A 53,911-nucleotide genomic window follows, 5' to 3' on the forward strand; every position below is an offset into this window, starting at 1 on the left:
CGCGATGGTCCTGGCCCGGGCCAAGGCGGAGGCCGTGGCCGCGCTGCCCGCGGCGGCCGGGGCGCTGGTGGTGGGCTGCGACTCGGTCTTCGAGCTCGACGGCGAGGTGCACGGCAAGCCGCTCGACCCCGAGACCGCCACCGCCCGGATCCGGGCCATGCGCGGGCGCTCGGGCGTGCTGCACACGGGTCACTGGCTCGTGGACACCCGGAGCCCGGCCGAGGGCGGCACCGGCTTCAGCGGCGGCGCGCCCGCCCGCGCCGAGGTGTTCTTCGCGCAGATGACCGACGACGAGGTCGCGGCCTACGTGGCCACCGGCGAGCCCCTGGAGGTCGCCGGGTCCTTCACCATCGACTCCCTCGGGGCGGCGTTCGTGGAGCGGGTCGAGGGGGACGTGCACGCCGTCGTCGGCCTGAGCCTGAGCACCCTGCGGACGCTGCTCGGCCGCGCGGAGGTGGGCGTGCCCCAGCTGTGGACGGCCCGCCGCTGACCGGGCCGCGCCGCCGCCACCGGCGGGACCCGCGCGGGGACGTCGGCGGACTTGTAGGACTCCTACAGAAACGGCGACGCATTTCCGGAGCGCCGCCGGGCGGTTGGGCGATTGCTCGCGGCGGGGAATACAGTGCATCGGAGGATTCGACAAGGAGTGAGACGTGACCGGTAAGAACACCGCGGACGGCGCCATCCGCCCCATCACCAAGGTGCTCGTCGCCAACCGCGGGGAGATCGCGGTGCGGGTGATCCGTGCCGCCCGCGACGAGGGCATCGCCTCCGTGGCCGTGTACGCCGACCCGGACCGGGACGCCCTGCACGCGCGCATGGCGGACGAGGCGTACGGGCTCGGCGGGTCCACCGCCGCGGACTCGTACCTGGTGGCCGAGAAGATCCTGGACGTGGCCGCCCGCTCGGGCGCCGACGCCGTGCACCCCGGCTACGGCTTCCTGTCCGAGAACGCGGACTTCGCCCTGGCCGTGCTCGAGGCCGGCCTGACCTGGATCGGGCCCCCGCCCGCGGCCATCGCCAAGCTCGGCGACAAGGTGGCCGCCCGCCACATCGCGGAGAAGGTCGACGCCCCGCAGGTCCCCGGAACCACCGATCCGGTCGGCTCCGCCGAGGAGGTCCTCGCCTTCGCCGACGAGCACGGGCTGCCCCTGGCCATCAAGGCCGCCTTCGGCGGCGGCGGCCGCGGCATCAAGGTGGTCCGCGACCGCGAGGACATCCCGGAGCTCTACGAGTCCGCCGTGCGCGAGGCCACCGCGGCGTTCGGCCGCGGCGAGTGCTTCGTGGAGCGCTTCCTGGACGCCCCGCGGCACGTCGAGACCCAGTGCCTCGCCGACGCCCACGGCAACGTGGTGGTCGTCTCCACCCGCGACTGCTCCCTGCAGCGGCGCAACCAGAAGCTCGTGGAGGAGGCGCCGGCGCCGTTCCTGTCCGAGGCGCAGAACCGGCTGCTCTACGAGTCCTCGAAGGCGATCCTGCGGGAGGCCGGCTACCAGGGCGCGGGCACGTGCGAGTTCCTGGTGGGCCAGGACGGCACGATCACGTTCCTCGAGGTTAACACCCGCCTGCAGGTGGAGCACCCGGTCTCCGAGGAGGTCACGGGCATCGACCTGGTGCGCGAGCAGTTCCGGCTGGCCCGCGGCGAGGCCCTCGGCTACGACGACCCGGAGGTGCGCGGGCACTCGATCGAGTTCCGGATCAACGGCGAGGACCCCGGACGGCACTTCATGCCCTCCCCCGGCACCATCGCCGCTCTCGACCTGCCCTCCGGCCCGGGCGTGCGCGTGGACTCCGGCGTGCAGGCCGGCGAGACCGTGGGCGGGAACTTCGACTCCATGCTCGCCAAGCTGATCGTCACCGGCGCCACGCGCCGGCAGGCGCTCGAGCGCTCCCGCCGGGCCCTGGCGGAGCTGCGCATCGAGGGCATGCCCACCGTGGTCCCCTTCCACCGCGCGGTGGTCTCCGACCCCGCGTTCGCCCCGGAGGACGGCGCCCCGTTCACGGTGCACACCCGATGGATCGAGACCGGGTTCGAGAACACCATCCCGCCGTTCGAGGGCGTCCCGCAGGCCGCCCCCGAGGCCGAGGAGCGCCGGGCGATCGTCGTGGAGGTCTCGGGCAAGCGGCTCGAGGTCGTGCTGCCGGCGCTGCCCGGGGCGGCCAAGCCCAACGGGACCGCGGCCAAGCCGCGCAAGTCCCGCGCGGCGCGCGGCGGCGGCGCCGCCGCGGCGAGCGGCGACAGCCTGAGCTCCCCCATGCAGGGCACCATCGTGAAGATCGCGGTGGACAACGGGGACGAGGTGGCCGAGGGCGACCTCGTGCTCGTGCTCGAGGCCATGAAGATGGAGCAGCCGCTGACGGCGCACAAGTCGGGCACGGTCTCGGGTCTGTCCGTGAGCCCCGGGGACACCGTCTCGGCCGGCGCCGTCCTGGCCACCATCTCCTGACGCGGGCGGCCCGGCCCCGATGAGCACACGACCGACCGGCGCGCCCGGGCGCTGCCTCGTGGACCTCTCCGCCCAGGACCGGCTGCGCGGCGGTGCCCCGGCCCGGACGCCCCGGCTGCGGGTGCTCTGCTGCCCGCCCGCGGGCGCGGCCGCCGGCTACTGGCGGTTCCTGGTCCGGGAGGACGTGCACGTGCTCGGCGTGCAGTACCCGGGACGGGAGAACCGCTTCCGGGAGCCATCCGCGCCCTCGCTCACGGCGCTGGCCGCGGAGGCCGCCGAGGCCGTCGCCGCGGCCCCGTGGACCTCCTCTGGCGTCCCGCTCGTGGTCCTGGGCCACAGCATGGGCGCCTCGGTGGCGGCCGAGCTCGCCTCGCGGCTCGAGCACCGGGAGGGGATCCGGGTGGCGCTGCTGGCGCTGTCCGCGAAGACCGCCCCGGGTGCCGCGGACCCGCAGGACCCCGGGGACGAGGACCTGAGGACCGGGCTCGACCCGCAGGACCCCGGGGCGGACGCGGCGCTCGCCCGCTGGCTGCGGCGGCTGGGCGGCACCCCCGAGGCGGTCCTGGAGAACCCCGAGCTGCTGGCCCTGCAGCTGCCGGCCCTGCGCGCGGACCTGCGGCTCTCGGGGGCCCACGACCGGCTCCCGGCCCCGGTGCCGGCACCGCTGCTGCTGCTGCGCGGCACGGGCGACGGGTCCGTGGACGCCGCCGGCATGGACGCCTGGGGGCCGGTGGCCACCGGGCCCGTGCAGCGCCGGGAGTACCCGGGGGGCCACCACCCGCTCGCCGCGCACCGGGACCGGCTGCTCGAGGACCTCGAGGCACACGCCGCTCCCGGCCGGTCCCGGTGAGGCCTGCCCGGTGAGCCGGCCGCTGTGACGCGGTGCCCGCCGGCCGTGCCCGGCACGGTCGAGCTGTCGGTGCCGGGTGCCCCGGCGGACGTGCGGGTGGTACTCGCCCGTGTGGCCCCGCTGACCGGCTGGGCGGAGTCGGTCCGGGACTGTCTGGACGACGACGAACGAGCCCGCGCCGCGGCGCTGCGCTCCCCGGCCGACCGGCGGCGGTTCGTGGTGGCCCACTGCGTGCTGCGCCACGTGCTCGCCGCCCGGACCGGGGCGGATCCCGGCGCGCTGCGCCTGGGTCCACCCCGTCCCGTCCGCGGGCCCCGGCCCAAGCCGCGGCTCGAGGACCACGCGCTGCGCTTCTCCCTGTCGCACAGCGGCAGCCGGATCCTCGTGGCCACCGCCGAGCGCGAGGTGGGGGTCGACGTCGAGGGCCTCCAGGACCCGGTCGCCGCCGAGCAGGTGCTCCCCCTGCTGCACCCCGCCGAGATCGCCGCCGTGCGGAACCTGCCCGCCGCGGACCGGCCGGCGGCCGTGACGACGGTGTGGGCGCGCAAGGAGTCCCTGCTCAAGGCCATGGGCTCGGGGCTGTTCCGCGACCCCGCCGTCGACGAGGTCGGGGCGGGTCCCGTCCCGGAGCACCCCGTCGCGGGGTGGCGGATCCTGGATGTGCCCCTCCCACCGGACCCCGGCCCGGCCCCGTCGAACGCGCGGGCGGCGCTGACCGTCCACGTCCCCTCCGATCGGAGCTGACGACACCGGCACACCGCGGCCGGGGCCCGGGGCCGACCGCTGGGTCCCGGCCCACGACCGGCACCGCATACCACCACCGATGGACCGGATTTCTCCGTCCGGAGGTGGACGTCGGCAGCGGGCCCATCGGTCATCCTGGAATCCTGCAGGGCCGGCCGCCGGGGAGGGCGTCCGACGAGAGCGGCGACCGTCGCACCCGCCCCGTGCAGGGCTGCCGCGATCCCGGACCGGAGCACGTCCCGGTCCGCCGCTCACCGGCACCGGCCGCCACCACCGGCCGTGTGCTACCGCACATGCTTTCGGACCGGTTTTACCTATGTGACATGGGGTAACATCCCCGTCCACGCTCCGGTGCCGGTCGGTTCAGGGCTACGCTGATTTACGAATGGCGAATCCGGCGCCGGGGGTGCCGGACGATGCCGAGGAGGACCCACTGGGCCGCCGTGGTCGACACCCGCCACGCACCCGCCCTCCTCCCGACGCACGGGGAGTCACATGTCCACGCGCACACGCAGTCCGCAGCTTCTCGACGACCTGTCGAGGCGGGACGGTCCTGCAGGCGGGAGCCGCCTGACGCTCAGGAGCCCCCGCGACGACGGGTCCGTCCACCCGCAGCCGGAGGACTCCCCGGAGCCCGTGCTGCTCGAGCGGGATGCCGAGCTGGGCGCTCTCGCGGAGCTCGTCGATCGCGTGGCGGCCGGCCGGGGCGGGTTCGCCGTCGTCGCCGGGGAGGCCGGCATCGGCAAGAGCAGCCTTCTCGACGCGATGGTCGACGCCGTCCCGGCCGGGGTCCGCGTGCACCGGGGCCGCTGCGACAACCTCATCACCGCCCACCCGTTCGGGGCGCTGCGCGAGGCGTTCGAGGACACGAGCCCGGTCCTCCTCGCCGCCTTCGACCAGGGCGTCCTGCACGACGTCCTGTCCGCGGTGACGCACCTCCTCGAGGACGGGGCCCCGACGGTCGTGCTCGTGGAGGACGTGCAGTGGGCCGACGACGCGACCCTGGACGTGCTGGCCTACCTCGTGCGCCGGCTCGACCACCTGCGGACCCTCCTCATCGCCTCCTACCGGGACGACGAGGTGGGCCGGGACCATCCGGTGCACCGCCTCCTCGCGGCCCCCACGGCGGCACCTGCCACCTGGTTGCACCCGGGCCCACTCAGCCTCGAGGCGGTCCAGCGCCTGTCCGGCGAGCGTGCCCGCGAGGCCCGGCGCCTGCACGAGGTGACCGGGGGCAACCCCTTCTACGTCACCGAGGTGCTCGCCGTGCCGGCCGACGCCTCGGTTCCGGAGACGCTCTCGGCAGCCGTGGCGGCCCGGCTCCAGCAGCTCTCCGCACCGGTCCGGCGGGCGACGGAGCGGATCTCGGTGTGGCCCGGCCTGCTCGAGTTCGAGCTGGCGGAGGAGCTGCTGGGCGAGGACTTCGCCGCGCTGGCCGAGGCCGAGGAACACGGGATCCTCTGCGCCGAGGACTGCGGCGTGCGGTTCCGGCACGAGATCGCGCGGATGGCCACCGAGGCCTCGTTGAGCGGGCTGCAGAGGCGGCAGCTCCAGCGCGACGTGACCGAGCTGCTCAAGCGGCGGGGCGAGGGGCACCTGCCGCGGCTGGTCCACCACGCCATCCGGTGCCACGACACGGCGACGGTCGTCGAGTTCGCCCCCCGTGCCGGAGAGCTGTCCGCCAAGGCGGGCGCCCACCGGCAGGCGCTGGACTTCTACCAGGCCGCCCTGCAGCACGAGATCCTGCTGTCCGACGCCCAGCTGGCCGCCGTCCTCGACGCCTACGCCTGGGAGCTCTACAGCGCCCACCAGATCGGCCAGGCCCTGGAGCACTCCTGCCGGGCAGTGGAGCTGTTCCACTCGCTCGGCGACGAGCCCGGCGAGGCCAGAGCCCTGATCCGCCGCGGCCGGCAGCTGTTCCTCGCCGGCAACCCGCCGGAGGCCCGAGCCTGTGCTTCCCGTGCCGTCGAGCTCACCGAGGGACGTGACCCGGCCGCCGCGGCGGAGGCGCTCGCCTGCCTGGGCATGCTGCTCTCGCTGGGGGGCTCCCACGAGGAGGCCGTGCGGACACTGCGCGCCGCGTGGGCGCGGGCCGAGACGAGCGGCCGTCCGGACGTGGTCGCGCTGTGCCTCATCTACCTGACGCTGTGCGACCCGGAACCCACCCTCGAGAAGCGCCTCGACGCCCTGCGCCACAGCATGGAGACAGCACGCAGCGCCGGCGCGCTGGAGCCGCTGGCCCGCGGCTACGCCAAGACCGCCGAGCAGCTGTACCGGTACGGCCTCTACCGCGAGCTCGACGCACACCTGGACGAGGGACTGCCGTCCGTCCGGGACTGGGGGTTCTGGCCGGACGCGTACAACCTGGAGGTCCACCACGCCCTGCTGCAGCAGCGGAAGGGGGACTGGCGATCGGCCCTCCGCGAGCTCGACGGTCTCATCGAGGGTTCCGCCGATCCTGGTGTGCTCGCCCTCTACTCCCTGCCCAGCCGGGCCCGGCTCCACGCCCGCCTGGGCCGGCAGGACGTCCGCGAGGTGCTGGTCAGCAGTTGGCAGCGGGCCCTCGTGCAACGCAATCTCACCGCGCTGGGGCTCGCGGGTGCCGCCCTGGTGGAGTGGGCCTGGCTGGCCGGTCAGCCGGGCGAGGCGGAGCAGGTGCTCGAGGGATGGTCGCAGCACGCCTCCCGGCCGGGTGCGGGACCGATCGACGCAGAGATCCGGCGCTACGCGCTCCGGGCCGGCGTGGACGTCCCCCCGTCACCGCCGTCGGCGGACCGCCCGCCGAGCCCGTGGGAGCTGGGGGTGGCCAGGGACTGGCGGGGCGCCGCGGCGGCGTGGCGCCGTGCCGGCGATCCCTACGAGGAGGCGCTCGAGCTCGCCGAGTCGGGCGATCCGGACGCCACCCTGCGTGCGTTCGACATGCTCACCGAGCTGGACGCCGGTCCGGCCGCGCGGTGGGTCCATCGCCGTCTGCGCGACCTGGGGGTGCGCACCATCCCCCGTGGCCCCACCCGCCGCACCCGGGACAACCCCGCCGGTCTGACCGACCGTCAGCTCGAGGTCGTCCAGCTGATCGGTGCGGGCCTGACGAACTCGGAGATCGCCGGGCGGCTCATGGTCTCCGTCCGCACGGTCGACCACCACGTCTCCTCGGTCCTCGACAAGCTGGGCGTCAGCACGCGCCGGCAGGCGGCGCTGGCCACGCGCTCGTGGCCGCGCCCTCAGCACGGGGCGGTCTGAACGGCCCACCGCGTGCCGGCCGCGTGCGGTGCGCCCGCGGCCGGCATCACCGGAACGCCCCGGCCGGCGCAGGCACGCCCCGGTGCGCAGCAGCAGCGCAGGCGCCCGACAGCGCCTCGGTGACCAGGCCGGCGAGGACGCCGGGGTCGGTGAGGTAGACGTCGTGACGACCGGCCACCCGGTGCACCGGCCTCTCGCCGAGCCGCGCCAGCTCGGCGGCGGCGGCCCGCACCGGCTCGCTCGGCTCGTCGCCGATCGCCACGGTCACCGGGCACGAGCGCAGGCCGTCGGTGAACGTCGTCCACGCGATCGCCGGCTCGTCCAGCACCATCGCCTCGGCGTTGACGCGGACCCGCGCGAAGTCGGGGTCGTCGATGCTGACGGGCGCACCGGCGGCGGCGCCGAGCAGCAGCGCCTGCGCACCGATGAAGTCGTGGGGGTGCTCGGCCAGGTGCGCGGTCATCGGCAGGAGCAGGTGCGACGTGTCCTCGCGCCCGTCCGGGGCCAGTCCGGCGACCGACGGCTCCCACACCACCGCGTGCCGGACGCACTCCGGGTGCTGCTCGGCGAGCTTGACGGCGATGATGCCGCCCGAGTCCACTCCCACGAGCACCGCCGGGGAGAGGCAGAACAACCGGAGCAGGGCCGCGGCGTCCTCCGCGTGCTGGGCCGCCCCGCTGCCCGGCCAGGCGTCCCGCCCGGAGTGGCCGGTCCCCCGCCGGTCGTAGACGAGCACCTGGAAGCCGGCGGCGGCCAGCGCCTGGGCCAGGGCTCCCAGCATCCCCGCGTCCTGTCCGGCACCGTGGATCAGCAGCAGCGCCGGGCCGTGCCCGCGCCGCTCCACGAAGAAGACGGTGCCGTTGGCCTCCACCACCCCCGATCGGGGAACAGCGCTGCTCATGGTCGCCGGCGCGGCGGAGACCGGGCAGGACGGACACGACGACCCTCCGTGCGACGAGCGGCCCGCCCGGGGCCGCCAGCTCGCGAACTTCGGGGGCGACGGGGTGTCGTGCTGCGGTGGACGGGGTTCCTCGCTCACGGCATCGGAGTCCGGCATGACGTCTCCTCGGGTCACGGGGCCTGTGTCGCGGAAGTCGGCACCTGCCCTGACAGCGTGCACCCCGTGCCGACCTGCGGACATGGGTGAGCGCTGCCCAGAAGTGCGTCCGGGGTGCCCATCCGCCCGTCGAGGGCACCCGCTGGGAACGCGTGGCCTTCCCGCACGTGGGCACCGGCCGGGCCGGCGGCCGCGCCGCGCGGTGGTTGCCCGTGCCGTCTGCCGCGGCTGCGGCCCGGATCGTGACCGGCTCGCCGCGACCGCCCCGGGAGTCGAGATCCATGGGCGGCGCCGGCAGGGACACGCCGTCCCCGAGATGGGTGGGTGCACTGCGCCAGATAGGCGCTCGTCGCCCATGTTCACGATCGCGTCGGCCGCCACCATGAAGACAGCCATCGCCTCCGGGTCGGCTGGGAAGGTGTCGGCCGAGCCCCACCGTTCAGGGACTCCTGCCGTGAGGGGGCTCACCGATGTCGATCCGATCCGCTGCCTCGGGCCGTCCGCACGGACCGCGCGCACCGCAAGAGAACGAGGAAGACCATGTCCATCATCAAGGCTCCGCACCTGTTCAACGAGCAGAGTCTGTTCGTCGACCTGGAGGGCGTGCTGGGCCGCCGCCTCTACCTGAAGATCGAGGGGTTCAACTTCGCGGGCTCGATCAAGCTCAAGCCCGCCCGGGAGATGGTCGAGCGGGCCGAGCAGGAGGGGCGGGTCGGTCCCGGCTCCGTGCTCGTGGAGTCCTCGTCGGGAAACCTCGGCGTGGCGCTCAGCATGATCGCCGCCAGCAAGGGCTACAGCTTCGTGTGCGTGATCGACCCACGCTGCAACCCCGCGACCCGGCAGCTCATGGAGTCCCTCGGGGCGCAGGTCGACCTGGTCACCGAGCCGGATCCCGTCGACGGCTTCCTCGGGTCCCGGCTCCACCACGTCCAGCGGCTGTGCGCGTCCGACGATCGGTACGTCTGGCTCAACCAGTACACGAGCCCCGGCAACTGGGGCGCGCACTACCGCTGGACCGCCCCCGAGATCGACGCCCAGTTCCCCGAGCTCGACGTGCTGTTCGTCGGAGCAGGAACCACCGGCACCCTGATGGGCTGCGCGCGGTACTTCCGCGAGCACCGCCCGGACGTCCGGATCGTCGCGGTGGACGCCGCCGGTTCGGTCTCCTTCGGCGGCGCTCCGGCCACCCGGCTGATCCCGGGACTCGGCATGAGCGTGCGGCCGCCCCAGCTCGACGAGTCCTTCGTCGACGACGTGGTGCTCGTCGAGGAGCTGGACACGGTGCGCGCCTGCCACCGCCTGGCCGGGCGGGGGTTCCTGCTCGGCGGCTCCAGCGGGACCGTGGTGCACGGCGCCATGACGTGGCTCGCGGACCACCACGCCCAGGACGCCACCGCCGTGGCCGTCTCGCCCGACCTGGGCCGCCCGTACCTGGACACCATCTACCAGCCGGACTGGGTCCTCGACCACTTCGGGGCCGAGGCCCTCGCCGGCTCGGACGGGACGGCCGGTCCGGGCCGGCGCTCCGCCCCGGGGGCAGAGCCCCGTCCACGAGAAGCCGCACCGGCGACCGACCGCGTGGCCGCCGCCGCGCCGAGGAGTGCCTCGCAGTGAAGAACCTCGCCGACACGCTGCCGATGTCTCCGGTGGCCACGACTCCCACGATGACCACGGCTCCCCCGGCTCCCCCGACGACCGACCTGCCGACCGCACCGGCCCCCGTGGCGCCCGGCGCCGACGCTCCGCTCGAGCGCCGGCTGGCAGATCTTCTCGCCTCCGCGGCCCAGCGGGCCGACGTCCCCGTGGATGCCCACTTCTTCGACGACCTGGGACTGGACTCGCTGGTCATGGCGAAGTTCTGCGCCCGGGTGCGCAAGCAGCCGGACCTGCCGGCGGTGTCCATGAAGGACATCTACCTGCAGCCGACCATCGCGGCGCTGGCCGGATCCCTGACACCGTCGGGGCCGGCGCAGGAGCGGCTGTCCGAGATCCTGTCCGAGGTGCTGTCCGGGGTGCTGGGCGGGCAGCAGGTGCCGGCGGACGCGAACTTCTTCGACGACCTGGGCGCGGACTCGCTGGTCATGGCGAAGTTCTGCGCCCGGGTGCGCAAGCACCCGGACCTGCCGGCGGTGTCCATGAAGGACATCTACGGCAACCCGACCCTCTCCGCGCTCGCGGCCGCCCTGCACGACCCCGCCCAGCCGGACCAGCCGCAGGAGCCCTCACCGCTCCCGGCGTCCGTGCCGGGGACGCCACCGCCCATGGACGCGCGGACGTGGGAGATCATCACCTGCGGCGTCCTGCAGGTGCTCGTCTACCTCGGCTACTGCCTGCTCGCCGGCGGCCTCGCGGTCGTGGGATACCTGTGGGTGTTCCCGGAGGCGGGACCGGGCAACCACCACTGGCTGGGCCACGGGATGAGCCTGTGGGAGCTCTACCTGCGGTCGGTGGCCTTCGGCGCGGCGTCGTTCCTGCTGCTGTGCCTGCTGCCGGTGGCCGGGAAGTGGATCCTCGTCGGGCGCTTCCGGCCCCGGGAGATCCGCATCTGGAGCCTGGCCTACTTCCGGTTCTGGCTGGTCAAGACCCTGATGCGCACCTCGCCCCTCGCGCTGATGACCGGTTCCCCGCTGACGCCCCTCTACCTGAGGGCCATGGGGGCCAGAGTGGGCCGCAACGTGACGGTCCTGACCGCCCGGCTGCCGGTCTGCACCGACCTGCTCACGATCGGGGACGGAACGGTCATCCGCAAGGACGTGGTCGCCAACGGCTACCGCGCCCACGGCGGCGTCATCCAGACCGGCGCCGTGACGCTGGGCCGGGACGTGATCGTGGGCGAGGGCAGCGTCCTGGACATCGGCACGACGATGGGGGACGGCTCCCAGCTGGGACACCGGTCCACCCTGTACACCGGCCAGGTCGTGCCCGCGGGCGAGCGCTGGCACGGGTCCCCGGGCCGGCGCACGGAGCTGGACCTCGGCACGATTCCCGCCGCACCCTACCGGCCGTGGCGGCGAGCGGTGTACGCGGTGTCGCAGCTCGTGGCCACCCTCGCGCTGGGCCGGATCATGGTGGGACTGACGATGATCCTGGCCGTCCTGGCGTTCCCGCGCGTGGCGGCGCTGCTGGAGGACCATCCGTTCGCGTTCACCGACTGGATCTTCTACGCCGACGCCGTCGCCTTCGCCGGCATCGGGGTCTTCGGCAGCACGCTCGTGATGCTGGTGGTCATGACCACCGTTCCGCGGCTGCTCCGGCACGCGCTGCAGCCCGGCACGGTGTATCCGCTGTTCGGACTGCGGCACGCGGCGGAGCGGACGATCGAGCGGCTGACCAACAACCCGGGGCTCGGGACGCTGTTCGGGGACAGCTCGTACGTCGTGCACTTCGTGCGGGCCCTCGGATACCGCCAGCCGAACCTCCAGCAGACCGGCTCGAACCTGGGCACGCTGTTCAAGCACGACAACCCGTTCCTCACCACGATCGGCACCGGCACGATGATCGCCGACGGGGTGTCGTTCATGAACACCGACTACTCGGCGACGTCGTTCACGGTCTCCCGGGCGGAGCTCGGCGCGCACAGCTTCCTCGGCAACTTCGTGCTCTACCCGGCCGGGGCCAGGACGGGGGCGAACTGTCTGCTCGCCACCAAGGTCATGGTCCCCGTCGACGGGCCGGTGCGCGAGAACGTGGGCCTGCTCGGGTCACCGGCGTTCGAGATCCCCCGCTCGGTCCTGCGGGACGCCCCGCTGGAGGAGCACGCGGACCCCGACCGCTTCCGCCGGGTCCTGTCGGCCAAGAACCGGCACAACCTGCGCACCATGGCCCTGTTCCTGCTGGTGCGGTGGTTCAACGCCTCACTGGCCATGATCGTCGCCCTCGCAGCCGTCGAGCTGTCCGACCGGTTCGGCTTCCTGGCCTTCTCCGCGTCGTTCGTCGTGATGCTCCTGATCGGCCTGCTGGTGCCCATCGGCATCGAGCACGTGGTGACGCGGTCCCGGGCGCTCCGGCCCCAGCTCTGCTCCATCTACCACCCCTACTTCTGGTGGCACGAGCGGTACTGGAAGCTGCAGACCCAGGCCCTGCGCATGTCCATGCTCAACGGGACGCCGTTCAAGCCCCTGATCTGGCGGATGCTGGGCGTGCGGATCGGCAGCAGGGTCTTCGACGACGGCTGCTCGATCCCCGAGCGGAGCCTGGTGACGATCGGCTCCCGCTGCACGCTGAACACCGGCACCAACATCCAGAGCCACTCCCAGGAGGACGGGATGTTCAAGTCCGACCACGACGTCGTCGGCGACGACGTCACCCTCGGCGTCGGCGCCCTCGTCCACTACGGCGTCACCGCCGAGGACGGCGTCGTCGTCGCCACCGACTCCTTCGTGATGAAGGGGACGACGCTGACCCGAGGATCCCTGTGGGGCGGCAACCCGGCCCTCGAGGCCCGGGCCGCCACCACGTCCCCCGTCACCGCGGAAAGGCACAGGTCATGACCACCACCTCCGAGCCCGTCTGCCGGGTCGCCGGCCGGATCGCGCCGGACCCGGCCGCCGGCCGGACCGCCCCGCAGGTGTCCACGCCCACGCGGATCCCCCGATGGACCCAGGACCCCCGCACGGGACAGGAGCAGGTCGAGGTGACCGTGCCCGAGGACCTGCGCAGCGCCGTGCAGACCCTGGCCCGTGACTGGGAGGCGACACCCGGGGCGATCTGGCTGGCGGCGCACGCGAGGGTGCTCCAGGCCCTGTCCGGCGAGACGGAGGTCACCACCGGGTGCCGGGACGCGGCGGACACCTGGCCGTGCGACCTCGACCTCGGCCGACGCTCCTGGCGGGACCTTGTCGGCCAGGCGCACGCCCGGCTGAACGGGAGGCGGGACCGGCCGGACTCCCCGGGGTACGAAGTGGTCTTCGCCGCCCACCAGGACGCCGGTCCCGGGCTGCCGGAGGGCACCGTCCTCGGCGTGTCGCTCCAGGCCGTCGCCGGGGGCGAGTCGCTCCGCCTGCGGTACCGTCTGGACGTCCTCGACGCCGGTGCCGCCCGCAGGATCGCCGGGTACCATCTGGCCGCGCTCCGCCACCTGGTCGCCCGCCCCGGGGCGGATCCCGGCGACGCCGACCTGGTCGATCCGGCGGAACGGCGCCTCCAGCTGGATCGGCTGGCCGGACCCGTGCGGCCCCGGCCCCGGCGCCGCTTCCACGAACTGTTCGAGGAGCGCGTCCGGCGGCATCCCGAGCGCATCGCGGCCGTCCAGGACACTCGGGAGTGGACGTATGCGGAGCTGAACGCCCGCGCCAACAGGGTGGCCCGCGCACTGCTCGCGCGCGGGCTGCGGGCCGAGGACGTCGTGGCGGTCGTCGCCGAACGGGACCTGGAGTGGATGGCCGCCGTCATCGGCATCCTCAAGGCCGGTGGCGCGTACCTGCCGCTGGAACCCCGCTTCCCGCCCGACCGGATCGCCAGGACGCTCACCCGGGCCGGGTGCCGGACGGTGCTCACCGAGCAGGGCAGCACCGCCTCGCTGGACGCAGCGCTCGCGGAGGCCCCGTCCGTGTCGACGATCCTCCTGGAGGACGTCGAGGCCGAGGGGCACGCCGACCACGACCTGGGGATGCCGGTGCGTCCCGACCAGCTCGCCTACGTCTACTTCACCTCGGGTTCCACGGGAGAGCCGAAGGGCGCGATGTGCGAGCACGACGGGATGGTGAACCACCTGTACGCCAAGATCGAGGACCTCGGGATCCGCTCCGGCGACGTCGTCGCCCAGACCGCCCCCCAGTGCTTCGACATCTCGCTGTGGCAGCTGGTCTCGGCCCTGGTCGTCGGCGGCCGCACCCTCATCGTGGGGCAGGACCGGGTCCTCGACGTCGAGCGGTTCGTCGACACGGTGGACCAGGGCGGGGTCGCCGTCCTCCAGGTGGTCCCGTCCTACCTGGACGCGGTGGTGGCCTACCTGGAGGACAGACCCCGCGCCCTGCCCAACCTCCGCTGCGTCTCGGCGACCGGGGAGGCCCTCCGGCAGGAGCTGGTCCGCCGCTGGTTCGACGTGCTGCCCGACGTCAAGCTCGTCAACGCCTACGGGCTGACGGAGACCTCGGACGACACGAACCACGAGGTGATGAGCGCCGTCCCCGCGGGCGATCACGTGCCGCTGGGCCGGCCGGTCCCGAACGTCCGGATCCACCTGCTCGACGAACGGCAGCGGCTCGTGCCGCTCGGGGCACCGGGCGAGATCGCCTTCTCGGGGGTGTGCGTGGGCCGTGGGTACATCAACGACCCGGAACGGACGGCCCAGGCCTACTCCGCCGACCCGTACGTGGAGGGAGCGCGGCTCTACCGGGCGGGCGACTACGGACGGTGGTCGCCGGACGGCAAGCTGGTGTACCTGGGCCGGCGGGACCACCAGGTCAAGATCTCCGGGTTCCGCATCGAGGTCGGCGAGATCGAGAACGCCCTCCTGAGGGTCCCCGGGGTGCGCGACGGGGCGGTCGTCGTCGCTGAGCGCCCGGACCGGGGCCGCCACCTGGTGGCCTTCTACCACGCGCCCGAACCGCTGGACACCGGCGCGCTGCGCGAACGGCTCGCGCAGTCGCTGCCCCGGTACATGGTGCCGCAGGTGGTCCACTGGCAACCGGCCCTCCCGCTGACGGCCAACGGCAAGATCGACCGCAGGCGCCTCACCGCGCTGGCCGCGGAGCTCGAGCTCGAGGGCGGTTCCCGCGACGCTCCGCGCACCCCCACCGAACGCTGGCTGGCAGCGGCGTGGGCGCGCGTGCTCGCCGTGCCGGAGGACAGGATCGACCGCCGGGACCACTTCTTCGACCTCGGGGGCTCCTCGCTCACCGCCGTCCGGCTCGCCATCGCCCTGGACCGGAAGGTCTCGCTCAAGGACCTCGTCAGCCACCCGGTCCTCACCGACCTCGCCACGGAGCTGGACGCCAGGTCCGCCGCGCACGACGTACCCGCCCGACCGTGACCGCACCGGAAGGAACCACCATGACCGCGAACTCCGCCACCTCCCGCACCTCCGCCCCGACGGAGCTCGACGTCGACGTGCGGCCGGGGGCACCGCCCAGGATCCTGCTCCCTCCCCCGGGCGACGCGGTGGCCTGGGCCCGGCAGCACCGGGACGCGCTGCGGGCGGCCGTCACTCGGCACGGGGCCGTCCTCGTGCGCGGCCTCGGGCTGTCGGACCCCGCGCAGATCGAGGCCGTCTTCCGGTCCCTCAGCCCCGAGCTGATGACCGAGCGGGAGGCCTTCGCCGCCCGCAGGTCCTGGGCGCCCGGTGTGTACTCCTCGGCCACCTGGCCGGCCAACCAGCCCATGTGCATGCACCACGAGCTGAGCTACACGCTCCACGCCCCCGGGCTGATGCTCTTCGCCTGCCGCACCGCCCCGGCCGCCGGCGGCGTGACCGGCGTCGCCGACTCGCGGGCGGTGCTCCGCGACCTGCCCGCGGACCTGGTCGCACGGTTCGAGCGCGACGGCTGGATGCTGATCCGCGCCTACAACGACGAGATCGGCGCCTCCGTCGCCGATGCCTTCGGCACCGACGACCCCGCAGCGGTCGAGCGCTACTGCGCGGCCAACCGGATCGAGCTCGAGTGGCAGCCCGACGGCGGACTGCGGACGCGCCAGCGCCGCGCCGCCGTCGTCCGCCACCCCGTCACCGGGGAGCGATGCTGGTTCAACCAGGTGGCCTTCCTCAGCGAGTGGACGATGGAGCCGGAGGTCCGCGAGTACCTCGTCGACGTGTACGAGGAGGACGGCCTGCCGTTCCGGACGGCGTTCGGCAGCGGCGAGCCGATCGGCGAGGACGTCGTGGCCATGCTGAACGAGATCTACGAGTCCCACACGCTGCGCGAGCCGTGGCGTGCCGGGGACCTGATGCTCGTGGACAACGTGCGGACGGCGCACAGCCGCGAGCCCTACGAGGGCGAGCGGGAGATCCTCGTCGCCATGAGCGACCCGGTGTCGCTCCAGGACACGACCTCGAAGGAGCAGGGACCATGGCGCTGACCGCCGGGCCGAACACCGACCGGGTGCAGGACGCCCCGGAGCAGCGACCCACCATCCCGTCCTTCGCGGTCATCTCCGGCGCGGAGGTCGACCGGGCGCTGCAGGGACACCGGGCAGAGATCGTCGCCCTGGTGGAGGACACCTACCGTCTGCACGGTGCCGGGCAGACGGTCAACCCGCCGTCCTACTTCCTGCGGTTCCCGGACCGCCCGACGAGCCGGATCATCGCGCTGCCCGCCTCCCTGGGCGGACCCGGTGGCGTGGACGGCCTGAAGTGGATCTCCAGCTTCCCGACCAACGTGGAGTCCGGCATCCCGAGGGCCTCGGCGGTGCTGATCCTCAACGACCCCCGGACGGGCTACCCGTTCGCGTGCCTGGAGAGCTCCATCATCAGCGCCTCCCGGACCGCCGCCTCGGCGGTCCTGGCCGCGGACTGGCTGAGCCGCACGCGCGGCCGCCCCACCCGGGTGGGCTTCTTCGGCGTCGGGCTCATCGCCCGCTTCGTGCACGCGTTCCTGGCGGACACCGGGTGGGACGTCGAGGAGGTGGGGGTCTTCGACCTGCTGCCCGGCAGCTGCGAGGGCTTCCGCGGCTACCTCGAACGCTCCGCACCCGGCAGCACGATCACCGTCCACGAGGACGCCGAGTCGTTGATCCGCTCCAGCGACCTGGTCGTGTTCGCGACGACGGCGGGAGAGCCGCACGTCACCGATCCCTCGTGGTTCGCGCACCACCCGCTCGTGCTCCACATCTCGCTGCGCGACCTCGCGCCCGAGGTGATCCTGGCCGCCACGAACGTCGTGGACGACGTGGAGCACTGCCTGAAGGCCCAGACCTCGGTGCACCTGACCGAGCAGCGCACCGGCTCGCGGGACTTCCTCGCCGGGACGCTCCACGACGTCATGACCGGCGCCGTGGAGGTGCCCGCGGACCGGACGGTGGTCTTCTCGCCGTTCGGCCTGGGCGTGCTCGACCTCGCGGTGGGCAAGCACGTCTACGACACGCTCGCCGGCACCGGTGGTCTGCACACGATCGACTCCTTCTTCCACGAGGTCCGTCGCTACGGGTGACCCCGGAGCCCCGAGGGAGCGGCGTCGGCACCGACCGCCCGGCGGTCACGGCCCGGCGGTCACGACCCGGTGGTGACCGCCCGCCGTCCGCCGCGGCCGGCGGAGCTGTCCGGCGTTCCAGGATGTGAGACGGAGGACCGGCATCCGGACGTCGGCACGTAGCATCGGGATCTTGTCCCCGTCCGTTGCTACGACCGAGGTTTCCCCATGTCCTCTTCGGTGACCGGGCAGGACGCCACCGGCGCGTCCGCCCCCTCCCTCCCCCTGTCCGACCGTGTGCCCCGCAGCCGGGTGATCCTCGCGTCCCTCGTGGGCACCACGATCGAGTTCTACGACTTCTACGTCTACGCCACCGCGGCCGTGGCCGTGTTCCCCGCCCTGTTCTTCGCGGGCGAGGACGAGACGGCCAAGCTGCTCGCCTCCATGGCGACCTTCGCCGCGGCCTTCGTCGCGCGCCCCATCGGTTCCGTGGTCTTCGGCCACTTCGGCGACCGCATCGGCCGCAAGGCCACCCTGATCGGCGCCCTGCTGACCATGGGCGTCGCCACGTTCCTCATCGGGCTGCTGCCCACCTACTACTCGATCGGCATCTGGGCCCCGCTCATCCTGACGATCCTGCGCTTCTGCCAGGGCCTGGGGCTGGGCGGCGAGTGGTCCGGCGCGGCCCTGCTGGCCACCGAGTACGCCGAGGAGGGCAAGCGGGCGCGCGCCGCCATGTGGCCGCAGCTCGGCGCCCCGTTCGGGTTCATCCTGGCCAACGGCTTCTTCCTGGTGCTGACCCTCGTGATGGGCTTCGTCTCGGTCGCCGACCAGGGCACCGACCACCCGTTCCTCACCTGGGGCTGGCGCATCCCATTCCTGGCCTCCGTGGTGATGGTGGTCCTCGGTCTGTGGGTGCGGTTCAAGCTCGAGGAGACCCCGGTCTTCCAGAAGGCCCTGGACCAGGGCGAGAAGGTCCAGGCCCCGGTGGTCGAGGCCTTCCGGAGCTCCTGGCTGCAGATCGTGCAGGGCACGTTCATCATGCTGGCCACCTACATGCTCTTCTACCTCATGACCGCCTGGATCCTCTCCTACGGCATCGGCAGGCCCGAGAACGGCGGCCTCGGCATCCCGTACCGGGACTTCCTCGTGCTGCAGCTGCTCTCCGTCCTCCTGTTCGCCGCGATGGTGCCCGTCTCCGGGTGGGTGGCCGACCGCTACGGCCGGCGCAGCTCGCAGCTGGTCATCACCTCGGCCATCCTGGTCTTCGGCCTGAGCTTCGGCCTGTTGATGAACCCGGCCGCCGTCGGCACCGGCGAGGACGTCAGCATGCTCCGCGTGCTGTTCTTCCTCACGGTGGGCATGACCCTGATGGGCCTGACCTTCGGCTCGATGTCCGCGATCCTGCCCGAGCTGTTCCCCACGAACGTGCGCTACACCGGCTCCGGCGTCGCGTACAACGTGGCCTCCATCCTCGGCGCGGCCATCACCCCGTACGTGGCCGTCTCCCTCAACGCGAGCTTCGGCGTGGGCTCCGTGGGGCTCTACCTGGCCTTCGGCGCCGTGCTGACCCTCGTGGCGCTCTGGTTCTCCCCCGAGACCAAGGACGTCGACATGGCGCACGTCGTCACCCGCCGCTGACCCGCGGACACGCAGGCACGCGAACGGCCGCATCCCGGACGGGATGCGGCCGTTCGCGTGCGCGGAGCCGGCTCAGATGTGCACGTGCAGGCGCCGGGCGGCCTCCGAGATCGAGCCCGTGAGGGACGGGTAGATGGTGAAGGTGTCGGCGAGGTCGTCGACGTGCAGCTTGTGCGTGACGGCCAGGGAGATCGGGAAGATCAGCTCGGAGGCGCGGGGGCCCACCACCACGCCGCCGATCACGGTCCCGGAGCCCTTGCGGGAGAAGATCTTCACGAAGCCGTCCTCGACCGCCATCATCTTGGCCCGCGGGTTCGTGGACAGCTTCAGCATGATGGTGTCCGCCTGGTAGGTGCCGTCCTCGATGGACTTCTCGCTCACGCCCACGGAGGCGATCTCCGGCGAGGTGAAGATGTTGGAGGCCACCAGGTGGGTGCGCAGCGGCTTCACGGCGTCGCCCATGAGGTGCGCCACGGCGATCCGGCCCTGCATGGCCGCCACCGAGGCGAGCGGGAGCACGCCCGTGCAGTCGCCCACCGCGTAGACGCCCGGCACGGTGGTGCGGGAGACGCCGTCCACCTTGATGTGCCCGGACTCGGAACGGGCCACCCCGACCTCCTCGAGGCCGAGGTCGTCGGTGGCGGGGATCGCGCCGACGGCCAGCAGGCAGTGCGAGCCGGCGATCTTCCGCCCGTCCGAGAGGGTCGCGACCACGCCGTTCTCGGTGCGCTCCACGGAGTCGGCGCGGGAGCGGTTGAGCACGTTCATGCCGCGCCGCTCGAAGACGTTCTCGAGCACGGCCGCCGCGTCCTGGTCCTCCCCGGGCAGCACCTGGTCCCGGGAGGACACGAGGGTGACCTCGGCTCCGAGGCCTCGGTACGCCGAGGCGAACTCCGCGCCGGTCACGCCGGAGCCGACCACGATCATGTGCTCGGGGACGTCCGTGAGGTGGTAGACCTGCTTCCAGTTGAAGATCCGCTCCCCGTCCGGCTTGGCGGTGGGCAGCTCGCGCGGGAGGGACCCGACGGCGAGCATCACGGCCTGCGCGTCCAGGGTGTACTCCAGCCCGTCCTCGGTGGTGACCTGCACGCTGGTGGGGCTGAGCAGCCGACCGGTGCCGGCGATCACGCGCACGCCCGCCCGTTCGAGACCGCGCTTGATGTCCCGGGACTGGGACGCGGCCAGGCGCAGGAGGCGGGTGTTGACCTTCTCCAGGTCCACGCCGAGGTGGTTGATCTCGTCGCCGTCCATGCTCCCGCCCTGCACGTGCACCCCGAGGTCCGCGGCCTCGGCGAAGCGCGTCATGGCGTCGGCCGAGGCGATCAGCGTCTTGGAGGGGACCACGTCCGTGAGCACCGCCGAACCGCCCAGGCCCTGCTGCTCGATGATGGTCACGTCCGCCCCGAGGCTGGCCGCGACGAGGGCCGCCTCGTAGCCGCCGGGACCGCCCCCGATGATGACGAGCTTCTGGATGGAGAATTCGCTGTGTGCAGTCACCCGGCCATTCTTGCAGGTGCTGCTCGGGCGCGGGAACCGGCCCCGCCGCGCCGGGCGGGCGGGGCCGGGACCATGCGGTAGTTTTGGCCGCGTGGACACAGAGCACAGCGCCGACCCCTTCGACCTCGCCCAGGAGGCCGCGGACGCGCTCCGCCGTGCCACCGGGGTGGACACGCACGAGATCGCCCTGACCCTCGGCTCCGGCTGGGGGCAGGCCGCCGAGCTGATCGGCGAGACCGTCGCCGAGGTCCCCGCCACGCAGATCCCCGGGTTCAGCCCGCCCGCCCTCGAGGGCCACGTGGGCACCCTGCGCTCGGTGCGCACGGCCACGGGCCGCCACGCCCTGGTCATCGGCGCCCGCACCCACTACTACGAGGGCCGGGGCGTGCGCCCCGTGGTCCACGGGGTGCGCACCGCGGCGGCCGCCGGGGCGCGCACCATGATCCTGACCAACGGCTGCGGCGGACTGAACCCGTCGTGGGGCCCGGGCACCCCGGTGCTCATCAGCGACCACCTCAATCTCACCGGCCGGTCCCCGCTCGAGGGCGCCACGTTCGTGGACCTCACCGACCTGTACTCGCCGCGGCTGCGGGACCTGGCCCGCGGCGTGGACCCCACCCTCGAGGAGGGCGTCTACGCGCAGTTCCCCGGCCCGCACTACGAGACGCCGGCCGAGGTGCGGATGGCGGGGGGGCTCGGCGCGGACCTCGTCGGAATGTCCACCGCCCTCGAGGCCATCGCCGCACGGCACGCGGGCATGGAGGTCTTCGGGATCTCCCTGGTGACCAACCAGGCGGCCGGCATCTCCGCGACCCCGCTCTCCCACGAGGAGGTCCTCGAGGCCGGGCAGGCCGCCGGCGCCCGGATCTCCGACCTGCTCGCCCGCATCGTCGCCCAGCTCTGACCGGCCCCGGACCCGGCGGCAGCCCGGGCCCGGCACCCCGGCGCACCGGACACCCCCAGGAGGCCACGCCATGACCACCGGATCCCCCGCCGAGCCCGACCTGCTCGAGGCCGCCCGCGCGTGGGGGGCCGCCGACCCGGACCCGGTGACCCGCGCCGAGCTCGCGGATCTCGTCGAGGCCGCCGGGGGCGGCGACCCCGCCGCCCGGGCGGAGCTGGCCGACCGGTTCTCGGGCACCCTCCAGTTCGGCACGGCGGGGCTGCGGGCGGCCATGGGCGCCGGGCCCATGCGGATGAACCGGGTGGTAGTGCTGCGCGCCGCCGCGGGGCTGGCCGCGCACGTCCTGTCCGCGGACGCCGCGGCGGGTGCCGGCCGGCGTCCCCGCGCGGTGGTCGGCTACGACGCCCGCATCTCCTCCGACGTCTTCGCCCGGGACACCGCCGCGGTGTTCACGGCCGCCGGGATCGAGACGCTGCTGATGCCCTCGGCCCTGCCCACCCCCGTGCTCGCGTGGGCGGTGCGGGCGCTCGAGGCCGAGGTGGGCGTCATGGTCACCGCCAGCCACAACCCGCCGGCGGACAACGGGTACAAGGTCTACCTCGGCGGCCGGGCCGTGGAGCCCGAGGCCCGGGGCTGCCAGATCGTGGCTCCGCACGACCGGCTGATCGCCGAGCGGATCGCCGCCGTCGGCGCCCTCGAGGACATCCCCCGGGCCCCGGACGGCTGGACGGTCCTGCCGGAGACCGTGAAGCAGGACTACCTCGACGCCGTGCTGCCCGGCGCCCCGGGCGCCGGGCGGAGCCTGCGGATCGCCCTCACCCCGATGCACGGGGTGGGCGGGCGCACGACGACGGAGGCCCTGCGGCGGGCCGGCCTCGCCGACGTGCACCTGGTCCCCGAGCAGGCGGAGCCGGACCCGCGGTTCCCCACGGTGGCGTTCCCCAACCCCGAGGAGCCCGGCGCGCTGGACCTGGCCCTGGCCACCGCCCGCGCCGTGGGCGCGGACCTGGTCCTGGCCAACGACCCTGACGCCGACCGGGTGGCCGTGGCCGTCCCGGTGCCCGGCGACCCCGGACAGGACTGGCGGATGCTGCGCGGCGACGAGGTCGGCGCGCTGCTGGGCCACGCCGCCGCACAGCGGTGGGCCGGCCGCCCCGGCGCGGTGGTCGCCAACTCGATCGTCTCCTCCCGGCTGCTGGGACGGATCGCGGCGGCGGTCGGGATCGAGCACCGGGAGACGCTCACCGGGTTCAAGTGGATCGCCCGGGTCCCCGGGCTGGTGTACGGCTACGAGGAGGCGCTGGGCTACTGCGTGGCCCCCGAGGTGGTCCGGGACAAGGACGGGATCAGCGCGGCCGTGGCCGTGGCCGTGCTCGCCGACGAGCTGCGTACCCAGGGCCGGTCCCTGCTGGACGTGCTGGACGACCTCGCCCTGGCCCACGGGGTGCACGCGACCGACCAGCTGAGCATCCGCGTCACGGACCTGGACCGCATCCCGGCGATGACGGCCGCCCTGCGGAACGCCCCGCCGGCGACCCTGGGCGGCTCCGACGTCGTGGAGGTCGTGGACCTCGCCGCCCCGGGCACCGGGCTGCCGCCCACCGACGGGCTGCGCCTGCTCACCGCGGACGGGGCCCGGGCGATCGTGCGTCCGTCCGGGACGGAGCCGAAGCTCAAGTGCTACCTCGAGGTGATCGCCCCGGTGACCGGCCGGGACGCGCTTGCCGGCGCCCGGGCCGAGGCGCAGGAGCGGCTCTGCCGGATCCGGGCCGAGCTCGAGGCCGCCCTGGGCCTCTGACGGCACCGGCTGTCCTGCGCCGCTCGGTCCTGCACCGCTCGGCCCTGCACCGCCCGGTCCAGCCCCGCCCGGTCCAGCCCCGCCCGGTCCAGCCCCGCCCGGTCCAGCCCCGCCCGGTCCTGCACCGCTCGGTCCGAGCCGATGGGGTGCTGCCGGGGGCCTGCCCCGCGGCGCCTCCGCCGCCGGTTCCTACCTCCGGTCCGGTTGGCGCGGGGCGGTCCAGGGCGCCGGCCGCGGCGTCCCGTCGCCGCCGCGGGCGAGGACCCGCCGGGAGATGGCCCGGGTGGAGCGGGTGACCACCTTCTCCAGCGGCCCCTGGCCCAGGTAGCGCTGCCAGAGCACGGCCACGACCGCGAAGACGAGGATCTGCCCCCAGAACCACGCCGCCGGGGCGTCGTAGAACAGCTCGAGCCACATCACCAGCAGGTGGGACACGTAGAGCGTGAACGTCATGGCGCCCATGGCGGTCAGCGGCGTGAGCACCCGGCCGAGGGCACCGGGCAGGAGCAGGAAGACGCCCAGGGTGACCATCGCGATCCCGAGGCTCAGGAGCAGCGAGAACGGGGTGTTCGAGTGCGCGGCGGAGACGAGCAGCCACCACAGCGTGGTGGTCGGCAGCTCCGGATCGGCCCCGAAGACGATGATCTCGTCGATCTGCTCCGCGCTCATGGACGGTGTGGCCGCGGCGATGGCCTCGTAGCCGCCGAGGCGCAGCGCGAGCGCCGAGACGCCCCAGCTGAGGGCGGCCAGCACCGCCCCCACCGCCGTCAGAGCCGCCTGGACCCGGCGGTCGGCCAGGTTCATCCGGCCCAGGGCGATGCCGGCGCAGACGAACGTCATCCACGGCAGGGCCGGGTAGGAGCCGGTGAGGAGGAGGTGGGCGGCGACGCCGCCGGGGTCCTGCACCAGGTCGAGGAGGCTGGGGTTGCTGTAGACGTGCGCCGGGAGCCGGTCGAGGGACCACTGCATGAGGAAGGGCGCGATGAGCGCGAACAGGGCGGCACTGAGGAGCAGGGACCGGATCCGCAGACCGAGGAACGGGATGGCCAGCAGGAAGAAGACGCCGTAGTAGACGAGGATGTTGTGCCACGGCAGCTCGAGGAAGCCCAGCAGGAAGCCGACCAGGGCGATGATCGCGGCACGGCCCACCTGGGCCCATCGGGAGGCCGTGCGCCGGCGGCCGGTGTGCGGGGTGCGGCCGCCCGTCGTGAAGGCCAGGCTCACCCCCGCCAGGGTCGCGAACAGGGCGGAGGAGTGACCCGCGAACAGGGTCCAGGTCAGGGTCGGGTCCCCGGTCTCCTCGACGTACAGGGGCAGCGTGTGCACGGCGACCATGCCGAACAGGGCGAAGCCCCGCGCGGCGTCGACGCCGCGCAGACGCCGGCTCGGGCGGGCGCCTCCCGCGGCGTCGCCTGCGGGACTCCCGCTCGGGTTCAGCACCCCGGTGGTGGCGGCCGTCTCCGGTGGCGGCGTGCGGTCTGCGGACATTGGATCCCCCATGGATCGATCGGTTCGTGCCCCCGGGCCGAGGTCGGCCCCGTCCGCGCCCCCCGGCGCGGCGCCCGATGCCCGCTCGAGGGTCCCGGCGGAGGGACCCACGGCGCACCGGTGCACGCTCAGTGTACTCGAGCAAATGCCGCCGGGGCTCGCCTCAGGAGTCGTCCTGGGACGCTGCCCGCTCCTCGGCGGCGCTCAGTTGCCGCTGGAGGATGCGGGCGTAGGGGAGCTCGAAGTGGTCCACGTCCTCCCGGATCCGGATTCGGGCGTGCCGGTAGCCCTGGTCCTCGTACCAGTGCTGCCCGTCCCAGGCCGCGGACAGGGCGTCGAACTCCGCCTCCGGGTCGGTCCCGTCGTCCTCGGCGCCCACGTCCCAGCGCAGCCGCAGCTCCCGGAGCTGCTCGCGGGTGGGCTCGGCGGAGGGCGAGGAGGGGGCCTGCCCGCCGCCCATCATGATGGCGCCGCCGCCCGGCACGAGCTCCACGTGGTCGGCCAGCAGCTCCTGGCTGATGAACTGGGCCCCGCCGGAGTACCCGGTCAGCCAGGTGCGGGAGCGGTCGATGTCGTACTCGGGCTCGATGCGCTGCTCGACGAGCGCCAGGAACCACTGCGCGTTGAGATCCCGCTCCTCCCACCAGGTGGTGTCCCCGGACCGGTCGGGGGTCCGCGGGACCACCAGCAGCATGTTGTGCTCCCGTGCGACCTCGGCCAGGCAGGACGACGTGTACTGGGGGCTGTCGTACTCGAACGCCCCGTCCCCGTGGAAGTGGTAGACCACGCCCACCGGCCGGTCCCAGTCCAGGCCCTCGGCGAAGACGTGGTAGCCGCTCGTGATGCCGTCGTGCTCGAACTCGAGCTGGAAGCGGTCCTGCCGCTCCTCCCCGGGGCCGAACGCGCGGGCGTCCAGGACGGCCCGGTCGGTCGGGCCGCCGGGGCCGCGGGCCGTGACCCGGACGCCGTCCAGGCCGTAGCGACCGCAGGAGACGGTCTCCGGCGCCTCGGCCTCGGGCCGCTCCTGGTCCCGGCCGACCAGGAGCGCCACCGTGGCGACGAGCAGGAGCACGAGCGCCAGGACGCCCGCCGCGAGCAGGGGCAGTCCGCGCCGGGCACGGCCGGACGTCCGGCCGCGGTGGCGGTCCGGGCGCCGTGACCACGGCCGCCGGAGACCGCGCCAGAGGTGTTGTCGTGTCACCCCGTCATCTTAGGGAGGAGCTCCTGGGAGAACGCCGACGACGTGCCGTCAGGCGGGCAGGCCGACCAGCACCCGCCCGTCCCGCACCTCGACCGGGTGCACCGGCAGGGCCGGTCCGTCACCGGTGAGGCACCGGCCGGTCGCGAGGTCGTAGACCTCCTTGTGCAGCGGCGAGGCCACCGTGACGGCCGTCCCGCGGGAGCCGAGGATGCCGCGGGCCATCACGCAGGCGCCGGTGCGCGGGTCGCGGTGGTCGGCCGCCAGGACCGTGGCCGCGTCCACCCGGTACAGGGCCACCTGACGGCCCGCCACCCGGGCGGCCTCGCCCCACAGGGGCTCGAGGTCCGCCAGCGCGCACACGTCGTGCCACGTGGTGCCGGCCTCCGGGACGGCACCGGCAGGGCTCGGGACCGGGGTCGGGACCGGCGTCGGGGTCAGGGTCGGGGCGGTGCTCATGCGGGGCCTCCTGCGGCTCGGGGACCCGTGCGGCGCACGGGGTGCGTGGGGTGCGGTGGAGCGTCGGGCTCGACGCTAGGCGCGGCCGATGACGGGCACGCACCGGGGCCGTTACGCACCGGTCAAGGCCCGCTCACACGCGGCGGGCCCCGTGGTGAGGAAGCCGAAAGGGGACCGGAACGGCAGGGCAACGGCGGGGCAATCCCCCGCTCCTAGGCTCGACGTCGACGCCCCAGCCCCTCACCAGTTCCCGGAGGTCCCCGTGCCGCGCTCCCCCTTCTCACCGCAGTCCCCGCAGCACGTCGTCGTCGTCGGCGGCGGGCCCGCCGCCCACCGCTTCGCGGAGGCGGTGCTCTCCGCCCAGGACCACCACGTGCGCCTGACCGTGTTCGCGGACGAGCCGTGGACCCCCTACGACCGGGTCCAGCTGTCCAAGGCGCTCACGGGCCCCGAGGGGTCGGTCGACCTGACCCTGGGCGGCGGCACCGTGTGGCAGGACCCGCGGGTGGAGCTGCGCCAGGGGGTGAAGGCCCGGGAGATCGACCCCGCGGCCCGCACGGTCACGGCGGCCGACGGCACCGTGACCGGCTACGACGAGCTCGTCCTGGCCACCGGCTCCGACGCCGCCCGCCTGGACGTCCCCGGGGCCCACCACGCCTTCGTCTTCCGCACCCTCGACGACGTCGCGGGGATCCGCGCCGAGGTCGAGCGGCTGCGCACCCGGTACGGGCGGACCCCGCGCGGCGTGGTGATCGGCGGCGGCCTGCTGGGCCTCGAGGCCGCCGGCGGGCTGCAGGAGCTCGGCGCGGAGGCCACGGTGGTGCACTCCCGCAGGTGGCTCATGAACGCCCAGCTCGACGAGGGCGCCGGCCGCTCCCTCAACGCCCTCATCTCCGCGCGCGGGGTGCGCCTGCACCTGGGCGAGCGCCCCTCCGGCGTGGGGCTGCGCAAGTCCGACGGCGAGGTGTGCGCCGTCGAGTTCCGGGACTCCCCCGACCTCGAGGCGGACCTGGTGATCGTGGCCACCGGCATCCGCGCCCGGGACCGGCTGGCCTTCAACGCGGGCCTGGAGACGGCCCCGCGCGGCGGCGTGGTGATCGACGAGGCGTGCCGCACCTCCGCGGAGCACGTCTGGGCCATCGGCGAGGTCGCCTCCTGGAACGGGGAGTGCCTCGGGCTCGTGGCCCCGGCGAACACCATGGCGGAGATCGTCGCGGACCGGCTCGCCGGCGGGCGCTCCACCTTCGACGGCTTCGACACCGCGACCAAGCTCAAGCTCTCCGGCGTGGACGTCGCGTCCTTCGGCGACGCCTACGGGGAGACCGAGGACTGCCTGGAGGTCGTCTACGCGGACCCCGCCCGTGGGATGTACCAGAAGATCGTGACCACCCAGGACGCGCGGACCCTGCTGGGCGGGGTGTTCGTGGGCGACGCCGAGCCGTACAACGCGCTGCGCCCGCTGCTGGGCCGGGAGCTGCCCGGCGAGCCCGGCGCCTACCTCTCCGCGTCCGGCGGCGAGGCCCCGGCCGGGGATCTGCCCGACGACGCCGTCATCTGCTCCTGCAACAACGTGACGACCGGGGCCGTGCGGGAGCAGATCTCCTGCGGCGTGCACGAGATCGGCGCGCTCAAGACCTGCTCGCGGGCCGGCACGCAGTGCGGGTCCTGCATCCCCATGCTCAAGAAGACCCTCGACGGAGAGCTGGCCAAGGCCGGGGTGGAGGTCTCGAAGGCGCTCTGTGAGCACTTCGAGCTCTCCCGCGCCGAGCTCTTCGAGGCCGTCCGCGCCCTCGACCTGGCCTCGTGGGACGAAGTCGTCGCCCGCTTCGGCACCGGGCTCGGCTGCGACATCTGCAAGCCGGTGGTCGCCTCGGTGCTCGCCTCCCAGCGGGACGAGTACGTGCTCGACTCCGGCCGCGGCGCCCTGCAGGACACCAACGACCGTGCGCTGGCAAACATGCAGAAGGACGGCACCTACTCCGTGGTCCCGCGCGTGCCGGCCGGGGAGATCACCCCGGAGAAGCTCATCGTGCTCGGCGAGGTGGCCCGCAAGCACGGCCTGTACACGAAGATCACCGGGGCCCTGCGCGTGGACATGTTCGGGGCCCGGCTCGAGCAGCTGCCCGAGATCTGGCGGGAGCTCGTGGACGCCGGCTTCGAGTCCGGGCAGGCCTACGGCAAGGCCCTGCGCAATGTGAAGTCCTGCGTGGGCTCCACGTGGTGCCGCTACGGGGTGCAGGACTCCGTGGGCATGGCCGTGGCCCTGGAGCTGCGCTACCGGGGGCTGCGCTCACCGCACAAGTTCAAGATGGGCGTCTCCGGGTGCGCCCGCGAGTGCGCCGAGGCCCGCGGCAAGGACGTGGGCGTCATCTCCACGACCGACGGCTGGAACCTCTACACCGGCGGCAACGGCGGCGCGAACCCCGCCCACGCCCAGCTGCTCGCCCAGGGCCTGGACGACGCGACGCTGGTCCGGTACATCGACCGGTACCTCATGTACTACATCCGCACCGCGGACCGCATGCAGCGCACCGCCCGGTGGCAGGAGGAGCTGGAGGGCGGGATCGAGCACGTGCGCGACGTCGTCGTCGAGGACTCCCTGGGCATCGGCGAGGAGCTCGAGGCCGCCATGGCCCGGCACGTGGACCGCTACGAGGACGAGTGGGCCGCGACGCTCAAGGACCCCGAGCGGCTGCGCCGCTTCCGCTCCTTCGTCAACGACGCCGCCCCGGACGACTCCCAGGACTACGTGCTCGAGCGCGGCCAGCGCCGGCCCGCGACCGACGCCGAGCGCGCCGCCGCCGAGGCCGGCGACGGACCCGTGCTGCTGGCCGGCCCGCGCATCCCCGTGCGCGAGGGCGCCGTCGCCGCCGTGGGCGCCACGACCGCCGAGTGAGGCGACCGGGTGTCAGACGGCCGGCACGGCGCTGATCCCGCCCTCCCGGAACGCCTCGACGAACAGAGCGTGGTCGTGCCGGACCGTGGCGGCGTAGTCCTCGGCGAAGTCGACGAGGTCCTCGACGAACTCCTCCTCCCGGCCCTCCAGCACGTCCATGATGGCGATCTCCGTGCGGAACGGCACGAGGTCGTGGTCGCCGTCCTCGTCCGTGGAGCAGTGGATCTTGGCCGTGGCCTGCCCGAGGTCGCGCAGGACCGGGGCGATCTGGTCGGGCTCGGTGAGCTCGCCCCACTCCAGGTCCAGCGTGTAGGGGGAGAGCTCGGAGACGACGAAGGCCTGACCGTCCAGCACGGTGTGGCCCAGGAGCGGGTCGGTGTGGGTCTGCAGCGACCGCTGGCTCACCACGGCACGGTGGCCGTCATCGGTGAAGAACTCCCGCACCCGCTCGTCGCTCACGATCCGGCTCGGAGCAGCCGTCTTGGCCTGCTTCATGGTGAGCACGATGTCGTTCTCCTGGGCTTCGTCGAAGCCCTCGATGAGCAGGTTGTAGGCCGGCAGTCCCGCGCTGCCGATGCCGAAGCCCTTCTTGCCCACGATGGCCTTGACCTTGTAGAACACCCGGCGCCGGGCTCGATCGCCCTCCGGGAGGGTGCCCAGGTAGTCCTCGAACGCCGTCTCGACCCTGCGGTGCTCGGCCTCGTCCAGCTGCCGGGTGGAGCCGTCCTCGGCGAAGTGCCGCTCGTAGGCGTCGATGACGGTCATCGACTCCAGGAACCGGGTCCGGCGCGCGGTCCGGGCGGCGTGCAGCACGCCCAGGACGGCTCCCTCGGCGTTGTCCAGCCCGAAGGGGAAGTCCGCGCTCCCGTCCTCGACGTAGTCGCGGACCCGGTCGAGATAGGCCCGCAGATAGGTCCGCGCGAGGTCGCGGGCGACCTCCGAGGGCAGCGCCTTCTGCCAGCACAGCAGGGACAGCGACGCCACGAACCGGCGCAGGTCCCAGGAGAAGTGCCCCACGTAGGCCTCGTCGAAGTCGTTGACGTCGAAGGTCAGCCGGCCCTCGCTGCTCATGTAGGTGCCGAAGTTCTCCGCGTGCAGGTCCCCCTGGATCCAGACCCGGCTCGTGCGCTCGTCCGCCCAGGCGTCGTCCAGCTGCCCCATGTCGGCGTAGAACAGGGCCGCGCTGCCGCGGTAGAACGCGTACGGGTCCGCGGCCATCTTCCGGAACCGCGTCCGGAACGCGAGCGGGTTCGCGTGCATGAGGTCCGCCATGGCCTCCACGAGGGTGTCCACGATGTGCTGCCGGCGCTCTGGGGAATCAACCATGCCCCGACGCTAACGACCCCGGCTGGGAACCCGGGAGGAACACGCACCGCATTCCCGCTCCGTCGCCCAGCGCCCGGGGCCCTCATCGGGGTCGAGCTCTGCCGGCGCGGGTGTTGGCGGCCGACGGGCCCGGGGCCGTAGCGTGTGCGGATGAGCACGAGAAGCCGAGCGGGATCATGGGTGTTCTTCGCCGCGGTGGCCGTGGCGGTGGCCAGCGCCGTGTACTTGGGGCTGATGCAGCGCTGGGACGGGATGCTGCGCTTCGCGGCGGTGACGGTGGTGCTGCTGCTGACCCGGCGGGCGAAGGTGCCGACCCCCTTCACCGCGGCCTTCTCGGTGCTGGTGCTGCTGGCGATGTGGGGGTCGGTGCAGCGCTGGTACGCGGAGATCCCGCACTTCGACACGGTCGTCCACGTCCTGACCCCGGGCAGCCTGGCGGCGGTGTCCTACTTCCTGCTGGTCGACGCCGGGCTGCTGCCCGATGCCCGCGAGCCGGGGAGATCCGTCCGGGGGTAGGCGCCGGTGCTCTGGGTGAGCCTGGTCGGCACGGCCGCGGCGGTGCTGTGGGAGTACTACGAGTGGGTGGTCGAGCAGATCAGCCCGCAGGGCATGCTGGTGGGCTACACGGACACGGTCGTGGACCTGTTCGCCGGAATGTGCGGCTCCCTGGTCGCCGGTCTCCTCGTGCTCCGCTGGGCCCGACGGCACACCACACCGACCCGAGGAGCAGGACAACGATGACCGACGTGACATCCTTCGACGGAACCCGGCTGGCGCTGACCACGGCGGGGCCCGCGGACGCCCCGATCGTCGTGCTGGTGCACGGCCTGGGGCTCTCCAGCGACTCGTGGGGGCAGGTCCCGGACCTGCTCGCCGCGGAGCACCGCGTGGTGGCCTACGACCTGCGCGGGCACGCCCAGAGCGGCGACGCCCGCAACGGCGACTACTCCATGGAAGCCCATGCGCGGGACCTCGACGCGGTGCTGCGCGCTGTCGTCCCCGACGGCTCGGCCGCGGTCGTGGTCGGCAACAGCCTCGGCGGGGGCATCATCGTCGCCCGCGCCCACCACTGCGGCACCGAGCGTGTCGCCGGGGCCGTGTTCGCCGGGTCGGGCGGATCCGCCGTGACCTTCCCCGGCTTCCCGGCGCGCGAGCTGCCGGCCCCGGTGCAGGCCGGGCTGCGCCTGGGCTGGATGAAGGTCCTGCGCACCGTCGTGCTGGTCGGCAAGCGGATCCGTTCCCTGGAGGCCGTGTCCGACCGGCTCGTCCGCCGGTTCGCCTTCACCTCCGATGCCCCGCGCGAGACCGTCGCCAGGGTGCGGGAGGACTTCCTGAACAGCCGGCCCCGTGCCCTGGCCCGCACCACGCTGGCCAGCGTCAGCCACGACGGCAGCCGGATGGCCCCTGACCTGGCGGTCCCCACCCTGGTCATCCACGGCAGCGCGGACCCCGAGGTGTCCGAGGACGAGCTGCGCCGGCTGATGGGGGCGCTGCCCGACGGCGAACTCCTCAGCCTTCCCGGGGAGGGCCACATGCTGCCCCTGACCCGTCCTCAGCTCGTCGCGGAGCAGGTGGCACGCTGGGCCGCCCACGTCCTGCCGGCGGGAGACCCCGCCGGAGGATGAGGCGCCGGTCCGTGCAGATCTCCGGGGATCCGCCGCCGGAGCAGCAGGACCCCGTCGAGCCGATGGCCGGACGCCCCCGGCGCAGGACCGTCCGCACAGGGAACGGGGCGGTCCGCACGCGTGCACGCGCGTGCGGACCGCCCCGGGGCCGGGTGACCCGGCCCGCTGTCCTCATTCCTGCTCGAGGACCTCACCGCTGGTGGCCATGATGTAGGGATCGCCCTCGAAGTCCGCGAACGCCTCGTCCTCGAGGTCCACCCCCAGCTCCTCCTCGACGCTCACGACGTCGAAGCCCTCCTGCACGGTGCCCGTGACCTGCACGACCTGACCGTCGTCGAGCGGCGGGATCTCCTGCGACTCCACGATCAGCAGCGGGTCCACCGCGCCGGCGATGGCGAAGGCATCCGGGGAGATCGTCTCGCTCACCTCGGCGGAGAGCGTCACCTGCTGGCCCGTGTAGGTGGTGACGTCGTCGTAGAAGTCCTGGTTGTAGTCCCCCTCGTAGGCCAGGGCCATGGCCCCGGCGTCCTCGGTGGCCGCCGCGGAGCTCTCCACGACCTCACCGTCGGTGACGTCCTCCACGTCCGTGCCGGACTCCGGGCCCTCCGAGCCGCAACCGGCCAGGCCGATCCCGGCCACGGCGGCCATCCCGGCGGCCAGCATGCGGGCGGTGCGTCGGTCTCGTGTTCTCATGGGTCCTCCTTCTGCTCCCGGCCCTCGTCACCGGGCACCGGTCGTGCCCGGCCGAGCAGCCGGATTCTCGACCGTAGGAGCCCGGAAAACGGCCTCACAAGGGTGGATGCCGGGTTCTGCGCACCTTCCGTGCCGATTCCCCGGGCTTGTGCCGGACCTGCACCGCCCCCTCTGCGGGATCCGTTGCGGGATCGTGATCGCCCGGCACGCCGTGCCTTCTCACCGTCCGGAAGCCGTTCCCCTGACCCGTGGCCAGCGGTTGCGGTCGGAGCAGTGAAGGGTGGCGGCGTCCCACCGGCTCGACCCCCGGGACGGCGCCCATGCGCCGGTGGCCGGAGCGAAGGAGTGCGACCGTGAGGCACGTGGCCTCGATGCCGGCCCACTGCCCGAAGGACCTCGGAGCGGTGGACGAGGTGAAGCCGGCAGCCTGTGTCGCCGCCTGCGCCGAGGAGAGCGGGGCCCACGCGGAGCGCCGCGAGCGCTGTCGCGTCTGCGCCGAGGCCTGCCGCTGGTGCGAGGTGGCCTGCATGGAGCTGATCACCGCTCCGGTCCGACAGTGCGGATCGTGTCGGAGCCTGCGGGCGCCGGGCCGCGGGGCAACCGGCCACGGGCATGAACCGTGGCCGGCGCACGCCTCCGACGCCCGTGCCGCCGGCCGGGCGGCTCAGGCCCCGTGCAGCTCGACGGTCAGCAGCTGGGGCGGGGCGTTGATCCGCGCCGGCAGCAGGCTGAAGCCGATCCCGCAGGTCACGAACATCTCGTTGCCCTCGGCCCCGTTGCCGTCCGGGGCGAATCCGTCGGCGACGAGCTCCTCCTCCTCGGTGAGGCCCAGATATGACCACCGGGACAGCAGCGGCACGGCGATCTGGCCGCAGTGCGTGTGCCCGGCCACCGCCATCGGCGCCGCACCGGCCGGCAGTTCGGGGAAGGTGGTGGGGTTGTGCATCGTGACCAGCCGTGGGGCGGCGTCCGGGACGTCGGCGAAGGCCGCTGACGGATCGGCCTCTCCCGCCGAGGACGGCCCCACCCCGACCACGAACAGCCCCGGGCCGGGCGCGCTCCCGGGCACGGGGACGGCCTCGTTGGCCAGCACCTCGATGCCGTGCTCCTCGAAGGCCTCGGTGAGCGCCGCCACGGCCCCGACGGCGTGGTCGTGGTTGCCCATCACCGCGTACACCGGGATCCCGGCCGCGGTCAGCGGTTCCAGCAACCGCGTCACGTGCTGGATCCGCTCCCGGATGCTGGTCTCGCTCTGGTACAGGAAGTCCCCGGGCAGCAACACCGCCGCCGGGTCGGCGGCCACGGTGTGCTCCACCACCCGCTCGATCATGGCGGTGTTGTCCCACCACATGCCCACCTGCAGATCGGAGAACACCATCACCCGAGCCCCCTCCCAGTCCGGGCCCAGCCCGGGGATGCGCGCCTGGATGCGCTCCTCGTCGAGGATCAGCCGTGGCTCGACCGCCACTCCGTACCCGGTGACCAGCAGGCCCAGGACGGCCACCACGGCCACGATGCCCGCGAACCACGACCCGGCACGGCCGCGCCGGTGCCGCCCGCCGTCGTCGGCGTGTGGGGAGGTGTGCATCGATGCCCTTTCTGCTCTGGTCCACGGATCCGGTGGACGTCCCCGGAGCCGTCGGGCGGCCCACCGTCACCGGGGCGCCGAGGGGCACCCCGTACGGGAGGAACCCTTCCCGCCGCGGCGGCGGGAAGGGTTCCCCGTGTCCTGGGAGTGTGGACCTAGTTGTCCTCGATGACCTGGATCTCGTCGGCGACCACGCCGAGATCGAGCTCGCGCTCGATGAGGTAGGACGTCTCGGCGTCCTCGAAGTCGACCCCCCAGTCGGTCTCGAGGTCGGTCTCCACGATCTGGCGGACGGTGCCGGTCACCTGGACCATGTCCCCCTCCTGGAGGTTCTGGTCGGCGGCGTCGCCCCCCACGACGGGGGTGTCGTCCTCACCGACGGTGAACAGGTTCGGGCCCACGATCTCGGTGACCTCGTTCTGCATCGTGACCGTCTCGTTGAGGATCGCCGCCTGGGCGGACGCATCGCCCTCCTGGGCGTCCTGGACCGGAGTCTCCTCGGCGCAGCCCACCATCAGGGCGGAGGCAACGGCGGCCGCGGCCGGCAGAGCAAAGATCTTCTTCTTCGAGCTGGTCGACATGATGTTCTCCATTCGATGTGATCGTTCGCTGCGGACCTGTCCACCCTAGGAGCTCAGCCTCCTTGCCATCCCGGAAACCGGTCACGCAGGAATAACGAAGTCCTGGGCATCACGTCGATCTCCCCTGGTCGCCGGCTCCGTGCACCGCCTCCGGAGATCCCACGGCTCACTGCAGGGCGGAGGTGAGCCGGGCCGTGTTGTCGAGGTACTTCTGGTACCAGGGCCTCGCCAGCCAGTCCTCCAGCTCCAGCTCGTGGCTGTGCTCCCGGTAGTCCGCCACGAGCTCGTCCAGCCGGCCCACGAGGTCCTGGTCGCTGACCAGGAGGTTGACCTCGTGGTCGAGCACGAAGGAGCGGATGTCCATGTTCGAGGAGCCCACCACCGCGGCGTCGTCGTCGATGAGCACGAACTTGGAGTGCAGCACGTACGGGGACCGGTAGAGGTGGATCCGGATCCCGTCACGGATCAGCCGCTCGTAGAAGGAGCGCTGGGCGTGGTGGGTCAGTGCGTGGTTCGAGGTTTCCCCCATGAACAGGTGCACCTCGACCCCGCGGCCCACCGCGGTGCGCAGGGAGTTGTACATCGAGTCCTCGGGCACGAAGTACGGGCTGCACACGGTGATCCGCTCCCGGGCGGAGGCGAAGAGATGGTTGAACAGCTGCAGGTTCGACTCCTGGCCCACGCCCGGCCCGGACGGCAGCACCTGGCAGGCCACGTCCCCTCGGACCGGGCCCCGGTCCGGGGTCGGCTCCTGGATCAGGTCGTCGGTCTCGCAGTACCAGTCCGTGACGAAGAGCGCGTCCAGGTGCCCGACCGCCGGGCCCTGGAGCCGGACCGTCATCCCGATCCACTGCAGGCCCTTCCTGCGGTTCTTCTTCTTGTTGTAGGAACGGTCGATGACGTTCTGCGACCCCGTGAACGCCACGTCACCGTCGATCACGAGGATCTTGCGGTGGTTGCGCAGGTCCGGGCGCTGGTACTCCCCGCGCCAGGGCCGCACGGGCAGCATCCGCCGCCAGTCCATCCCGGCTCCCTCCAGCCGGCGCACGAGGTCCTGGTACCCGGGGTAGCCAGCCGCGCCGAGGTGGTCCACGAGCACCCGGACCGTGACCCCGCGGGCGTGGGCGTCCTCCAGCGCGGAGATCACCGGCTCGGTGCTGGAATCGGCCACGGCGATGTAGAACTCGAAGTGCACGTAGTGCTCGGCCGCCCGGATCGCCTCGGCCATCGCGGCCAGTGACGCGTCGTAGTCGTCGATGATCTCCACGCGGTTCCCTTCGGCCACGGGGAAGGCACCGTTGTGCTGGTTCAGCCGCACCGTCTCGGCCACCCGGTCCGGCAGCCGCTCGAGCACCCGGGCACCGTTCTCGGCGTCCCCGGGATCGATCCTCTCCACCGCCTCCCGCTGCTTCCGCTTCCGGGCCTCGGGCAGATCCGCCCGGCCGAGGAGCAGGAACACCAGTCCGCCCAGGATCGGGAAGAAGAAGATCACCAGCAGCCAGCCCCAGGCCGCCGAGGGCCGCCGGTTGTGCGGGATCGTGCCCAGGGCCAGCAGCCGGATGACCAGGTCGACGGTGAAGAACGCGGCCCCCGCCCACGGCGGGACGGTGTTCCACAGCAGGTGAGGAAAGTCCATCCGGACACCCTACGAGCACTCCCTCAGCGACCACTGGGTCCCTGCTGCCCGATGCGGAGGAGCCCGTGCGGAAACGGAAACCTGGGGAAACACCCCGGTCACAGGGCCGACCTACGCTCGGACCATGACCGCTGCCCCCTCCTCCCCCGGTGACCCCGTCCAGCACGGTGACCTCGGCGAGCTGACCGGCTTCCGCGTGGGCGTCACGGCCCACCGCCGCGCCACGGACTTCATCGCCGCCTTGGAGCGCCGCGGCGCCCAGGTGGTGCACGCGCCCGCGCTGAGGATCTCGCCCGTGGCCGAGGACACCCGGGTGGTCGAGGACACCCGCGCCCTGCTGGCCCACCGCCCGGAGGTCGTGGTGGTGACCACGGCCTACGGTCTGCGCCGGTGGTTCGAGGCCGCCGACGCCGCCGGGCTCGGCGAGGACCTGCGGGACGCCTTCCGGGCCGCGCGGGTGCTCACCCGCGGGGCCAAGGCCCGCGGCCAGGTGCTCTCCCTCGAGCTCGAGGACGCCGAGGCCTGCGAGGACGGGCGGACCTCCTCGGTGGTCGACCGGCTCCTGGCCGACGGCGTGGCCGGCGCCCGCGTGGCCGTGCAGCTGCACGGGATGGCCGACGAGCTCCAGCTGGAGCGGCTCGTGGCCGCGGGGGCGCAGGTGGACACCGTGGCCCCCTACCGCTGGCTCTCCGCCGACGACGGCGAGCGCCTGCCCGCCCTGATCCGCGACGTCTGCGAGCGCCGCCTGGACGTGCTGACCTTCACGGCCGCCCCCGCGGTGGACTCCCTGTTCAGCACCGCGCAGGAGCTGGGCCGGCACGGGGACCTCGTGGAGGCCCTGCGTACGGACGTCACGGTCGCCGCGGTGGGCCCGGTGTGCGCCGGCCCGCTGCTCGAGGCCGGGGTGGAGCCGCTGGTGCCGGAGCGCTACCGGCTGGGCGCCCTGGTGCGGGCGGTGTGCACCCACGCGGTCGAGGAGCGCACCCTCGTGGTGCCCACCCGGCACGGGACGCTGCGGCTGATGAGCACCGGCGCCGCCCTGGAGGGCGAGTTCCTCCCGCTCTCCGACGCCCAGGTCGCCGTGCTGCGGGCGCTCGCCGCACAGCCGGGGGCGGTGGTCCCCCGGGCGCGGCTGCTGTCCGCGGTGCCGGGGCTGGAGACCGAGCACGCCCTGGAGATGGTGATCTCCCGGCTGCGCCGGGTCCTGCCGGCACCGCTGGTGGCCACCGTGATCAAGCGCGGCTACCGCCTGGATCGCTGAGCCACGGCCCGGAGCACGGTGCGGCGGGTGGCGTCCCCGCCGGCGTCGAGGATCCGCTCGAACGGCCCCCGGCCCCGTGCCCGGTGCCAGCCGATGGCGACCAGGACCGCCGCGCCCAGGTGGGCGACGGACCAGAGGACGGAGAGGTCGTACCGGACCTCGGCGGACAGCGCCACCAGGTGGGCGGTGTACAGGCTCAGGGTCGTCGCGCCCACCGCTGACAGCCGCAGCGACCACGCCCCGGACCGCCGGGAGGCCAGCAGGCAGCTCCCCAGCACCAGCAGCGCCACGCCCAGGCCGGCGACGATCTCCCCCACGCCGCTGACCGGCCACGGGTCCGCGCCCCGCGCCAGCACCTGACCCAGCTCGTCCGCGCCCGTCCCGCCGGACGTCAGCACCCGTCCGTGACTGCCGACGGCGTGGGGGACGACGGTGTCGGCGGTCCGGGCGAGGACGACCAGTCCCGCCCCCGCCGCCAGCAGCCGGACCTGGACCCCCGTGTCGCGCAGGGGCATCCGCCCCAGCCCCAGCCCGACCAGCAGACAGGTCAGGTACGGCAGCACCGGGTAGGTGCCGTCCACCAGCAACCGGGAGACCGTCCCGCCCGGGTCCGCCAGCACGTCGGCGAGCGCAGGGTGGGCGGAGGCGGGTGCCGGCAGGACGCCGGCCAGGCCCTGCGCCAGCAGCGGACCTGCCATCCCGAGGACCGCCGCGCCGACGAACAGCGCGGGCGCGGACAGGTGCAGGAACGGAACGGCCAGCACGAAGAGCACCGCGCAGCTGAGCAGGAGGTTGTCCCCCGGGGCGTCCTCGGGCATCAGCGCCCCGATTCCCAGACCCACCACGGCGATCAGCACCGCCCGCACGGCCGTCCCCGCCCGGTCGGCGGCCCGCCATCTGCCCGTGTGCGGGAACCGCCCCCCGGAACCGTGCGCCAGCCCCACCCCGGCCAGCAGCGTGAACAGTGCCACGGAGGCGTCCGAGAGGAGGAGGTGCGGCCAGGCCGGTGCCCGGGTCACGGCGTGGTGGCCGGACAGCATCTGCGCCGACATCAGCCCGATGAGCGCCAGCCCGCGGGCCGCGTCGATGCCGGCCCACCACCCCGGGGGCCTGGGGGCACCGCCCGTGGGCCCGGCCGGGGCGGTGCGCTCCGTTCCGGACGTCCAGCTCATGACTCCCCCGTCCTCCCGGACCCGCCCCGGCACTCGCCGGGGCCGGACCCGATCCGCGTCCGAGGTCCCAGGGCTCCGGGACCGTTCCGGACCCAGGATCTCCGCTGCACGTCGCGGGCCCGTTGCTCCCACCTCACGATTCCGTGAAGTCCAGCGGGCCCGGCGGACGTGGCACGGGAGCGGTGGCGGTCCGCGGTGCCGGGCTGGCGACCGGGCACGCCCCGGGGACGGCGATCTCCCGGCGGCGCCGGGTCCTGGCCTCGCCGCCGGTGGCCGCCGGCAGCGAGCGCGGCTACCGCCTGGACCGCTGAGCCACCGCCCGGCGCACGGGCCGGACCGCCGCGGCCGTCAGCCGCTCCACCGGTCCCGCCCCGAAGGCCCGCTGCCAGGCCAGGGCGAAGAGCACGGAGAGCACCAGGCTCGCGACCAGCCAGAGCATCGGGGCGGTGTAGAACACCTCGAAGGACAGGAACACGAGGTGCGCCGTGTACAGCGTGAGGGTCATGGCGCCGACGGCGGCCAGGGGCTGCAGCCACGCCTCGTGCCGGCGGGCCAGGAGCAGGAACGCCCCGACCACGGCGAGGCTCACGCCGAGGCTCCACGCCACGGAGAACGGCGTGTTGACGTCCGGAGTGGTGAGCACCAGCCACCACGCGGTGGTGGTCGGCAGCGCGCCCTCGGGCCCGTACACGAGGAGGCTCTCGAGCTGCCCCTCGGTGAGGTCCGGGTCGCTGAAGAGCAGCCGCGTGTACACGTCCCCCGCGTACAGCAGCTGCCGGGAGACGAGCTTCGCGGTCACCGCGAGCACGGTGCCCACCACGAGCAGCCGGATCTGAACGTCCCGGCGCCGGAGGTTGAGCCGGCCGAGGGCCAGTCCCGTGAGCACGTAGGCCAGGTACGGCAGGGCGGGGTAGGTGCCGGTCAGGAGCAGCTGCCCGAGCACCGCGAGCGGTTCGGTGACCAGGGTGGCGAGGGTCGGGTTGTACGAGGTGAACTCCGGCAGCGCGCCCCCGGCCCAGTGGATCAGCAGGGGCCCGGCCACCAGGAAGACCGCGGCCGCGGCGAACAGGGGCCGCGGGCCGAGCCCCAGGAAGGGCAGGGCGAGCAGGAAGTACGCGGCGAAGTAGATGAGGATGTTGTAGGCGGGGGGCTCCGGCGGCATGAGCTGGCCGATGAGCAGCCCGAGGACCAGCAGCACCAGGGCGCGCACCACGATGCCCGCCCGGGCCGCGGTCCGCTCGCGGCCCCGGACCGGACGGCGGCCGCCGGAGGTGAACGCCAGCCCCGCGCCGGCCAGCAGCGCGAACAGGGCCGGGGAGTCCCCGGGGAACAGGATCCAGGTGACGGTGGGCCGGCCCGTGGCGGTGTAGGACATGGGCAGGATGTGCACGCACATGATGGCGACCAGGGCGAGCCCGCGGGCGGCGTCGATGCCCGTGGAGCGCCGGGAGTCCCGGCGCCCGGCCGGACCGGTTGCCGCGGGCGGGTTCTCGGTGCTGCGCTCCCTCATGGGTGGTCGTCCTGTTCGTCGGGTCCGGCCCCCGAACTCGGGCTGCGGAGCACAGCTGCGGTGTCGAGCTGCGGAGTCGGGGTGCGGAGGCGGGCCACGGGCCCGACCATCTTCGCACCCGGGCCCCGCCCGGCCAACCGGATCGGGCCCCCGGGAGTGTCCACCCTTGTGCGGAAGCACACGCCCGCCGGCCGGATTCACCCGCCTCCGGCCCAGGAGCACCCGCTCGCCGTGCCCGGGCACAGGCCTGCCGCGCACGATCGCCCGTCCTCGGCCCGGGAGCACCCGCACGCCGCGCCGAGGCAGACGTCCTCCGCAGAGGCGCCCCCGCGATCGGCCCGGTCGGGCGCCGTCACACGGCGGCGGCGGCGTGCTCCTCCACGAGCCGGCGCACGGCGTCCGCGCAGCCCCCGCAGCCGGTCGCGGCGCGGGTGGCGCAGCTGACCTCCTCGACCGTGGACGCGCCCTGCCCCACGGCCTCGGTGATCCGGCCCAGGGTGACGCCGGCGCAGTGACAGACCGTCGAGCCGGGCGTCATCCGGGTCTCCTGCTGCGCGGCGGCGTCCGGGCCGTCGGGGCGCAGCAGGACGCTGGGGTCCGCGGGCACGGGCTCGCCGCGGTCGTGGAGCAGCCCGATGCCCGCGGCCGAGCGGGGCAGGCCCAGCACGGCGTAGCCGGCGATCGTGCGGTCGGGGCGCAGCACGAGCTTGGCGTAGGTGCCGGCCGAGCCGTCGGCCCACTGCACCACGGTCCCGCCGTCCGGACGCGGCTCCCAGGGCAGGCCCCCGACCTCCCCGGCGCAGGCGAGCTCCACCTGACGGGCCTTGAGCCGCACCGCACCGGCCGGGCCCGTGGTCAGCGGGGCGAGCACCGCGGTCCCGCCCTCGGCCACGGCCTCGAGCTCCGCGCGGAACCGGGCGGCCAGCCACTCCGCCTGCCGCCAGCCGGGTCCGACGAGACCTGAGGGGCCCACCCCCTCCCGTCCCGGGCAGACCTGGCAGGACGGGTCCCGGCACAGCACCTCGGCGCAGTCCCCCACCGCGAACACCCGCTGCTCCACGTCCGCCTCGAGCTCGTGGTCGACCACGATGCCGCGGGCGGTGCGCAGCCCGGCGCCCGCGGCGAGCTCCGTGCGCGGGGTGACGCCGATCGAGAGCAGCAGCAGCTCGCCCGGGACGGTGCGGCCGTCCTCGAGCACGAGCCCGCGGAAGGTCCGCTCCCGGCCGAGCAGGACCTCGCGCGCCGGGGTCCCGGAGACCACCTCCACGCCGGCGTCCGCGAGGGCGCGGCCCAGCAGGGCGCCGCCGGGGGCGTCGAGGGAGCGGGTCAGCACCCACGGGGCGTGGTGGACCACGGTCACCGGGCAGCCGGCCTCGCTCGCGGCGAGCGCGGCCTCGAGCCCGAGCACGCCGCCGCCCAGGACCACCACGCGCCCGCGGCGGGCGACGACGGGGCGCACGGTCCGGGCGTCGCGCAGGTCCCGCAGCGCCGTGACACCGGCGGGCAGGTGCTCGTAGGCGCCGGGGTCGGGGTTGAGGCCCCGCAGCACGGGCAGGTTGGGGCGGGCCCCGGTGGCCAGGACCAGGCGGTCGTAGCCCAGCTCCCGGACGGCGCCGGTCCGCAGGTCGGTCAGGTGCAGGAGCCGGCGGGACCGGTCGATCCGGGTCACCTCCGTGCCGAGCAGCACGTCGACCCCGGCGCGGGCCAGCGCGCCGGGGTCGGCCAGGGCCATCGAGGACCGCTCGGCGCGGCCCATGGCGTGCTCGCCCACGAGGACCCGGTTGTAGGCGGGCTCGGGCTCCCCGCCGACCACGGTGAGGCGGAGGGTGCCCTCGGCGGCGAGGTCGGTGACGTCGTCGACGAACCGGGCGGCCACGGGGCCGAAGCCGATCACGACCACGTGCTCGCCGGGGCGCAGGGGGGTGCCGGCCGGGCGGCCGGGGCGGTGGGGGGTCATGGGGTCGTCTCCTCGGGGGCGAGCGCGCGGACGGTGACGGAGCCCGCCTTGAACTCGGGCATGGACGAGACCGGGTCCACGGCGGCCGAGGAGACGAGCCGGTTGGCGGTCTGCGCCCCGGCGTAGTGGAAGGGCAGGAACACCGTGTCGGGGCGGATGTCGGTGCTCAGCTGCGCGCGGGCCACGGCCCGGCCGCGATCGCTGGTCAGCTCCACCCCCGCGCCCTCGCCGATGCCGAGGGAGGCCGCGGTCGCGGGGTGGATCTGCAGCAGGGCCCCGGGGCGGGCCGCCTGCAGCGAGGGCACGCGGCGGGTCTGGTTGCCGGACTGGTAGTGCTCCAGGTAGCGGCCGGTGACCAGGGTCAGGGTGCCGAGCCGGTGCAGGGGCTCCCGGCGGTGGCCCGGGGGGCTCGGGTCCACGGCGCGGCCGGCGGCGCGCGGGCGGACCGGGACGAGCAGGGCCCGCCCGTCCGGGTGGGCGAAGCGGTCGAGGAAGACCCGCGGCGTGCCCGTGGCCGAGCCGGCCGGAAAGGGCCAGTAGCAGGCCTGCCCCGCGTCCAGGGCGTCCCAGCCGATGCCGGAGTAGTCGGCCTTCCCGCCGGCCGAGGCCCGGCGCAGCTCCTCGAACACCACCTGCGGCTCGGGGCTGAAGGTGCCAGGGGCCCCGAGCCGGCGGGCGAGCTCGGCCATGATCCACAGCTCGTCCCGGGCCCCTGCCGGCGGGTGGACCGCGCGGCGGCGGCGCAGCACCCGACCCTCCAGGTTGGTCATGGTGCCCTCCTCCTCGGCCCACTGCGGCACCGGCAGCACGAGGTCGGCGTGCTCCGCGGTCTCGGAGAAGAAGAAGTCGCCGACCACCAGGAAGTCCAGCGCCTGCAGCCCGCGGACCACGGCGTGGGTGTCCGGGGCGCCGATCACCACGTTGGAGCCGTTGACCCACAGGCAGCGCACGCCGCGCTCGGTGCCGATGGTGCTCAGCAGCTCCACCGCCGGCAGCCCGGGGCCGGGCAGCGCCGCCGGGTCCACGCCCCACACCGCGGCCACGTGGGCGCGGGCGGCGGGGTCCGTGATGCTGCGGTAGCCCGGCAGCTGGTCGGCCTTCTGCCCGTGCTCGCGCCCGCCCTGCCCGTTGCCCTGCCCGGTGAGGGTGCCCCAGCCGGATCCCTCGCGGCCGGGCAGGCCCAGGAGCAGGGCGAGATTGATGGCGGCCGTCGCGGTGTCGGTGCCGTCCACGTGCTGCTCGACCCCGCGCCCGGTCAGCACGTAGGTCCCCCGCCGCTGCCGGGCCAGCAGGTGGGCGGCACGGCGGATCCGCTGCGCCGGGACCCCGGTGACCTGCTCCACCCGCTCGGGCCACCACGGGCCCACGCTCGGCAGGAACGCCTCGAGCCCGGTGGTGCGCCGCCGCAGGTACTCCCGGTCGGCGAGGCCCTCGTGCAGGACCACGTGGGCGAGCCCCAGCAGCAGCACCAGGTCGGTGCCGGGGGTGGGCTGCAGGTGCAGTCCGGCGTCGTCGTCGGTCGTCCGCGCCGTGGCGGACCGGCGGGGGTCGACGACGACGAGGCCGCCGTGCTGCTGCGCGTGCCGCAGGTGCTGGACGAACGGGGGCATGGTCTCGGCGGGGTTCGTGCCCAGCAGCAGGACCGTGTGGGCGTCGTCGAGGTCCGTCACGGGGAACGGCAGGCCCCGGTCCAGGCCGAGCGAGCGGTTGGCCGCGGCCGCCGCCGAGGACATGCAGAACCGGCCGTTGTAGTCGATCCGGGAGGTCCCCAGCGCCACCCGCGCGAACTTTCCCAGCTGGTAGGCCTTCTCGTTGGTCAGCGACCCGCCGCCGAAGATCCCCACCGCGTCCGGGCCGTGCCGCTCCTGCGCCGCCCGGATCTCCGCGGCCATCCGGTACAGCGCGGTGTCCCAGGACACCTGCCGGAAGACCCCGTCCGTCCCGCGCAGCAGCGGCGCGGTGAGCCGCGCGGGGTCGGCGAGCAGCTCCGCCGACGTCCAGCCCTTCCGGCACAGCCCGCCCCGGTTCGTGGGGAACTGCCGGGGGGTCACCTCGGGGACGCCCTGCTCCGCGGCGGCGGCCGATCCGGTGTCCAGGGTCATGGCGCACTGCAGGGCGCAGTAGGGGCAGTGGGTGGCCGTGGTGCTCATGCGGGCGGCTCCTTCCGGGGCGGGGGCGGGGGACCTGCTCAGATGTGGCTGTCGCCCATCTCGGTGCCCCGGCGCAGGTAGCAGCACCAGGTCACGCCCAGGGCCACGAGGTAGAAGGCCACGAAGCCGTAGAACGCCGCGCTGTAGGCGCCCGTGGTGGTGTTCGAGAGGTTCAGCGCCTGCGGGATCAGGAACCCGCCGTACGCGCCGACCGCCCCGATCAGCCCCAGCGCCGCCGAGGCCTGGCGCTCGGTGGAGACCGCCACGGCCCGGCGCTGCCGCAGCCCCAGCACCCGGTAGATCGAGGGGATCATCCGGTACGTGGAGCCGTTGCCCATGCCCGCGGCGGTGAACAGCAGCAGGAACAGGCCCAGGAACAGCCAGAAGCTGGCCAGCGGCAGGGTGAGGACCACGGCGAGCGCGAGCAGCGCCATCACGGCGAACACGGCGACCGTCATCGGGGCGCCGCCGAAGCGGTCCGCGAGCCTGCCGCCCCAGGGCCGGGAGACCGAGCCGACCAGCGGGCCGAGGAACGCCAGGGACAGCGCCGCGGCTCCCACCGCGAAGGAGGAGAACTCCGGGAACGTGTCCGCGATGAGCTTGGGGAACACGCTGGAGAAGCCGATGAAGGAGCCGAACGTGCCCACGTAGAGGAAGGACATGACCCAGAAGTGCGGCTCCTTGACCGTGGCCAGGGAGCCCGCGACGTCCCCCTTCGCGTGGGAGAGGTTGTGCATGTGCTTCCGGGCACCCCACGCGGCGAGCAGGATGAACGGCACCCAGAGCCACCCGGCGAGCGGCAGGTCAAGGGCCCCAGCGGCGAGGACGGTGACGGCGATCGGCACGAGCAGCTGGGCCACGGCCGTCCCGAGGTTGCCGCCGGCCGCGTTGAGCCCCAGCGCGTACCCCTTCTCCCGCACGGGGTAGAAGTAGGTGATGTTGGCCATCGAGGAGGCGAAGTTGCCGCCGCCGAACCCCGCGGTGGCCGCCAGCAGCAGCATCACCGCGAACGGGGTGGCCGGGTTCCCGACCGCCACGGCCAGGCCCACGGTGGGGATCAGCAGCAGCAGCGCCGAGACCACCGTCCAGTTCCGGCCGCCGAACCGGCCCACCATGAAGGTGTAGGGGATGCGCAGCGTGGCGCCCACCAGGGACGGGATGGAGATCAGCCAGAAGATCTGCGAGTCGCTGAAGGCGAAGCCCGCCGCGGGCAGGTAGATCACGGTGATGGCCCACAGCTGCCACACGGCGAAGCCGAGGAACTCCGCAAAGATCGACCACCGGAGGTTGGTGCGGGCGATGGGCCGGCCCGTGCTCTCCCAGAACGCGGGGTCCTCGGGGCGGTAGCCGTCCAGCCAGCGGCCGGGCCGCTCGCGCAGGGCGAGCGGCGGGGCGCTCGGCGGGGCGGTCGGCACGGTCGCCGCCGTGGTGGCGGGGTCGGGGTGCAGTTCTGAGCTCACGGGGGCCTCCTGGGCGGGCGGGGCGGAGCACGGCGACGGCGGCGTGCGGTGCTCCCACGCTACGAACGCCGTGTTTCCGGCCCCGACGGCAGGGGTAACACCTCCGTGCACGTCCACTCACACCGCCGCGGCCCCCGTGTGAGGCCCCCGGTCTCCCCCTACACGCCGGACATCCCGTTCCCGCACCCCCGAGCCGCGAGTCCCCCACCCTCAGCACCCTCAAGCAGCGAGTCCCCCACCCCAGCACCCTCAAGCAGCGAGTCCCCCATGTACTGGCAATCCCCCCGGATCGGACGAGGGGAATCGTGAGCACAGGGGGGACTCGACCGCCGGGGCTGCGGCGCACGCCGAGTCCCCAGCGACAGGCGCCCTAATGCGGCGAGTCCCCAGTCCGGCCCCATGTCCCCACGAAAAAGTGTGGGGAGACGCGACCGGATTGGGGACTCGACGGCGGGGCCTGCCGGGCACGCCCGGACGGGGCAGGGGGTCAGCGGGCGGCGACCCTCCCGGCGATGGCCTTGGAGGTGCGGGCGACCAGCTTCTCGAGCGGGCCCTGCCCCACCGCGCGCTGCCAGGCCACGGCGATCAGGCCGAACGCGGCCACCTGCATCCAGAACCAGAACCCCGGGTGCAGCTCGTAGACCATGGTGGCCAGGAAGAGCAGGTGCAGGGTGTAGAGCGTGAACGTCATGGACCCGGCGGCCGCCAGCGGGGTGAGGGCCTTGCCGATCAGCCGGGCCAGGAGCAGGAACGCGCCCAGGGCGAAGGCCGCCATGCCGAGGCTCAGCAGCAGCGCCACCGGCGTGTTGCTGTGCGGGGCGGGCACCATGAGCCACCACAGGGTGGTGGTCGGCAGGGAGGGGTCCGGGCCGAAGACGAGGATCTCGTCGATCTGCGCCTCGGTCAGCCACGGGGTGGCCTCCCAGATACGGTCGTAGACCCCGAGGGCCAGCAGCGCGACCATGGACACCGTCCAGGAGACCAGGGCCAGCGCCGCCCCGGCGCCCACGAGCCACAGCTGCACCCGCCGGCTCGTGAGGTTCATCCGGCCCAGGGCGATCCCCGCGCAGAGGTAGGCCATGTACGGCAGGGCCGGGTAGGTGCCGGTCAGCAGCAGCTGCGAGAGCACGGTGACCGGCTCCGTGACCAGGTTCCACAGGGTGGGGTTGCCGTACACGTGGGCGGGCAGCACGTCCAGGGCCCACTGCATCAGGAACGGTGCCAGGACGGTGAACGCCGCCGCGCTGATCAGCAGGTGGCGGATGCGCAGCCCCAGGAACGGGATGGCCAGCAGGAAGAACATCCCGTAGTAGACCAGGATGTTGTCCACCGGCGGGGCCACGAAGCCCAGCAGGAATCCGACCAAGGCGATCACCGCGGCGCGGCCCACCAGCCCGGCCCGGTCGCCGGCGAGGCGCCGGCCCGTGTGCGGGGTGCGGCCCCCGGAGAGGAAGGCCAGGCTCACCCCGGCGAGGGTCGCGAACAGGGCGGCGGAGTGCCCGGCGAACAGGGACCAGCTCAGGGAGGCGCGCTCGTTCTCCGCGTCCCAGTAGGGCAGCGTGTGCACGGCGACCATCCCGAGCAGGGCGAAGCCGCGGGCGGCGTCCACGCCGACCAGCCGCCGCCGGGTGCGCTTGCCCGAGGCGCCGGGGACGTTGAGCACCGCGGTGCCCCCGCCGCGCGTGGCGGACGCGTGCTCAGCGCTCACGGGTCGCACCTCCGGCGGGCACGGCGACCGGTGCGTCGGCGTGCAGCGGGCGGATCGGGTTGCCGCCCCAGGTGCTGCCGGCGGGCACGGTCTCCTGGGCCATGACCAGGGAACCGGGGCCCACGGTGGCGCCGGCCTCCACGGTGCTGCCGGGCAGCACGAAGCTGTTGGGCCCCAGGGTGGAGCCCGCCTCCATCGAGACCGGCTGCAGCCGCATGATGCGGTCGTGGAACAGGTGGGTCTGGAGCACGGTGCCGCGGTTGACGGACACCCCGCGGCCCAGGTGCACGAGGTCGAACTCGGGCAGCCACCAGGTCTCGCACCACACGCCGGGCTCGATCTTCGCGCCCATGAGCCGGGCCCAGGCATTGAACACCGGGGAGCCGACGGCCAGCCGGATCAGCCCGGGCACGGCCAGGGACTCCGCGAAGGTGTCGGCGAGCTCGTTGCGCCACACGAAGGAGCTGAACAGCGGGCGCTCGCCCTCGCGGAAGCGGCCCATGAGGGCCCACTTCACCAGCACGGGGACCAGGGCGGCGAGCACACCGGCGGCGAGCACCACGGGCGTGGCCCACAGCAGCGCCGAGACGATGCCGTCCAGGCCGCCCCCGGCCCGCATGTAGACCGTGGTGAGCACGTAGACGATCGCCAGGTCGATCCACGCGGTGACCATGAACGGCACGGCGCGCAGGGACTCGACGAGCGTGCGGGCCACGACCAGCCGGCGGCGGGGCCGGTAGGTGACGGCCTCGTCCGCCGCGTCGCTGACGCGGCTGATCGGCTCGGGCATCCGGCCCAGCCAGGACGTGCCGGGCTCGGCCGCCTCCGGGGCGGAGGAGAGCACGGCGACCAGCGAGTCCGCGGGGACGTCCCGGTCCGGGCCCACGATCGCGGAATTGCCCACGAAGGAACGCTCCCCCACGGTCGAGGGGCCCACGTGGATCCAGCCGAAGCCCACGCGGGAGGAGCTGACCATCGAGTGGTCGGCCATGAAGGAGCCGGACTCGAAGGTGGTGAGGTGCGGCAGGGTCTCCACGGTGGAGATCTCCACCTGCTCGCCCACCCGGGCGCCGAGCAGGCGCAGGAAGAACGGGGTGGCGATCGAGGCGTAGACCGGGTAGGTCGAGACGAGGCTCTTCTGCAGCAGTACGCCGGTGAGCCAGACGGCCCAGCCCACGGTCCCGTCCGCCGGGTGGTGGCCCGGGCGGATCAGCAGGGACAGGGCGCGCACGACCAGCACGAGCATCGCGAGGTAGACGAGCACGGTGAGCACCGCGAAGACGGGCACCCACAGGGCCAGCACGGGGAAGACCAGTTCGTAGAACTCGATCCCGCGGACCTGGGTGTAGACGATCAGGGCGCCGGGGACCACGGCCAGCACGGGCAGGAGCCCCACGGTGCCGAGGCCCAGCGCGTACAGCAGGCCGGTCAGGAACCGGTTGCCGCGGCCCGGGGCCCACTCGAGCCAGGACTGCCCGGCGGGGCCGAGGTCCACGAGCGGGGACCCGCCCTGCAGGCGCCCGGCGGGGACGGTGCCGGTGACGTGGGAGCCGGGGTCGACCTCCGCGCCGGCCTCGACCACCGCGCCCGGGCTCAGGAGCGTGCGGGTGCCGACCCGGGCGTTCTCGCCCACGGTCACGCCGTCCAGGTGCAGGACGTCGCCCTCGAGCCAGTAGCCGGAGAGGTCCACTTCGTGCTCGATCGCCGCGCCGTCGCCGATCCGGGCCATGCCGCTCACGGGCGGCATCGTGTCGAGGTGGGCGTGGCGGCCCACGCGGTTGCCGAGCAGCCGGAAGAACAGCACCATCACGGGGGTGCCCATGAGGGGCTCGAACTTGTTGAAGATCAGGATCCGCTCGGCCATCCAGACCCGCAGGTGGGTCCAGGAGCCGCGGGGGTGGGCGCCGGGGCGCAGCCGGAACGTGAGCAGCCGGATGAACAGCGCGGTGAGCACCAGCCGGCCGGGCAGGGCGAAGAGCACCAGCCAGGCGAGCACCAGCGGCAGCAGCGGCGGGTTGGGCACCCAGGCCGCGCCCAGCACGTTGAACAGCAGCCAGACGACGATCGCGGCGCCGGCCACGTAGCGCAGCCCGGAGACGGCGTAGAGGGCCGCGAGGAAGGGGACCTGCACGAGGCCGTTCCAGCGCGGGACGTCCGTCACCGTCCGGGCGCGCGCGGCGTCCCGGGCGACGACGTCGACCCGGGCCAGCGTGGTCAGGTACGCGTGCATCCCGGCGAGGGTGGGATTGCGGTAGATCTCGGCGATCTCGGCGTCCGGGTAGGTGCGCCGGATCTCGGAGACCAGCTTGGCGACCGCCACGGAGGTGCCGCCGAGGGCGAAGAAGTCGCTGTCCTCGTCGACGGGCAGCGGGCCCAGCTGGTCCGCCCACAGGGCGGCGAGCCACTCGAGCTCGGCGTCGATCCGCGACTCCTCCGCGGCGGCGCCGGCGGAGGGCAGCGGCCAGGGCAGCGCCTTGCGGTCCACCTTGCCGGAGGTCTTCAGCGGCAGCTCGTCCATCAGGGTCAGGGCGGGCACCATCTGGCCGGGCAGGCGGTCGGCCAGCAGGCGGCGGGCCGTGCCGAGGTCCACCGAGCCGGGGGCCTCGGCCACGAGGTAGCCCACGAGGACCTGGTTGCCGGCGGGGGTGGTGTGCACGGCGGCGGCGCCGGCCTGCACCCCGGGCAGCCGGGACATCTGCTCGTCGATCTCGCCCATCTCCACGCGCCGGCCGGAGATCTTGACCTGGTCGTCGGCGCGGCCCACGAAGACGATGCCCTCGGGGTCGGCGCGCACGAGGTCGCCGGAGCGGTAGGCCCGCTCCCAGCCCAGGGAGTCCATGGGCGCGAACTTCTCGGCGTCCTTGGCGGGGTCCAGGTAGCGGCCCAGGCCCACGCCGCCGATGATCAGCTCGCCCTCCTCGCCCCAGCGCACGGGGTTGCCGGAGGTGTCGACGACGGCCAGCTCCCAGCCGGGCAGCGGCAGGCCGATGCGCACGGGCGGCTCGCCGGTGAGCACGGCGCCGGTCGCGATGACCGTGGCCTCGGTGGGCCCGTAGGTGTTCCAGACCTCGCGGCCGGGGTGCACCAGGCGGGCGGCGAGCTCGTTGGGGCACGCCTCCCCGCCGAAGATCAGCAGGCGGATGCGGTTCAGCGCCTCGGCCGGCCACATCGAGGCGAGCGTGGGCACCGTGGAGACGGCGGTGATGGCCCGCTCCACGAGCCACGGTCCCAGGTCGGTGCCCGAGCGCACGACGCTGCGCGGGGCCGGGACCAGGGCGGCGCCGGAGCGCCAGGCCAGCCACATCTCCTCGCAGGAGGCGTCGAAGGCCACCGAGAGCCCGGCCATCACGCGGTCGCCGGGGCCCAGGGGACGGCGGGGCAGGTACAGCTCGGCCTCGGCGTCCACGAGGGCGGCGGCGGAGCGGTGGCTGATCGCCACGCCCTTGGGCTTGCCGGTGGACCCGGAGGTGAAGATGATCCAGGCGTCGTCGCCCGTGCCGGGCTGACGGCAGTCCGCGGCCGGCCGGACCTCGCCGCGGGTCCGCAGGGCCAGGCCCGCGCCGTAGACGGCGCACACCCCGGCCTCCTCCCAGACCGTGCTCGCGCGCTCGTCGGGGTCGTCGAAGTCGACCGGGACGTAGGCGGCGCCGGCGAAGATCGTGCCGAGGACGGCCACGTAGAGGTCCACGGTCCCGGAGGGGACCCGGATGCCCACCCGGTCGCCGCGGCCGATGTCGAGGTCCCACAGGCGCTGGGCCTGGGCCTCGACGCGCTCCAGGAACTCGGCGTAGCTGAGCACGGTGGTCCCGTCGTCGACGGCCACCGCGTCCGGGTGGCGCGAGACGGTGTCCATGACGATGTCCACCAGGGTGCGCGGCGCCGGCGCGGAGTCGACCGGGAAGACCGCCCGCCCCGGGACCTGCGGCAGGGACTGCGTGTGCAGCGCCCGGTCCAGGACGTCGCCGTCCTCCACCTGGTCCTGCTCACGCTCCTGGTCGGCGTACCGGTCCTCGAGCAGGTGCCGTCCGCCTCCGTGGCGGGTCGAGCCGCTGCGCATGGTTGGGCGCACTGTCATTGATTCCCCCATCGACGTGTCCGTCGCTGCGGATCTGCACAGCGGCGGTGCCGGCGGGAGAGAACGGTCCAGGGACCGGTCGGACCGGTCGGAAGGCTCCCGGAGGCACGCGCGGATCAGCGCGGTGCCGTGAGTGAGTGTGCGGCTCGGATGCCCCCGCATCGGCCTTCCCCCTGGAACCGGCTCCCCTGCCAGCTCTACTTACTGCACCGTACGGTCGGTTCCGTTGCATGTGCAAGCCGGGAGGCCGCGGTGGGCCCGTCCCCGGGCGGCAGGTGCCCCCGGACATCCGCGCGGATCCGCGGATGCGGTCCTGACCAGGGACGACGACGAGAGGTTGGTCACGCCCCGCCCCCGGCGGCTCCCGCGGGGTCGGTGGCGCCGGATGTGCTCCGGCACCCTGTGGGCTCTTCCGCGGACACCCCGGTCCGCCCGCGGCGCGGTCCCCGTCCCGGTGACCGGCCCCGAGCGCTCCCCGGTGCGGCCCTGCGCAGGCACCCCGGGTCCTGCCGTGGCTCGGCCCCTACCCGGCACGCTCCCCGGTGCGGCCCGCCGTGCGTTCCCCGGTCGGTTCGCCGGTGAGCTCCGTCCCCGGCGCCGCCGGGGACTCCGCGGCGGTCAGCGCCGCCTCGAGCACCCGCGCCTCGGGCAGCTCGAAGTGGTCCACGCCCTCGCGGTAGCGCACGCTGGTCCGCTCGTAGCCGGCGTCCTCGTACCAGGCGTGCCCGGCCGCGGCCGCGGAGAGGGCGTCGAACGGCGCCCACGGGTCGGTGCCGTCGTCCTCGAGCCCCACGTCCCAGTGCAGGACCAGCCGCTCGAGCTGCTCCGCCGTCGGCTCCGACTCCCCGGAGGACGGCGCCCCGCCGCCGCCGGAGAGCACCGCGCCCCCGCCCTGCAGGAAGTACGCGCGGTCGGCGAGCAGCTCGTAGCTGATGAACTCGGCGCCGCCGGAGTAGCCGTGCAGCCAGGTGCGGGAGCGGTCGAGGTCGTACTCGGCGAAGATCTCCTGCTCGGCCAGGGCCAGGAACCACTCGGCGTTGCCGTCGAGGTCCTCCCACCACGTGGCCTCGCCCTGCCGGTCCGGGGTGCGGGGCACCACGAGGATCGCGTTGTGCGAGCGCGCGACCTCCGCGAGGCACGAGACCTTGTGCTCGGGATGGACGTACTCGTAGGCCCCGTCCCCGTGCAGCCGGAAGACGACGCCGACCGGCTCGCTCCAGTCGATGCCGTCGGCGAAGACGTGGTAGCTGCTGGTGGTGCCCCCGTGCTCGAAGACGACGTCGAGCCGGTCGGAGGGTCCCTCCGCCCAGCGGTGGCCGCCGGAGAGCACCGGGCCGGTGTGCAGAGGGCTGGTGCCCCCGCGCGGGGCGATACTCAGGCCCTCGAGCCCGTAGGGGGCGCACGAGACCTGGTCCCCGGACTCCTGGTCGGGCTGCCACACCCAGCGGCCGGCGAGCACCGCGGCGAGCAGGAGCAGCAGGACCCCCGTGAGAACGACCACATCGACGGCCCGGCCGGAGCCGCGGCGCGGTGCGCTCTCCCCCGGTCCCGTCTGCGTTTTCACCCGTCCATCCTAGGGTGCGCGGCCGGCGCCGGCCCGCCGCCGATTTTCGGGTCAGCTCCCGCTCCCCCATAATCGGCCAGGACCGTTCGGGGGGACGGCGCCCCCCACTTCCTCCTTCCGTGGTCCGTCCACCCACCAGAGGAGAAGATTCCGCGTGAGCATCACCGCACGCCCTCGGGCCGAGCAGAGCGCCCCTGAGATCCAGGAGCAGCCGCCGGCCCAGGACAGGCTGCGCCGCAGCCTCAAACCGCGCCACCTGACGATGATCGCGATGGGCGGGGCCATCGGCACCGGCCTGTTCGTGGCCTCGGGCAACACCAT

37 protein-coding genes (1 of these 37 running past the window's edge) are annotated in these 53,911 nt (G+C 74.0%); 19 read left to right on the forward strand and 18 right to left on the reverse strand.

Annotated elements, in window-relative coordinates; translation table 11 throughout:
• From QYM41_RS08470 to QYM41_RS08490, 5 genes are all read left to right on the forward strand, one after another.
• Positions 1–490, forward strand: the 3' portion of a protein-coding gene (locus tag QYM41_RS08470; RefSeq protein ID WP_368799297.1) for a Maf family protein. The gene continues 146 nt to the left of window position 1, outside the view; 490 of the gene's 636 nt are visible here — the last part of the coding sequence; the start codon falls outside the window, past its left edge; the stop codon is at positions 488–490.
• Positions 491–653: 163 nt separating this feature from the next.
• Positions 654–2,447: an acetyl/propionyl/methylcrotonyl-CoA carboxylase subunit alpha gene (locus QYM41_RS08475; protein ID WP_368799298.1), complete on the forward strand. Its 1,794-nt coding sequence runs from the start codon at positions 654–656 to the stop codon at positions 2,445–2,447.
• A gap of 19 nt (positions 2,448–2,466) precedes the next feature.
• On the forward strand, positions 2,467–3,297 hold the full coding sequence (locus QYM41_RS08480) for a thioesterase II family protein (RefSeq protein WP_368799299.1): 831 nt from the start codon (positions 2,467–2,469) through the stop codon (positions 3,295–3,297).
• A gap of 24 nt (positions 3,298–3,321) precedes the next feature.
• A complete protein-coding gene (locus tag QYM41_RS08485) occupies positions 3,322–4,041 on the forward strand; it encodes a 4'-phosphopantetheinyl transferase family protein (RefSeq protein WP_368799300.1) in 720 nt (239 codons plus the stop codon).
• Positions 4,042–4,536: 495 nt separating this feature from the next.
• Positions 4,537–7,281, forward strand: a complete 2,745-nt coding sequence (locus QYM41_RS08490) for a helix-turn-helix transcriptional regulator (RefSeq protein WP_368799301.1) — start codon at positions 4,537–4,539, stop codon at positions 7,279–7,281.
• 46 nt (positions 7,282–7,327) lie between these two features.
• Here the strand turns inward: QYM41_RS08490 and QYM41_RS08495 are convergent, their stop codons facing one another.
• The gene (locus QYM41_RS08495) at positions 7,328–8,338 is read right to left on the reverse strand and encodes an alpha/beta fold hydrolase (RefSeq protein WP_368799302.1); all 1,011 of its coding nucleotides are present in this window, start codon (positions 8,336–8,338) and stop codon (positions 7,328–7,330) included.
• Positions 8,339–8,878: 540 nt separating this feature from the next.
• Here QYM41_RS08495 and sbnA point away from each other — a divergent pair.
• From sbnA to QYM41_RS08525, 6 genes are all read left to right on the forward strand, one after another.
• A complete protein-coding gene (gene sbnA / locus QYM41_RS08500) occupies positions 8,879–9,952 on the forward strand; it encodes a 2,3-diaminopropionate biosynthesis protein SbnA (RefSeq protein ID WP_368799303.1) in 1,074 nt (357 codons plus the stop codon).
• On the forward strand, positions 9,949–12,828 hold the full coding sequence (locus QYM41_RS08505) for a Pls/PosA family non-ribosomal peptide synthetase (RefSeq protein ID WP_368799304.1): 2,880 nt from the start codon (positions 9,949–9,951) through the stop codon (positions 12,826–12,828). Before sbnA ends, QYM41_RS08505 begins: the two co-directional genes overlap by 4 nt.
• Positions 12,825–15,311, forward strand: coding sequence for a non-ribosomal peptide synthetase (locus tag QYM41_RS08510; RefSeq protein WP_368799305.1), 2,487 nt, complete (start codon positions 12,825–12,827; stop codon positions 15,309–15,311). The genes QYM41_RS08505 and QYM41_RS08510 overlap by 4 nt, the downstream gene beginning before the upstream one ends.
• 20 nt (positions 15,312–15,331) lie before the next feature.
• Positions 15,332–16,354, forward strand: a complete 1,023-nt coding sequence (locus QYM41_RS08515; RefSeq protein WP_368799306.1) for a TauD/TfdA family dioxygenase — start codon at positions 15,332–15,334, stop codon at positions 16,352–16,354.
• Complete coding sequence (gene sbnB / locus QYM41_RS08520; protein WP_368799307.1) at positions 16,345–17,424, forward strand: 2,3-diaminopropionate biosynthesis protein SbnB; 1,080 nt, start codon at positions 16,345–16,347, stop codon at positions 17,422–17,424. The genes QYM41_RS08515 and sbnB overlap by 10 nt, the downstream gene beginning before the upstream one ends.
• 207 nt (positions 17,425–17,631) lie before the next feature.
• Positions 17,632–19,044 (forward strand): MFS transporter, encoded by a 1,413-nt coding sequence (locus QYM41_RS08525; protein WP_368799308.1) that lies wholly within the window; start codon positions 17,632–17,634, stop codon positions 19,042–19,044.
• A gap of 72 nt (positions 19,045–19,116) precedes the next feature.
• Here the strand turns inward: QYM41_RS08525 and QYM41_RS08530 are convergent, their stop codons facing one another.
• Positions 19,117–20,541 (reverse strand): NAD(P)H-quinone dehydrogenase, encoded by a 1,425-nt coding sequence (locus tag QYM41_RS08530; RefSeq protein WP_368799309.1) that lies wholly within the window; start codon positions 20,539–20,541, stop codon positions 19,117–19,119.
• Between the two features lie 91 nt (positions 20,542–20,632).
• On the opposite strand from QYM41_RS08530, the gene QYM41_RS08535 reads away from it, so the two are divergent.
• Together QYM41_RS08535 and QYM41_RS08540 are read left to right on the forward strand one after the other, a co-directional pair.
• Positions 20,633–21,445 carry a purine-nucleoside phosphorylase gene (locus QYM41_RS08535; protein ID WP_368799310.1) on the forward strand — a complete coding sequence of 271 codons (813 nt, stop codon included), beginning with the start codon at positions 20,633–20,635 and terminating at the stop codon, positions 21,443–21,445.
• Positions 21,446–21,515: 70 nt separating this feature from the next.
• Positions 21,516–23,243, forward strand: a complete 1,728-nt coding sequence (locus tag QYM41_RS08540; protein WP_368799311.1) for a phospho-sugar mutase — start codon at positions 21,516–21,518, stop codon at positions 23,241–23,243.
• A gap of 189 nt (positions 23,244–23,432) precedes the next feature.
• Here the strand turns inward: QYM41_RS08540 and QYM41_RS08545 are convergent, their stop codons facing one another.
• The 3 genes from QYM41_RS08545 to nirD all read right to left on the reverse strand — a co-directional run bounded on the left by QYM41_RS08545 (position 23,433) and on the right by nirD (position 26,388).
• Positions 23,433–24,731, reverse strand: coding sequence for a heparan-alpha-glucosaminide N-acetyltransferase domain-containing protein (locus QYM41_RS08545; protein ID WP_368799312.1), 1,299 nt, complete (start codon positions 24,729–24,731; stop codon positions 23,433–23,435).
• A 163-nt stretch (positions 24,732–24,894) separates the two neighbouring features.
• Entirely contained in the window at positions 24,895–25,932 is a 1,038-nt protein-coding gene (locus QYM41_RS08550; RefSeq protein WP_368799313.1) for an alpha/beta hydrolase family protein, read from the reverse strand.
• Positions 25,933–25,980: 48 nt separating this feature from the next.
• Entirely contained in the window at positions 25,981–26,388 is a 408-nt protein-coding gene (gene nirD, locus QYM41_RS08555; protein WP_368799314.1) for a nitrite reductase small subunit NirD, read from the reverse strand.
• Positions 26,389–26,650: 262 nt separating this feature from the next.
• Between nirD and nirB the strand changes: the two genes are divergently transcribed.
• Positions 26,651–29,284, forward strand: a complete 2,634-nt coding sequence (nirB, locus tag QYM41_RS08560; RefSeq protein ID WP_368799315.1) for a nitrite reductase large subunit NirB — start codon at positions 26,651–26,653, stop codon at positions 29,282–29,284.
• 12 nt (positions 29,285–29,296) lie between these two features.
• Here the strand turns inward: nirB and QYM41_RS08565 are convergent, their stop codons facing one another.
• Positions 29,297–30,610 (reverse strand): DUF2252 domain-containing protein, encoded by a 1,314-nt coding sequence (locus QYM41_RS08565; protein WP_368799316.1) that lies wholly within the window; start codon positions 30,608–30,610, stop codon positions 29,297–29,299.
• 150 nt (positions 30,611–30,760) lie between these two features.
• Between QYM41_RS08565 and QYM41_RS08570 the strand changes: the two genes are divergently transcribed.
• From QYM41_RS08570 to QYM41_RS08580, 3 genes are read left to right on the forward strand one after another with little or no spacing between them, the layout of a single operon-like run.
• Positions 30,761–31,126, forward strand: coding sequence for a hypothetical protein (locus QYM41_RS08570; protein WP_368799317.1), 366 nt, complete (start codon positions 30,761–30,763; stop codon positions 31,124–31,126).
• A 15-nt stretch (positions 31,127–31,141) separates the two neighbouring features.
• Positions 31,142–31,351, forward strand: coding sequence for a DUF2238 domain-containing protein (locus QYM41_RS08575; RefSeq protein WP_368799318.1), 210 nt, complete (start codon positions 31,142–31,144; stop codon positions 31,349–31,351).
• Positions 31,348–32,235, forward strand: coding sequence for an alpha/beta fold hydrolase (locus tag QYM41_RS08580; protein WP_368799319.1), 888 nt, complete (start codon positions 31,348–31,350; stop codon positions 32,233–32,235). Before QYM41_RS08575 ends, QYM41_RS08580 begins: the two co-directional genes overlap by 4 nt.
• A gap of 171 nt (positions 32,236–32,406) precedes the next feature.
• Here the strand turns inward: QYM41_RS08580 and QYM41_RS08585 are convergent, their stop codons facing one another.
• From QYM41_RS08585 to cls, 4 genes are all read right to left on the reverse strand, one after another.
• Positions 32,407–32,928: a hypothetical protein gene (locus tag QYM41_RS08585; protein ID WP_368799320.1), complete on the reverse strand. Its 522-nt coding sequence runs from the start codon at positions 32,926–32,928 to the stop codon at positions 32,407–32,409.
• A 664-nt stretch (positions 32,929–33,592) separates the two neighbouring features.
• Positions 33,593–34,516 (reverse strand): metallophosphoesterase, encoded by a 924-nt coding sequence (locus tag QYM41_RS08590; protein WP_368799321.1) that lies wholly within the window; start codon positions 34,514–34,516, stop codon positions 33,593–33,595.
• A gap of 155 nt (positions 34,517–34,671) precedes the next feature.
• Positions 34,672–35,097 (reverse strand): hypothetical protein, encoded by a 426-nt coding sequence (locus QYM41_RS08595; protein WP_368799322.1) that lies wholly within the window; start codon positions 35,095–35,097, stop codon positions 34,672–34,674.
• 166 nt (positions 35,098–35,263) lie between these two features.
• Positions 35,264–36,733 (reverse strand): cardiolipin synthase, encoded by a 1,470-nt coding sequence (gene cls, locus QYM41_RS08600; RefSeq protein WP_368799323.1) that lies wholly within the window; start codon positions 36,731–36,733, stop codon positions 35,264–35,266.
• A gap of 124 nt (positions 36,734–36,857) precedes the next feature.
• On the opposite strand from cls, the gene QYM41_RS08605 reads away from it, so the two are divergent.
• Positions 36,858–37,994 (forward strand): uroporphyrinogen-III synthase, encoded by a 1,137-nt coding sequence (locus tag QYM41_RS08605; protein WP_368799324.1) that lies wholly within the window; start codon positions 36,858–36,860, stop codon positions 37,992–37,994.
• Here QYM41_RS08605 and QYM41_RS08610 read toward each other — a convergent pair.
• Positions 37,976–39,166 carry a heparan-alpha-glucosaminide N-acetyltransferase domain-containing protein gene (locus QYM41_RS08610; protein ID WP_368799325.1) on the reverse strand — a complete coding sequence of 397 codons (1,191 nt, stop codon included), beginning with the start codon at positions 39,164–39,166 and terminating at the stop codon, positions 37,976–37,978. The genes QYM41_RS08605 and QYM41_RS08610 overlap by 19 nt on opposite strands.
• 143 nt (positions 39,167–39,309) lie before the next feature.
• Here QYM41_RS08610 and QYM41_RS08615 point away from each other — a divergent pair, with 143 nt between their 5' ends.
• Positions 39,310–39,477, forward strand: coding sequence for a hypothetical protein (locus QYM41_RS08615; RefSeq protein ID WP_368799326.1), 168 nt, complete (start codon positions 39,310–39,312; stop codon positions 39,475–39,477).
• Here QYM41_RS08615 and QYM41_RS08620 read toward each other — a convergent pair.
• The 7 genes from QYM41_RS08620 to QYM41_RS08650 all read right to left on the reverse strand — a co-directional run bounded on the left by QYM41_RS08620 (position 39,459) and on the right by QYM41_RS08650 (position 53,590).
• The gene (locus tag QYM41_RS08620; RefSeq protein WP_368799327.1) at positions 39,459–40,676 is read right to left on the reverse strand and encodes a heparan-alpha-glucosaminide N-acetyltransferase domain-containing protein; all 1,218 of its coding nucleotides are present in this window, start codon (positions 40,674–40,676) and stop codon (positions 39,459–39,461) included. The genes QYM41_RS08615 and QYM41_RS08620 overlap by 19 nt on opposite strands.
• Before the next feature lie 352 nt (positions 40,677–41,028).
• Positions 41,029–42,633: an FAD-dependent oxidoreductase gene (locus QYM41_RS08625; RefSeq protein ID WP_368799328.1), complete on the reverse strand. Its 1,605-nt coding sequence runs from the start codon at positions 42,631–42,633 to the stop codon at positions 41,029–41,031.
• A complete protein-coding gene (locus QYM41_RS08630; RefSeq protein ID WP_368799329.1) occupies positions 42,630–44,783 on the reverse strand; it encodes a molybdopterin oxidoreductase family protein in 2,154 nt (717 codons plus the stop codon). Before QYM41_RS08630 ends, QYM41_RS08625 begins: the two co-directional genes overlap by 4 nt.
• Before the next feature lie 38 nt (positions 44,784–44,821).
• The gene (locus tag QYM41_RS08635) at positions 44,822–46,243 is read right to left on the reverse strand and encodes an MFS transporter (protein WP_438612564.1); all 1,422 of its coding nucleotides are present in this window, start codon (positions 46,241–46,243) and stop codon (positions 44,822–44,824) included.
• A gap of 487 nt (positions 46,244–46,730) precedes the next feature.
• Positions 46,731–47,951: a heparan-alpha-glucosaminide N-acetyltransferase domain-containing protein gene (locus QYM41_RS08640; RefSeq protein WP_368799330.1), complete on the reverse strand. Its 1,221-nt coding sequence runs from the start codon at positions 47,949–47,951 to the stop codon at positions 46,731–46,733.
• On the reverse strand, positions 47,941–52,026 hold the full coding sequence (locus QYM41_RS08645) for a Pls/PosA family non-ribosomal peptide synthetase (protein ID WP_368799331.1): 4,086 nt from the start codon (positions 52,024–52,026) through the stop codon (positions 47,941–47,943). Before QYM41_RS08645 ends, QYM41_RS08640 begins: the two co-directional genes overlap by 11 nt.
• Before the next feature lie 523 nt (positions 52,027–52,549).
• Positions 52,550–53,590 (reverse strand): alpha/beta hydrolase family protein, encoded by a 1,041-nt coding sequence (locus QYM41_RS08650; protein ID WP_368799332.1) that lies wholly within the window; start codon positions 53,588–53,590, stop codon positions 52,550–52,552.
• Positions 53,591–53,911: the final 321 nt, after the last annotated feature.

The organism is Kocuria oxytropis (genome assembly GCF_040981195.1).
GTDB lineage: Bacteria > Actinomycetota > Actinomycetes > Actinomycetales > Micrococcaceae > Kocuria > Kocuria oxytropis.

What these genes read in the sequence shown, in the direction of transcription:
- QYM41_RS08590 (WP_368799321.1), bottom strand. Translation starts at nt 34,516, where the DNA reads ATGCACACCTCCCCACACGCCGACGACGGCGGGCGGCACCGGCGCGGC.
- QYM41_RS08580 (WP_368799319.1), top strand. Translation starts at nt 31,348, where the DNA reads ATGACCGACGTGACATCCTTCGACGGAACCCGGCTGGCGCTGACCACG.
- QYM41_RS08545 (WP_368799312.1), bottom strand. Translation starts at nt 24,731, where the DNA reads ATGTCCGCAGACCGCACGCCGCCACCGGAGACGGCCGCCACCACCGGG.
- QYM41_RS08490 (WP_368799301.1), top strand. Translation starts at nt 4,537, where the DNA reads ATGTCCACGCGCACACGCAGTCCGCAGCTTCTCGACGACCTGTCGAGG.
- QYM41_RS08620 (WP_368799327.1), bottom strand. Translation starts at nt 40,676, where the DNA reads ATGAGGGAGCGCAGCACCGAGAACCCGCCCGCGGCAACCGGTCCGGCC.
- QYM41_RS08510 (WP_368799305.1), top strand. Translation starts at nt 12,825, where the DNA reads ATGACCACCACCTCCGAGCCCGTCTGCCGGGTCGCCGGCCGGATCGCG.
- QYM41_RS08525 (WP_368799308.1), top strand. Translation starts at nt 17,632, where the DNA reads ATGTCCTCTTCGGTGACCGGGCAGGACGCCACCGGCGCGTCCGCCCCC.
- cls (WP_368799323.1), bottom strand. Translation starts at nt 36,733, where the DNA reads ATGGACTTTCCTCACCTGCTGTGGAACACCGTCCCGCCGTGGGCGGGG.
- QYM41_RS08630 (WP_368799329.1), bottom strand. Translation starts at nt 44,783, where the DNA reads ATGAGCACCACGGCCACCCACTGCCCCTACTGCGCCCTGCAGTGCGCC.
- nirD (WP_368799314.1), bottom strand. Translation starts at nt 26,388, where the DNA reads ATGAGCACCGCCCCGACCCTGACCCCGACGCCGGTCCCGACCCCGGTC.
- QYM41_RS08605 (WP_368799324.1), top strand. Translation starts at nt 36,858, where the DNA reads ATGACCGCTGCCCCCTCCTCCCCCGGTGACCCCGTCCAGCACGGTGAC.
- QYM41_RS08495 (WP_368799302.1), bottom strand. Translation starts at nt 8,338, where the DNA reads ATGCCGGACTCCGATGCCGTGAGCGAGGAACCCCGTCCACCGCAGCAC.
- QYM41_RS08480 (WP_368799299.1), top strand. Translation starts at nt 2,467, where the DNA reads ATGAGCACACGACCGACCGGCGCGCCCGGGCGCTGCCTCGTGGACCTC.
- QYM41_RS08515 (WP_368799306.1), top strand. Translation starts at nt 15,332, where the DNA reads ATGACCGCGAACTCCGCCACCTCCCGCACCTCCGCCCCGACGGAGCTC.
- QYM41_RS08645 (WP_368799331.1), bottom strand. Translation starts at nt 52,026, where the DNA reads ATGACAGTGCGCCCAACCATGCGCAGCGGCTCGACCCGCCACGGAGGC.
- sbnA (WP_368799303.1), top strand. Translation starts at nt 8,879, where the DNA reads ATGTCCATCATCAAGGCTCCGCACCTGTTCAACGAGCAGAGTCTGTTC.
- QYM41_RS08585 (WP_368799320.1), bottom strand. Translation starts at nt 32,928, where the DNA reads ATGAGAACACGAGACCGACGCACCGCCCGCATGCTGGCCGCCGGGATG.
- QYM41_RS08610 (WP_368799325.1), bottom strand. Translation starts at nt 39,166, where the DNA reads ATGAGCTGGACGTCCGGAACGGAGCGCACCGCCCCGGCCGGGCCCACG.
- QYM41_RS08570 (WP_368799317.1), top strand. Translation starts at nt 30,761, where the DNA reads ATGAGCACGAGAAGCCGAGCGGGATCATGGGTGTTCTTCGCCGCGGTG.
- QYM41_RS08595 (WP_368799322.1), bottom strand. Translation starts at nt 35,097, where the DNA reads ATGTCGACCAGCTCGAAGAAGAAGATCTTTGCTCTGCCGGCCGCGGCC.
- QYM41_RS08625 (WP_368799328.1), bottom strand. Translation starts at nt 42,633, where the DNA reads ATGACCCCCCACCGCCCCGGCCGCCCGGCCGGCACCCCCCTGCGCCCC.
- sbnB (WP_368799307.1), top strand. Translation starts at nt 16,345, where the DNA reads ATGGCGCTGACCGCCGGGCCGAACACCGACCGGGTGCAGGACGCCCCG.
- QYM41_RS08565 (WP_368799316.1), bottom strand. Translation starts at nt 30,610, where the DNA reads ATGGTTGATTCCCCAGAGCGCCGGCAGCACATCGTGGACACCCTCGTG.
- QYM41_RS08540 (WP_368799311.1), top strand. Translation starts at nt 21,516, where the DNA reads ATGACCACCGGATCCCCCGCCGAGCCCGACCTGCTCGAGGCCGCCCGC.